Origin of the sequence: Streptomyces sp. 4N124, assembly GCF_052245395.1 — a bacterium.
Classification (GTDB): Bacteria; Actinomycetota; Actinomycetes; order Streptomycetales; family Streptomycetaceae; genus Streptomyces.
Window position 1 is genome coordinate 55245 of record NZ_JBQQBS010000024.1, and the last position, 55411, is coordinate 110655.

At 69.2% G+C, this 55411-nt stretch carries 57 protein-coding genes (2 of these 57 only partly in view); 40 read left to right on the forward strand and 17 right to left on the reverse strand.

What is annotated here, in order from left to right; all coding sequences use genetic code 11:
* Together ACTWQO_RS24020 and ACTWQO_RS24025 are read right to left on the reverse strand one after the other, a co-directional pair.
* Positions 1 to 1070 carry the 5' portion of a purine-cytosine permease family protein gene (locus ACTWQO_RS24020; RefSeq protein ID WP_443239413.1) on the reverse strand. It extends 334 nt beyond the left edge of the window, so the window shows 1070 of its 1404 coding nt (coding positions 1–1070); the start codon lies at positions 1068 to 1070; its stop codon lies off the left edge, out of view.
* Positions 1071 to 1151: 81 nt separating this feature from the next.
* A complete protein-coding gene (locus tag ACTWQO_RS24025; protein WP_443239479.1) occupies positions 1152 to 1478 on the reverse strand; it encodes a PLD nuclease N-terminal domain-containing protein in 327 nt (108 codons plus the stop codon).
* Positions 1479 to 1565: 87 nt separating this feature from the next.
* On the opposite strand from ACTWQO_RS24025, the gene ACTWQO_RS24030 reads away from it, so the two are divergent.
* Together ACTWQO_RS24030 and mqnP are read left to right on the forward strand one after the other, a co-directional pair.
* Complete coding sequence (locus ACTWQO_RS24030) at positions 1566 to 3017, forward strand: menaquinone biosynthesis decarboxylase (RefSeq protein ID WP_443239414.1); 1452 nt, start codon at positions 1566 to 1568, stop codon at positions 3015 to 3017.
* On the forward strand, positions 3014 to 3916 hold the full coding sequence (gene mqnP / locus ACTWQO_RS24035; protein ID WP_443239415.1) for a menaquinone biosynthesis prenyltransferase MqnP: 903 nt from the start codon (positions 3014 to 3016) through the stop codon (positions 3914 to 3916). The genes ACTWQO_RS24030 and mqnP overlap by 4 nt, the downstream gene beginning before the upstream one ends.
* Positions 3917 to 4004: 88 nt before the next feature.
* Here the strand turns inward: mqnP and ACTWQO_RS24040 are convergent, their stop codons facing one another.
* The gene (locus ACTWQO_RS24040; RefSeq protein WP_443239480.1) at positions 4005 to 4535 is read right to left on the reverse strand and encodes a rhomboid family intramembrane serine protease; all 531 of its coding nucleotides are present in this window, start codon (positions 4533 to 4535) and stop codon (positions 4005 to 4007) included.
* Between the two features lie 369 nt (positions 4536 to 4904).
* Between ACTWQO_RS24040 and ACTWQO_RS24045 the strand changes: the two genes are divergently transcribed.
* From ACTWQO_RS24045 to mqnE, 3 genes are all read left to right on the forward strand, one after another.
* Positions 4905 to 5588: a UbiX family flavin prenyltransferase gene (locus tag ACTWQO_RS24045; RefSeq protein WP_443239416.1), complete on the forward strand. Its 684-nt coding sequence runs from the start codon at positions 4905 to 4907 to the stop codon at positions 5586 to 5588.
* Positions 5589 to 5666: 78 nt separating this feature from the next.
* Entirely contained in the window at positions 5667 to 6122 is a 456-nt protein-coding gene (locus tag ACTWQO_RS24050) for an Lrp/AsnC family transcriptional regulator (RefSeq protein ID WP_210581025.1), read from the forward strand.
* 41 nt (positions 6123 to 6163) lie between these two features.
* Positions 6164 to 7327: an aminofutalosine synthase MqnE gene (gene mqnE, locus ACTWQO_RS24055; RefSeq protein ID WP_443239417.1), complete on the forward strand. Its 1164-nt coding sequence runs from the start codon at positions 6164 to 6166 to the stop codon at positions 7325 to 7327.
* Positions 7328 to 7372: 45 nt separating this feature from the next.
* Here mqnE and ACTWQO_RS24060 read toward each other — a convergent pair whose 3' ends face one another.
* Complete coding sequence (locus ACTWQO_RS24060) at positions 7373 to 7732, reverse strand: MarR family winged helix-turn-helix transcriptional regulator (RefSeq protein ID WP_443239418.1); 360 nt, start codon at positions 7730 to 7732, stop codon at positions 7373 to 7375.
* A gap of 111 nt (positions 7733 to 7843) precedes the next feature.
* Between ACTWQO_RS24060 and ACTWQO_RS24065 the strand changes: the two genes are divergently transcribed.
* Positions 7844 to 8032, forward strand: coding sequence for a hypothetical protein (locus tag ACTWQO_RS24065; protein WP_443239419.1), 189 nt, complete (start codon positions 7844 to 7846; stop codon positions 8030 to 8032).
* Positions 8033 to 8085: 53 nt separating this feature from the next.
* Positions 8086 to 8994, forward strand: coding sequence for an NAD-dependent epimerase/dehydratase family protein (locus tag ACTWQO_RS24070; RefSeq protein WP_443239420.1), 909 nt, complete (start codon positions 8086 to 8088; stop codon positions 8992 to 8994).
* 31 nt (positions 8995 to 9025) lie between these two features.
* Here ACTWQO_RS24070 and ACTWQO_RS24075 read toward each other — a convergent pair whose 3' ends face one another.
* Positions 9026 to 10006, reverse strand: a complete 981-nt coding sequence (locus ACTWQO_RS24075; RefSeq protein WP_443239421.1) for a helix-turn-helix domain-containing protein — start codon at positions 10004 to 10006, stop codon at positions 9026 to 9028.
* A 172-nt stretch (positions 10007 to 10178) separates the two neighbouring features.
* Here ACTWQO_RS24075 and ACTWQO_RS24080 point away from each other — a divergent pair, with 172 nt between their 5' ends.
* The gene (locus ACTWQO_RS24080; protein WP_443239422.1) at positions 10179 to 11192 is read left to right on the forward strand and encodes a methyltransferase; all 1014 of its coding nucleotides are present in this window, start codon (positions 10179 to 10181) and stop codon (positions 11190 to 11192) included.
* 105 nt (positions 11193 to 11297) lie between these two features.
* Here ACTWQO_RS24080 and ACTWQO_RS24085 read toward each other — a convergent pair whose 3' ends face one another.
* Together ACTWQO_RS24085 and ACTWQO_RS24090 are read right to left on the reverse strand one after the other, a co-directional pair.
* Positions 11298 to 11981 (reverse strand): SDR family NAD(P)-dependent oxidoreductase, encoded by a 684-nt coding sequence (locus ACTWQO_RS24085; protein ID WP_443239423.1) that lies wholly within the window; start codon positions 11979 to 11981, stop codon positions 11298 to 11300.
* 54 nt (positions 11982 to 12035) lie between these two features.
* On the reverse strand, positions 12036 to 13094 hold the full coding sequence (locus ACTWQO_RS24090; protein WP_443239424.1) for a methyltransferase: 1059 nt from the start codon (positions 13092 to 13094) through the stop codon (positions 12036 to 12038).
* Between the two features lie 126 nt (positions 13095 to 13220).
* Here ACTWQO_RS24090 and ACTWQO_RS24095 point away from each other — a divergent pair, with 126 nt between their 5' ends.
* The 4 genes from ACTWQO_RS24095 (at position 13221) to ACTWQO_RS24110 (ending at position 15503) form a co-directional block, all read left to right on the forward strand.
* Positions 13221 to 13880, forward strand: a complete 660-nt coding sequence (locus tag ACTWQO_RS24095; RefSeq protein ID WP_443239425.1) for a UdgX family uracil-DNA binding protein — start codon at positions 13221 to 13223, stop codon at positions 13878 to 13880.
* A 16-nt stretch (positions 13881 to 13896) separates the two neighbouring features.
* Entirely contained in the window at positions 13897 to 14421 is a 525-nt protein-coding gene (locus ACTWQO_RS24100) for a GNAT family N-acetyltransferase (protein WP_443239426.1), read from the forward strand.
* A gap of 83 nt (positions 14422 to 14504) precedes the next feature.
* Positions 14505 to 14804, forward strand: a complete 300-nt coding sequence (locus ACTWQO_RS24105) for a DUF4229 domain-containing protein (protein WP_443239427.1) — start codon at positions 14505 to 14507, stop codon at positions 14802 to 14804.
* 36 nt (positions 14805 to 14840) lie between these two features.
* Positions 14841 to 15503, forward strand: coding sequence for a TetR/AcrR family transcriptional regulator (locus ACTWQO_RS24110; protein WP_443239428.1), 663 nt, complete (start codon positions 14841 to 14843; stop codon positions 15501 to 15503).
* 290 nt (positions 15504 to 15793) lie between these two features.
* Here the strand turns inward: ACTWQO_RS24110 and ACTWQO_RS24115 are convergent, their stop codons facing one another.
* Positions 15794 to 16630: a MaoC family dehydratase gene (locus ACTWQO_RS24115; protein ID WP_443239429.1), complete on the reverse strand. Its 837-nt coding sequence runs from the start codon at positions 16628 to 16630 to the stop codon at positions 15794 to 15796.
* A 338-nt stretch (positions 16631 to 16968) separates the two neighbouring features.
* On the opposite strand from ACTWQO_RS24115, the gene ACTWQO_RS24120 reads away from it, so the two are divergent.
* Entirely contained in the window at positions 16969 to 18912 is a 1944-nt protein-coding gene (locus tag ACTWQO_RS24120) for an AMP-dependent synthetase/ligase (RefSeq protein ID WP_443239430.1), read from the forward strand.
* Positions 18913 to 18952: 40 nt separating this feature from the next.
* Here ACTWQO_RS24120 and ACTWQO_RS24125 read toward each other — a convergent pair whose 3' ends face one another.
* The gene (locus ACTWQO_RS24125; RefSeq protein WP_443239431.1) at positions 18953 to 19978 is read right to left on the reverse strand and encodes a protein-glutamine glutaminase family protein; all 1026 of its coding nucleotides are present in this window, start codon (positions 19976 to 19978) and stop codon (positions 18953 to 18955) included.
* Positions 19979 to 20214: 236 nt separating this feature from the next.
* Here ACTWQO_RS24125 and ACTWQO_RS24130 point away from each other — a divergent pair, with 236 nt between their 5' ends.
* On the forward strand, positions 20215 to 21351 hold the full coding sequence (locus ACTWQO_RS24130) for a sugar ABC transporter substrate-binding protein (RefSeq protein ID WP_443239432.1): 1137 nt from the start codon (positions 20215 to 20217) through the stop codon (positions 21349 to 21351).
* 16 nt (positions 21352 to 21367) lie between these two features.
* Here the strand turns inward: ACTWQO_RS24130 and ACTWQO_RS24135 are convergent, their stop codons facing one another.
* On the reverse strand, positions 21368 to 22267 hold the full coding sequence (locus tag ACTWQO_RS24135; protein ID WP_443239433.1) for a LysR family transcriptional regulator: 900 nt from the start codon (positions 22265 to 22267) through the stop codon (positions 21368 to 21370).
* A 210-nt stretch (positions 22268 to 22477) separates the two neighbouring features.
* Between ACTWQO_RS24135 and ACTWQO_RS24140 the strand changes: the two genes are divergently transcribed.
* Complete coding sequence (locus ACTWQO_RS24140) at positions 22478 to 23017, forward strand: DUF6817 domain-containing protein (protein ID WP_443239434.1); 540 nt, start codon at positions 22478 to 22480, stop codon at positions 23015 to 23017.
* 105 nt (positions 23018 to 23122) lie between these two features.
* Here the strand turns inward: ACTWQO_RS24140 and ACTWQO_RS24145 are convergent, their stop codons facing one another.
* From ACTWQO_RS24145 to ACTWQO_RS24155, 3 genes are read right to left on the reverse strand one after another with little or no spacing between them, the layout of a single operon-like run.
* Positions 23123 to 23761, reverse strand: coding sequence for a class I SAM-dependent methyltransferase (locus ACTWQO_RS24145; protein WP_443239435.1), 639 nt, complete (start codon positions 23759 to 23761; stop codon positions 23123 to 23125).
* Positions 23762 to 23792: 31 nt separating this feature from the next.
* Positions 23793 to 24107 carry an AzlD domain-containing protein gene (locus ACTWQO_RS24150; protein ID WP_443239436.1) on the reverse strand — a complete coding sequence of 105 codons (315 nt, stop codon included), beginning with the start codon at positions 24105 to 24107 and terminating at the stop codon, positions 23793 to 23795.
* Positions 24104 to 24790: an AzlC family ABC transporter permease gene (locus ACTWQO_RS24155; RefSeq protein WP_443239437.1), complete on the reverse strand. Its 687-nt coding sequence runs from the start codon at positions 24788 to 24790 to the stop codon at positions 24104 to 24106. Before ACTWQO_RS24155 ends, ACTWQO_RS24150 begins: the two co-directional genes overlap by 4 nt.
* Before the next feature lie 81 nt (positions 24791 to 24871).
* Between ACTWQO_RS24155 and ACTWQO_RS24160 the strand changes: the two genes are divergently transcribed.
* Positions 24872 to 25420, forward strand: a complete 549-nt coding sequence (locus tag ACTWQO_RS24160; RefSeq protein WP_443239438.1) for a helix-turn-helix domain-containing protein — start codon at positions 24872 to 24874, stop codon at positions 25418 to 25420.
* A gap of 103 nt (positions 25421 to 25523) precedes the next feature.
* Here the strand turns inward: ACTWQO_RS24160 and ACTWQO_RS24165 are convergent, their stop codons facing one another.
* Entirely contained in the window at positions 25524 to 25727 is a 204-nt protein-coding gene (locus ACTWQO_RS24165; RefSeq protein ID WP_003992177.1) for a cold-shock protein, read from the reverse strand.
* Positions 25728 to 26032: 305 nt separating this feature from the next.
* On the opposite strand from ACTWQO_RS24165, the gene ACTWQO_RS24170 reads away from it, so the two are divergent.
* The 9 genes from ACTWQO_RS24170 (at position 26033) to ACTWQO_RS24210 (ending at position 36253) form a co-directional block, all read left to right on the forward strand.
* Complete coding sequence (locus tag ACTWQO_RS24170; protein ID WP_443239439.1) at positions 26033 to 26881, forward strand: menaquinone biosynthetic enzyme MqnA/MqnD family protein; 849 nt, start codon at positions 26033 to 26035, stop codon at positions 26879 to 26881.
* 81 nt (positions 26882 to 26962) lie between these two features.
* Entirely contained in the window at positions 26963 to 28585 is a 1623-nt protein-coding gene (locus tag ACTWQO_RS24175; protein WP_443239440.1) for a serine/threonine-protein kinase, read from the forward strand.
* Between the two features lie 365 nt (positions 28586 to 28950).
* Positions 28951 to 31530, forward strand: a complete 2580-nt coding sequence (locus ACTWQO_RS24180) for a YfhO family protein (protein ID WP_443239481.1) — start codon at positions 28951 to 28953, stop codon at positions 31528 to 31530.
* 41 nt (positions 31531 to 31571) lie between these two features.
* Positions 31572 to 32555 (forward strand): glycosyltransferase family 2 protein, encoded by a 984-nt coding sequence (locus ACTWQO_RS24185; RefSeq protein WP_443239441.1) that lies wholly within the window; start codon positions 31572 to 31574, stop codon positions 32553 to 32555.
* Positions 32555 to 32983, forward strand: coding sequence for a GtrA family protein (locus tag ACTWQO_RS24190; protein ID WP_443239442.1), 429 nt, complete (start codon positions 32555 to 32557; stop codon positions 32981 to 32983). Before ACTWQO_RS24185 ends, ACTWQO_RS24190 begins: the two co-directional genes overlap by 1 nt.
* 37 nt (positions 32984 to 33020) lie before the next feature.
* Entirely contained in the window at positions 33021 to 33749 is a 729-nt protein-coding gene (locus ACTWQO_RS24195; RefSeq protein WP_443239443.1) for a prepilin peptidase, read from the forward strand.
* A 72-nt stretch (positions 33750 to 33821) separates the two neighbouring features.
* Positions 33822 to 35021 carry a cyclic dehypoxanthinyl futalosine synthase gene (gene mqnC / locus ACTWQO_RS24200; RefSeq protein WP_443239444.1) on the forward strand — a complete coding sequence of 400 codons (1200 nt, stop codon included), beginning with the start codon at positions 33822 to 33824 and terminating at the stop codon, positions 35019 to 35021.
* A gap of 7 nt (positions 35022 to 35028) precedes the next feature.
* Positions 35029 to 35481, forward strand: coding sequence for an imidazolonepropionase-like domain-containing protein (locus ACTWQO_RS24205; RefSeq protein ID WP_443239445.1), 453 nt, complete (start codon positions 35029 to 35031; stop codon positions 35479 to 35481).
* Between the two features lie 76 nt (positions 35482 to 35557).
* Positions 35558 to 36253, forward strand: a complete 696-nt coding sequence (locus tag ACTWQO_RS24210; RefSeq protein ID WP_443239446.1) for a demethylmenaquinone methyltransferase — start codon at positions 35558 to 35560, stop codon at positions 36251 to 36253.
* Positions 36254 to 36294: 41 nt separating this feature from the next.
* Here ACTWQO_RS24210 and ACTWQO_RS24215 read toward each other — a convergent pair whose 3' ends face one another.
* Together ACTWQO_RS24215 and ACTWQO_RS24220 are read right to left on the reverse strand one after the other, a co-directional pair.
* Complete coding sequence (locus ACTWQO_RS24215) at positions 36295 to 36606, reverse strand: PASTA domain-containing protein (protein ID WP_443239447.1); 312 nt, start codon at positions 36604 to 36606, stop codon at positions 36295 to 36297.
* A gap of 120 nt (positions 36607 to 36726) precedes the next feature.
* On the reverse strand, positions 36727 to 37233 hold the full coding sequence (locus ACTWQO_RS24220) for a GNAT family N-acetyltransferase (protein WP_443239448.1): 507 nt from the start codon (positions 37231 to 37233) through the stop codon (positions 36727 to 36729).
* A gap of 97 nt (positions 37234 to 37330) precedes the next feature.
* Between ACTWQO_RS24220 and ACTWQO_RS24225 the strand changes: the two genes are divergently transcribed.
* Together ACTWQO_RS24225 and ACTWQO_RS24230 are read left to right on the forward strand one after the other, a co-directional pair.
* Positions 37331 to 38623, forward strand: coding sequence for a geranylgeranyl reductase family protein (locus tag ACTWQO_RS24225; RefSeq protein ID WP_443239449.1), 1293 nt, complete (start codon positions 37331 to 37333; stop codon positions 38621 to 38623).
* 155 nt (positions 38624 to 38778) lie between these two features.
* Positions 38779 to 40590 (forward strand): hydroxysqualene dehydroxylase, encoded by a 1812-nt coding sequence (locus ACTWQO_RS24230; protein ID WP_443239450.1) that lies wholly within the window; start codon positions 38779 to 38781, stop codon positions 40588 to 40590.
* Positions 40591 to 40672: 82 nt separating this feature from the next.
* On the opposite strand, the gene ACTWQO_RS24235 is transcribed toward ACTWQO_RS24230, so the two are convergent.
* Positions 40673 to 41509 carry a C40 family peptidase gene (locus tag ACTWQO_RS24235; protein WP_443239451.1) on the reverse strand — a complete coding sequence of 279 codons (837 nt, stop codon included), beginning with the start codon at positions 41507 to 41509 and terminating at the stop codon, positions 40673 to 40675.
* A gap of 713 nt (positions 41510 to 42222) precedes the next feature.
* Here ACTWQO_RS24235 and ACTWQO_RS24240 point away from each other — a divergent pair.
* The 13 genes in view from ACTWQO_RS24240 to ACTWQO_RS24300 are tightly spaced (at most 14 nt apart) and all read left to right on the forward strand, a layout consistent with a single transcriptional unit that may run on beyond the window.
* Complete coding sequence (locus ACTWQO_RS24240) at positions 42223 to 42582, forward strand: NADH-quinone oxidoreductase subunit A (protein WP_033319564.1); 360 nt, start codon at positions 42223 to 42225, stop codon at positions 42580 to 42582.
* A 13-nt stretch (positions 42583 to 42595) separates the two neighbouring features.
* Positions 42596 to 43150, forward strand: a complete 555-nt coding sequence (locus ACTWQO_RS24245) for a NuoB/complex I 20 kDa subunit family protein (RefSeq protein WP_010041554.1) — start codon at positions 42596 to 42598, stop codon at positions 43148 to 43150.
* Entirely contained in the window at positions 43147 to 43902 is a 756-nt protein-coding gene (locus tag ACTWQO_RS24250) for an NADH-quinone oxidoreductase subunit C (protein WP_443239452.1), read from the forward strand. The genes ACTWQO_RS24245 and ACTWQO_RS24250 overlap by 4 nt, the downstream gene beginning before the upstream one ends.
* Entirely contained in the window at positions 43899 to 45221 is a 1323-nt protein-coding gene (locus tag ACTWQO_RS24255) for an NADH-quinone oxidoreductase subunit D (RefSeq protein ID WP_443239453.1), read from the forward strand. Before ACTWQO_RS24250 ends, ACTWQO_RS24255 begins: the two co-directional genes overlap by 4 nt.
* Positions 45218 to 46090: an NADH-quinone oxidoreductase subunit NuoE gene (gene nuoE / locus ACTWQO_RS24260; RefSeq protein WP_443239454.1), complete on the forward strand. Its 873-nt coding sequence runs from the start codon at positions 45218 to 45220 to the stop codon at positions 46088 to 46090. Before ACTWQO_RS24255 ends, nuoE begins: the two co-directional genes overlap by 4 nt.
* The gene (gene nuoF, locus ACTWQO_RS24265; protein WP_362934458.1) at positions 46087 to 47436 is read left to right on the forward strand and encodes an NADH-quinone oxidoreductase subunit NuoF; all 1350 of its coding nucleotides are present in this window, start codon (positions 46087 to 46089) and stop codon (positions 47434 to 47436) included. The genes nuoE and nuoF overlap by 4 nt, the downstream gene beginning before the upstream one ends.
* Positions 47433 to 49937: an NADH-quinone oxidoreductase subunit G gene (locus tag ACTWQO_RS24270; RefSeq protein ID WP_443239455.1), complete on the forward strand. Its 2505-nt coding sequence runs from the start codon at positions 47433 to 47435 to the stop codon at positions 49935 to 49937. The genes nuoF and ACTWQO_RS24270 overlap by 4 nt, the downstream gene beginning before the upstream one ends.
* Entirely contained in the window at positions 49934 to 51298 is a 1365-nt protein-coding gene (gene nuoH, locus ACTWQO_RS24275) for an NADH-quinone oxidoreductase subunit NuoH (protein ID WP_443239456.1), read from the forward strand. The genes ACTWQO_RS24270 and nuoH overlap by 4 nt, the downstream gene beginning before the upstream one ends.
* Positions 51291 to 51893, forward strand: a complete 603-nt coding sequence (nuoI, locus tag ACTWQO_RS24280) for an NADH-quinone oxidoreductase subunit NuoI (RefSeq protein ID WP_443239457.1) — start codon at positions 51291 to 51293, stop codon at positions 51891 to 51893. The genes nuoH and nuoI overlap by 8 nt, the downstream gene beginning before the upstream one ends.
* Entirely contained in the window at positions 51890 to 52708 is an 819-nt protein-coding gene (locus ACTWQO_RS24285; protein WP_443239458.1) for an NADH-quinone oxidoreductase subunit J, read from the forward strand. The genes nuoI and ACTWQO_RS24285 overlap by 4 nt, the downstream gene beginning before the upstream one ends.
* Positions 52705 to 53004: an NADH-quinone oxidoreductase subunit NuoK gene (gene nuoK / locus ACTWQO_RS24290; protein ID WP_443239459.1), complete on the forward strand. Its 300-nt coding sequence runs from the start codon at positions 52705 to 52707 to the stop codon at positions 53002 to 53004. The genes ACTWQO_RS24285 and nuoK overlap by 4 nt, the downstream gene beginning before the upstream one ends.
* Before the next feature lie 14 nt (positions 53005 to 53018).
* The gene (nuoL, locus tag ACTWQO_RS24295; RefSeq protein ID WP_443239460.1) at positions 53019 to 54932 is read left to right on the forward strand and encodes an NADH-quinone oxidoreductase subunit L; all 1914 of its coding nucleotides are present in this window, start codon (positions 53019 to 53021) and stop codon (positions 54930 to 54932) included.
* Positions 54933 to 54937: 5 nt separating this feature from the next.
* Positions 54938 to 55411 carry the beginning of an NADH-quinone oxidoreductase subunit M gene (locus ACTWQO_RS24300; protein ID WP_443239461.1) on the forward strand. 1098 nt of this gene lie beyond the right edge of the window, so 474 of the gene's 1572 nt are visible here — the first part of the coding sequence; it begins with the start codon at positions 54938 to 54940; the stop codon falls past the right edge of the window.

Here is a 55411-nt window from a genome sequence, read left to right on the forward strand (position 1 = left end):
GCGTGCCCCGCGTCCGCCAGCGACGCCCACGCCGCCGCCGTACCCGCGAGACCGCACAGCACGACGATCGCGCTGCGCCCGAGCCACACGGGCAGCTTCAGGCCGAGCGAGGTGATCGACATGGCGGAGGAGTAGACGTTCAGGGCGTTCGCGGAGACCGCGCCGAGGATGATGGCCAGCAGCACCAAGTTGCTGAGCCAGCCGGGGAGATGGCCCGTGAAGGCGGCCGTGGGGCTGGCGCCCTCGGGGGCCACGATCGTCGCCGATGCCGCGCCGATCACCGACACCACCGCGACGGAGACGAAGAGGCCGACGGCCGGGTACAGGGCCGTCCGGAAGCGGTTCGCCGTGCGCGGGAGATAGCGGGAGTAGTCGGAGGCGCCCGGGTTCCAGCCCGCCGTGTAGCCCCAGGCCGCGCTGAAGGCGAGCAGGAAGCCGCCGATGCCGCCGCCCGCGCCGGGGGCGGCGAGGTTCGCCTCCTTGAACGTCCACACCCCGGCCAGCAGGAAGATCACCGCGAGGGCCGGGAACGCGTACTTCTCGAAGGCGTGGACGAAGTTGTGGCCGATGAAGCCGATCACGATCTCGGCGGCCACCACCAGCAGGAGGGAGGGGAGCGGACGTAGACCGGTCAGGGTGTTGAGCGCGAAGGCGGCGCTCACACTGTTCACGGCGAACCAGCCGACACCGGCGACCAGCGCGTTCACCCCGGAGGGCAGCAGATTCCCCTTGTACCCGAAGGAGAAGCGCCCGATCGCCATCTGCGGGACCCCGAACCGCGGGCCGTCCAGGGACAGGATCCCGTGCGTCAGCGCCCCGAGCGCCGTGCCCAGCAGCAGCGCCGCGGTCGCCTGCCAGAAGGTCAGCCCGAAGAAGAGGACCGAGATCACGCCGATGTAGACGGTCGCGAACTCGATGTTCGGAGACGCCCACGTCCACAGCAACTGCAGTGGACCGCCGTGCCGTTCGGCGTCGGGGATGGGTTCCGAGCCCGCCGTCTCGACGGCGATGACCTTGTCGCCGTACTCGGGGGCGATCGTGCCGGAAGAGTCGGCGGGAGCTGTCGTCATGCGAGACAAGTGTCCGGCCCGCATGCGCTACGGCCCAGGGGCGCATTGCCCGCTTCGGAGGGCTCCGCAGCGTACAGCTTGTCAGTCGTCCTTCGGGTCGTCGCCGCGCTTCTTGTCCTCCTCCTCGTCCTTGAGGGACTTGAGGAAGTCGGGGTTGTCGTCGGGAGCGACGAATTTCGTACGGCCGCCCGGGGAGAAGGGAGTGATGCCGCTCGCCGGGGTCTTGCGGACCTTGCCCGCCACGAACCAGGCGACCGGGCCGACCAGCACCTCGCCGAAGAGCAGGATGATGAACACCCACGCCACCTTCGGCAGCCCCTTCACCTCGTCCTCCGGGGTGTTCAGGCAGTCGATGAAGGCGTAGATCCACAGCGCGAGGACCAGCAGGAGGGGCAGATACCTGAGCATGAAGGCGGTGAACCCCCAGAAGACGACGAGGGGCTTGGGACGGCCCCGGTGACGGGGCCAGGGTAGCCCTTGGCCGATACTGGACACATGGCTTACGACGATCTTCGCTCCCTGCTCAGGGCGCTGGAGCGCGAGGGTGACCTCAAGCGCATCAAGGCCGAGGTAGACCCGTATCTGGAGGTCGGGGAGGTCGTCGACCGGGTCCAGAAGGCGGGCGGCCCGGCGCTGCTCTTCGAGAGTGTGCGCGGCTCCAGCATGCCGCTCGCCATGAACGTCTTCGGGACCGACCGGCGCCTGCTGAAGGCGCTGGGCCTGAAGTCGTACGCCGAGATCTCCGAGAAGATCGGCGGCCTGCTCCGCCCCGAGCTGCCGCACGGCTTCGTCGGCGTACGCGAGGCCTTCGGGAAACTCGGCGCGATGACGCACGTACCGCCGAAGAAGGTGAAGGACGCACCCGTCCAGGAAGTCACGCTGTACGGCGACGAGGTCGACCTCGACGACCTGCCCGCGCTGTTCACCTGGCCCCAGGACGGCGGCTCCTTCTTCAACCTGGGCCTCACCCACACCAAGGACCCCGAGTCCGGTATCCGCAACCTCGGCCTGTACCGCCTCCAGCGCCACGACAAGCGCACCATCGGCATGCACTGGCAGATCCACAAGGACAGCCGGAACCACTACCAGGTCGCCGCCCGGCGCGGTGAGCGGCTGCCGGTCGCCATCGCCTTCGGGTGTCCGCCTGCCGTGACCTACGCCTCGACCGCGCCGCTCCCCGGCGACATCGACGAGTACCTGTTCGCCGGGTTCATCGCGGGCAAGCGGATCGAGATGGTCGACTGCAAGACCGTGCCGCTGCAAGTTCCGGCGCAGGCGGAGGTCGTTCTGGAGGGCTGGCTGGAGCCGGGCGAGATGCTGCCCGAGGGGCCCTTCGGCGACCACACCGGCTTCTACACGCCGCAGGAGCCCTTCCCCGCCCTGACCATCGACTGCGTGACGATGCGGAAGCGGCCGCTCCTGCAGTCGATCGTCGTAGGCCGCCCCCCGACGGAGGACGGACCGCTGGGCCGTGCAACGGAACGCTTCTTCCTCCCGCTGCTGAAGGTCATCGTCCCGGACATCGTGGACTACCACCTGCCGGAAGCCGGGGGTTTCCACAACTGTGCGATCGTCTCGATCGACAAGAAGTACCCCAAGCACGCCCAAAAGGTGATGCACGCTGTATGGGGTGCGCACATGATGTCCCTCACCAAGCTGATCGTCGTCGTCGACGCCGACTGTGACGTCCACGATCTGCACGAGGTCGCCTGGCGGGCCCTCGGCAACACGGACTACGCCCGCGACCTCTCGGTCGTGGAGGGTCCGGTCGACCATCTCGACCACGCCTCCTATCAGCAGTTCTGGGGCGGCAAGGCGGGCATCGACGCGACGAAGAAGTGGCCCGAGGAGGGCTATACGCGGGACGGCGGGTGGCCCGAGATGGTGCTGTCCGACCCGGAGACGGCGGCGAAGGTCGACCGCCGGTGGAAGGAGTACGGCCTGTGAGTTCGGCTTCCGCCGCGATCCCGCAGCCGGGACGCACCAAGGCGTTCCTGCGTCTGGTGATGATCGAGCACTCGGTCTTCGCGCTTCCCTTCGCGTACATCGCCGCGCTCACCGCGATGTTCCAGTGGGACAAGAACATCCACTGGGGCCGGCTGCTCCTGGTGACGATCTGCATGGTCGGGCTGCGCACCTTCGCGATGGCCGTGAACCGGATCATCGACCGTGAGATCGACGCGCGCAATCCCCGGACGGCGCACCGTGAGCTGGTCACCGGGGCGATGTCGGTGAAGCATGCCTGGACCGGTGCGTTGATCGCCGTGGTGGTTTTTCTGGGCTCGGCGGCGCTGCTCAATCCGCTGTGTCTGGCCCTCGCGCCCGTCGCGGTGATTCCGATGGTGGTCTATCCCTACGGCAAGCGGTTCACGAACTTTCCGCAGGCCATCCTTGGTCTCGCCCAGGCGATGGGGCCGGTCGGCGGGTGGCTGGCGATCACCGGTGAGTGGTCCTGGGACGCGGTGATCCTGGGGCTCGCCGTCGGTATCTGGATCGGTGGGTTCGATCTGATCTACGCCTGCCAGGACGTCGAGACCGATCGTGAGATCGGGGTGATGTCGGTTCCGGCTCGCTTCGGGATTCCGGCGGCGGTGCAGGGCGCGCGGGTGTGCCATGCCGTGACGACGGCGCTGTTCGTCTGGTACGCCCTGGCCACTGACGCGGGCTTCTTCTTCTGGTTCGGTCTGCTGATCGTCGCGAGTGCGTTCATTTACGAGCACTCGATTGTGCGGCCGCATGATCTGTCTCGGCTGAACAGGGCGTTCTTCAGCGTCAACGGGTTTATTGGGATTGCGTTGTTCGTGTGTGCGCTGCTGGATCTGATGGTGCGGGGGCTGAGCGTCTAGGGGTGGTCTGTCGTTGGTTGTCTGCGGGCCGGTGGGGGCTTGTCGCGCCCACGCGGCGGAGCCGCAAATCGACACAGCCCCGCGCCCCTTACGGGGCGTTGCTGTGGCGGCGGAACATGAACGCCGCCACGACCCCCGACACCAGGCCGATCAAGTGGCCCTGCCAGCTGACGCTCGTCTGGGTGGGTGCGAGGCCGGCCAGGATGGAGCCGCCCCAGACCGCGGCTATCAGGAGGCCGACGAGGATGCCGAGTGGGCGGCGTTCCACGAAGCCGGTCACCAGGAGGAAGCCGAAGAGGCCGAAGATCAGGCCGGAGGCGCCCGCGGTGTTGCTGTGCGCCGGGGATATGAGCCATACGCCCAGTCCGTCCGCGACGATGATCAGTGCGCAGACGAGGGCGAACCGGCGCAGGCCGCCGAGGGCCGCGAGGAAGCCGAGGACCAGCAGCGGCACGCTGTTGGCGGCGACATGGGCGAAGCCGAAGTGGAGGAAGGCGGCGGGCACGATGTCGATCAGCTCGGACGGTTTGCGCGGGGTGATGCCGAGGCCGTCCAGCGCATGGCCGCTGATCACGTCCACCACTTCCAGCAGCCACAACAGGGCCACCCAGCCCACCATCAGCTTGGCCGCGGTCTTCGCCCGGTCACCACGCGTCAACGCGAGGCCCGCACCGGCTCCGGCACCTGGACCCCAACGCCGGCCTTTGCCGGGCCGCCAACCCAAGCCCCCGTCCGGCCGCCCACTCGCGCCCGCGCCCATACCCGCCATGGCATCCCCCAGCCCCTAGGGCCTGTCTTTCGGATCATCCCGGGGTCGCGGGGCCCGGCACGCACAGTTGCACGCACCAGGCCCCGCTCACCGGAGTTGCACAGCGCCGTCTTTCGGAGTCGGGCTGATCCGAAAGACAGGCCCTAGCCCGTCACTCATAGCAACGGTCCGCACCCCTCGGCCGGTTCCCGGCTCGCGGAGCCGGATAGGCTCGGTGTCGTGAACCGAGTCAAGCCAGGAGAGACGGGGCGAACGCCTTGGATCGTAGGGGTGTCCGGCGCCTCCGGCACCCCGTATGCCGCCGCTGTGCTGCGCGCGCTGCTGGCCGCGGGCGAGAGTGTCGACCTGGTCGTCAGCCGCGCCTCCCGGCTCACCCTGCTCGATGAGACCGGGATCGCCTTCCGGGACGCCCACTGGCAGGACGACCTGCGGGAATGGCTGGCGCGAGGGGCCGACGGCAAGCCGGACGCCTTCGCCGCGGACCTCGCCGACGTACGGTACTGGAGCGCCGGGGACCTGGCCGCGGGCCCGTCCTCGGGGTCGTACCCCGCCAAGGGGATGCTGATCGTGCCCGCCTCCACCGCCTGCGTCGCGGGCGTCGCGCTCGGGCTGTCGAAGGACCTGCTCCAGCGTGCCGCGAGCGTGTCCCTCAAGGAGCGCCGCAAGCTCGTCGTCGCCGTACGCGAGGCACCCCTCAACGGGCAGACCCTGCGCCACCTGGTGGCACTGGACGACGCGGGCGCGACCGTCGTACCCACCTCGCCGGCGTTCTACCAGGGGGCCACGCACATCCAGGACCTGGTGGACTTCGTGGCCGGCCGGGTCATGGACGCGGCCGGTGTCGAGCACGACCTCTACCGCCGCTGGAAGGGCGAACTCGGCGGCGGGTCCGGCCCGACCTGAACCACCGAGCCACAACACCCGAAAACTTGTCATCTCCATATCTCCAATCGTCGGAATCAGCGGAAGGCTTCGAATCGCATGGACGCGGTGGACAGGCAGCTCATCCAGGCCCTGAGAGAGAACGGCCGGGCCTCGTACGCGGAGCTGGGGCGCCTCGTCGGCCTGTCGGGACCCAGCGTCACCGACCGCATCAACCGGCTGGAGGCGGCCGGCGTCATCACCGGCTACCGCGCCACCGTCGACGCCGCCTCGCTCGGCCTCGGCGTCACCGCCCTGATCGGCATCTCACTCTCCGACGCCACCGACCACGAGGACGTGGCCCGGCGGCTGAGGGATCTCTCCGAGATCGAGGACTGCTGGTTCATCGCCGGCGAGGACTCCTACATGCTCAAGGTGCGCGCCGCCGACGTGGACGGCCTGGAGAAGATCATCCGCCGGCTCAGCGGCACCAAGGGCGTCTCCCGGACCCGTACGACGATCGTGCTCTCCACGAAGTGGGAGAACCGGGTGGGTGAGCTGCCGGAAGAGGCATAGGCGTACGGTTGTCGGGGTTCGTCACGAGGAGAGGCAAAGGCATGGACGTCGGGCTCAAGCGCGAGCTGGAGCAGAAGGTCAGGGCCGGTGAGCGGCTGACCCGTGAGGACGGCATCGCGCTGTACGAGTCGGACGACCTGGCCTGGCTGGGCGGGCTGGCGCACGAGGTGCGGACGCGCAAGAACGGCGACGTCGTGCACTTCAACGTCAACCGGCACCTCAACATGACCAACGTCTGTACGGCCTCCTGCGCCTACTGCTCGTTCCAGCGCAAGCCGGGCGAGAAGGACGCGTACACGATGCGCATCGAGGAGGCCGTGAAGCTCGCCAAGGCGATGGAGGGCGAGAACCTCACCGAGCTGCACATCGTCAACGGGCTGCACCCCAATCTTCCGTGGCGGTACTACCCCCGCTCCCTGCGCGAGCTGAAGGCGGCCCTCCCGGACGTGTCGCTCAAGGCGTTCACGGCGACGGAGATCCACCACTTCGAGACGATCTCCGGGCTGAGCGCGTCCGAGATCCTCGACGAGCTGATCGACGCCGGGCTGGAGTCCCTCACCGGCGGCGGCGCGGAGATCTTCGACTGGGAGGTGCGGCAGCACATCGTGGACCACCGCACCCACTGGGAGGACTGGTCCCGCATCCACCGGCTGGCGCACGAGAAGGGTCTGAAGACCCCGTGCACCATGCTGTACGGCCACATCGAGGAGCCGCGGCACCGCGTCGACCACGTTCTCCGGCTCCGTGAGCTCCAGGACGAGACGAACGGCTTCCAGGTCTTCATCCCGCTGCGCTACCAGCACGACTTCGTCGACATGAAGGACGGCAAGGTACGCAACCGGCTCCAGGCGCGCACGCAGATGGCGACGGGTGCGGAGGCCCTGAAGACCTTCGCCGTCTCCCGTCTCCTCTTCGACAACGTCCCGCACGTCAAGGTCTTCTGGGTCATGCACGGCGTCCAGACCGCGCAGCTGGCCCTCCAGCACGGCGCCGACGACATGGACGGGTCGGTGGTCGAGTACAAGATCACGCACGACGCGGACGACTTCGGCACGCCGAACAAGCTCACCCGTGAGGATCTGCTGGACCTGATCCGGGATGCGGGGTTCCGGCCGGTGGAGCGGAACACGCGGTACGAGATCATTCGGGAGTACGAGGGTCCGGACCCGGAGCGCCGGGAGTCGCCGCAGCCGATGCGGGTGTGATTTCGGAGGCAGTCACGTTCCAGCCCTGAACCGCGTCACCGCAGTTCAGGGCTGGTACAGCGCTTGGGTGGTCCCGGCAAGGGCCCGGGCGAGATCCGGCACCAGGCGCTCAGGGATGTGGTCGAGGACGCGCCGCCGTGCGCTGGCGAGGTGGGTGGCCTGGGCCGAGCGCATGGCCTGCAGACCGGTGTCCGTGAGGATGGCGTCGTTGCCACGTCCGTCGTTGTCGTGACGTTCCTTGCGGACCATGTCGTGGTGGGCCAGCCCTTCGACCACGCGGGTGATCCGGGAGGGTGTGAGACCGGCCGCGGCAGCGAGTGCGGACATACGCATGCGCCGGTCGGGTGCCTCGCTCAAGAGCAGCAGGACCGCGAACTCGGTCATGGTCACGCCGGTTCGGGCCATGTCCTCCTCCAGCGCGCGCGGCAGGGCGTGAACCAGTCGCCCCAGGCTCCGCCACAGAAGGAGTTCGTCGGGGGTCAGTGCTGCGGGTCCGGTGTCGGGGGCCCGGTCGGGATGCCGGTGCTGATCCTCAACGGCGAACACGGACTGCCCCAGGGCGTCCTGCTGGACGGCGCCCGCCAGGCGGCCATGGATGTCCGCGCGGACATCGTTCCCGCCGCCGCACACACCTTCGCCGCCGACAACCCGGCATGGACTGCCGACCGGCTCGCCCGCTTCTTCACCACCACTCCTGCTGCCTGACCGCGATACCGCACCGGCACACCACACCACGCACACCACACGGAGTAACGAACATGCAGATCCTCGTCATCGGCGCCACCGGCTATGCCGGCCGGCGCGTCTGCGCCGCCCTGGCCCGTGCCGGCCACCGCGTCCTCGGCCTGACCCGCGACACCACCGGTCAGGGTGCCCGGGACCTCACCATCAGCGAAGTCACCCCCGTCGAGGGCGACTTCACCAAGCCCGAGACCTGGCGCGGTCACCTGGACGGCACGGACGCGGTCGTTCACCTGCTCATGGAGATGAGCGACCCCTTCGGCGGCGACCAGCGCCTGTTCGCCGAACTCGTCGCCGCTCAGGAGCGTGACGGGCGCCGTCGGCACCTCGTGTTCACCACCGGCATCTCCTCGTACGGCCGCACCGGCCTGCCGCTGATGGACGAGAACACGCCCGGCAACCCCGAAAGCCCCCTCGGCTTCCGCTTCGTCCTGGAGAAGGAGCTGGCCGCCGGCGGCCTTGCGCACACTGTGGTCCGCCCCGGGTTCATGTACGGAGGGCCCGCCACCACCTCCATGACCGGCGAGTGGTTCGCCGCGGCCGAGGCAGGCAAACCCGTCTTCTACGGCGACACCGCCAAGCGCTGGAGCTGGGTGCACGTCGATGACCTCGCCGACGCCTACGTCCGCATCCTCGACAACCCGACCGCTGTGGACGGCGAGGTGTTCGTCGTCGCCGACGACCAGCGCCTGCCCGCCCTGGACATGCAGCGCGTCGCCGTGCGCGCGGCCGGCCACACCGGCGAGATCGTCCTGGAGACCGCGGAGGCCGGCGGGATGATGCAGATGGCTGCCGACCAGGACGAACTCGTCACGAGCGCCAAGGCCCACCGGCTGCTCGGCTGGCGCCCCCGCCACGCCTCGTTCACCGACAACCCCGAGCAGCACTACCGCGCGTGGAAGGCCGGCCGGTCGAGCACCGACTGAACACGCGGCGGGGCGGAGGCGCAAGGCTGGGTCATCTGTCGGCCGGCCTGGTCACGTCCGCGTAATCGGCGGGTGTTCGGCCGTACTGCTTCTTGAAGGCGCGGATGAAATGGCTGCTGTCGGCGAAGTGCCAGTGGGCGGCGAGTTCGGAGACGCTCCACCGGCCGGACGAGGCGGTGAGCGCGAGGCGGGCCTCTTCCAGCCGCCGCCCGCGGATGTAGGCGGCCACCGACTCTCCCGACGCGGCGAACGCCCGCTGCAACGTACGGAGGGAGACGTTGAGTTGACGCGCCAGCATCGCCGGAGACAGTTCGGGATCGGTGAGATGGCGGTCCGCGAGGTCCTTCGCGGCCTGGGCGAGCGCCGGAGCCAACCGGGGCTCCACATCGTCGAACCGGCCCCGCACCACCGCCTTGGCCAGCTCGATCAGGGCGCTGTGAGCAGCGTGCACACCGGCCGGGCCGAGGTCGGCGATGGTGGCGTGGACCATGTTCGTGTGGGCCACCAGCAGGCGCACCTCGGCCGAGTCCGCCGGCCCGGTGATGACCCGGTTCCCGAGCACGGGGCCGAGGCTTGCGGTGGGCAGAGCGAGGATCTTCGTCGTCGTGTGCGGCGCCGTCTCGAACGCATAGGGCCGTCCGAAGTGCCGGAGGCGGAACTGCCCGGCCGAAACCGTGTGTTCGCCGCGATGGGGCGGCTCATCCACCGTCCATGTGCCGCGCCGCACCACGTGCATCACCACCGCATCGTGATCGTCACCCGGAGTGCCCGAGAGGGCCGAAGCGATGCGGACATCGGAGATGGCCACGTCGCGCACCTTGGCGGCGCGGCCCTTGACCCGGAGGTCACTGATCGTGGCCGGACTGAAGCTCGGCAGCCGGAAGACATCGCCGATCTGCGTCTCCCACGCGTGCCGTAAGGCGTCGAACCCGCGAGGCCCGGCGCCCACGCTGGTGGAGTCCAGTAAGAACGCCCCGCGCGAACCCTCGGCCTGCGGTACAGCGTTGTTCATCGTCTACCTCCATGCGCCCCGACAACGTTGTCTCGTGGCGCGGATGTTCCGTCCTGATGCCGCTGTGGTTCAAGGTCGTGCCGCGCCGACCTTCCTAAAGCTTCGGCGGGAGGAGCAAACCCAGGGCGGTTCCGGGTGCTTCGCATGAATGAGGACAAAGAGGAGAGTGCTGATGAACCCCCCGATGCCGAAGCCGACGGACATCATGTTGCAGATGACCGGAGGCTTTCAGGTCTCCCAGGCCGTCTACGTCGTGGCCAAGCTGGACCTGCCGACGATGCTGGACGAGGCCGGGGGCCCGCTGACGGTGAGCGAACTGGCGGAGAAATCCGGCGCGAAGGCCGAGCCCCTGCGCCGTCTGTTGCGCACGCTCGCCTCGATGGGGGTGTTCATCCTCGACGGCGATCGAGTGTCCCTGACACCCATCGGCGCGACGCTGTCCCGGAACGCCGCCGATTCGGTGCGCGCGGTGGCGCTCATGTGGATGGAGACCCACTACGCGCCGTTCAGCGATCTGCTCCACACGCTCAGGACGGGTGAGCCCGCCGCGGACCACTACCTCGGCAAGCCCTTCTTCGACTGGGTGACCGAAGAACCGGACCGAACGCGGCAGTTCAGCGATGCGATGGCCGCGGTCACCAACGGCTTCCGCACCGGCATGTTCGACGACTACGAACTGCCCGCCGGTGAGCTCGTCGCCGACATCGGGGGAGCCGACGGCAGCGTCCTGGCCGAACTCATCAAGGATCTGCCCGACCGCCGGGGGATCGTCTTCGACCTCCCCGCGGTGACGCCGGCGGCGCGGTCCAACATCGCCGCCCGGGGACTCGACGACCGGGTCGAGGTCGTCGCCGGTGACTTCTTCGACAGCGTGCCCGTCGCGGACATCTACGTACTCAGTTACATCCTCCACGACTGGGACGACGCCGCCTCCGTCAGCCTGCTCCAGTCAGCGGCCAAGGCAGGTGGGCCGGGAGCCCGAGTGCTGATCTTCGAGGCCATCGTGCCGGACGGCGCCGAGCCGCACGTGGCCAAGACGATCGACCTCACCATGCTCGCCATGGGCTCCGGGAAGGAACGCACCCGGGCGGAGTACGAGTCGCTGCTGAACGCCGCCGGTATCACCATCGACAGGGTCGTGCCGACGTCGACTCCCTACTCGATCATCGAGGCGACGATCGGCTGAGGCTGAGGCTGAGGCTGAGGCAGAGCGAGCGCAGCCAGGGTGCGGCGGCGCCCTGGCTGACGTAGCGCCAGGCGGTCAGTGGTCAGCCCTTGAGCACGTTCCAGGTCACCACGGTACGACTCCGTCGGCGCCGAGGAACTGTCCGGTCGGGCCGTCGGGCCCGAGGAGAGCGACCCTGGCGACGATCGCGGCTGCCTGGGTCGGCGGCTGGCCCACTTGACCGCCCATCATGTCGGTCGCGGTCAGACCAGGGTCGACGCAATTGATGCGCATAGCCGGGTATGCCTTGGCGTACTGGACGGTGAACATGTTGAGGGCCGCCTTGGAAGCGCGGTACACGTCCTGCGGGTAGGCGGTGAACTCGTCGTTCGGATCGGCCGATTTGGCCAACGAGCCAATGCTGCTGGTCACGTTGACCACCGCCGGCCGCGCCGACTCCGCCAGGAGAGGCAGAAAGGCTGTCGTGACGCGGACGGCACCGAAGACATTGGTGTCGAAGACCTGGTGCACGAGGTCGGACGTGAGGTCTCCGATGTGCGTCGGCGGCTCCAGCAGACCCGCGTTGTTGACCAGTACGTCGAGTTGGCCGATGGTCGCGGCGGCGGCTCGGGCGGAGGCGTCGTCGGTGACGTCGAGCCGTACGAATTGTCCGCCCAACTCGTCGGCGGCGCGCTCCCCTCGGGCCTTGTCCCGACAGCCCAGCCATACGGTGTGGCCCTCGGCAATGAGGGCTCGGGCCGTCTCGTAGCCAATTCCCCGATTGGCACCGGTAATGAGAATTGTTGACATGGCATTCTCCTGAACCCGTGAACCCGTGAACCCGTGAACCCCTGAACCCGTAGGTCAGATGGCTTCGAGTTCCATTGCGTGATAGCCGCCGCCGACGGGGTAAGTCCTGCCGCGGCGCCAGCAGGTGGTGGCGAAGAGCGCGTCGAACTCGTCCAGGTCTCGTTCGATGCCGCCCGTGACGCAGAGCATGGTCACGTCCGCGATGGTGGCGAAGTCGGGCTTGCCGATCTCGTGGTCGACGAGCATTTCCACGACCAGGGCGCGGGCACCGTCGCGCGCCGCGGAGCGGCAGTTGCGCAGGATCGTCGTACAGCGCTCGTCGTCCCAGTCGTGGAGCACGGTCTTGAGGAGGTAGAGGTCCGCGCTGGGTATCTCAAGGAAGAAGTCGCCCGGCACACCGGAGAAACGGTCGGACAGACCCCGCTGTCCGGCCTGCCGGATCGCGTCATCGAGGGCGTGCGGCAGGTCGAGTACCTTCCCGTGCAGAGCGGGATTGGCCTCCATGAGTCCCAGTACGAGGTGTCCGTCCCCGCCACCGACGTCGATCGCGGTGGACAGGCCCTCGGTGTCGGCCTCGGCCAGGATGCCCTGGGTCACCATGCCGGCCAGGTCGCGCATGGACTCGGCGAACAGCTTGGCCTTGTCGGCTTTCTCCGGCCGCGCGTAGTAGTCGAAGACGTCCGCGCCCAGTGCCTTCTTCGCCTGGCTCGTGCCCTGCCGCACTGCCTCGGGGAACAGACTCCAGGGCTGCCAGTGCGACTCCCCGGCCTGGATCAGCACCAAGGAACGCAGGGAGCCCGGCACGCCCGTACGCAGCAGCTGCCCCCGCCCGGTCAGGCCGAAGCGCCCCGACCCTTCGTAGCTGAGCACTCCCAGCGAAGCGGCCGCACGCATCAGACGGAAGGTGGCCCGTTCATGGCTGCCTTCGCGCGCGGCCACCTCCTTTGCCGTACGTGCTCCGTCGGCAAGGTGGTCGGCGATGTTGAGTTCGGCAACCGCGTGCAGCGTCTGGAGGATCGCCCCGCCGGCGATCATCTGCATCAGGTTCGCGACATCCGCCGCGGGGTCGCCGGCTGCCTTGTCCGTTGCGTGTGGCGTGGTGGTTTCGGTCATGGAAGTGGGACCTCGTCGCCTCTCGTGTAGCAGAGGCCTGTCATTTTCTTTTGGTCGGTGTGGGGGGCTCTTGTATCTCAGTGACACATCGATGGGATTTCCGTGCCTTACGGGTACTCGGGCGGCATGCCCAGCACCAAGGCTCCTGAGGACGCCTATGCCGCTGAACCCTTTCTCCCCGACCGCGGCGGTCTCCCCGCCCTGCGCCGCGCAGCCGCCGACTGCCGCGGCTGCCCGCTCCACCGGGACGCCACCCAGACCGTCTTCGGCGCCGGGAACTCGGACGCCCGCGTCATGCTCGTCGGCGAGCAGCCCGGCGATCAGGAGGACCGGCAGGGCAAACCCTTCGTCGGACCCGCCGGGCACCTCCTGGACCGTGCGCTGGAGGAAGCCGGAATAGACCCGGCGGACGCCTATGTCACCAATGCCGTCAAGCACTTCAAGTTCACGCAGGCCGAGCCCCGTAAGCGCCGTATCCACAAGGCGCCGACGCTGCGTGAGATGACGGCGTGCGGGCCGTGGCTCGCGGCCGAGCTGGCGGTCGTGGAGCCGGAGTTGATCATCGTGCTCGGCGCCACCGCTGGCAAGGCGCTGCTCGGGTCGTCGTTCCGGGTGACGCAGGTGCGCGGGACGGTCCTGTTGGAGGAGATCCATGGGCGTCAGGAGCGGCTGGTGCCGACCGTGCATCCGTCGTCGGTGCTGCGGGCACAGGACGACAAGGACCGGAGGGCGGCGTACGAGGGGCTGGTCTCGGACCTGAAGGTGGCGGCGCGAGCACTGTCGTAATGGCTACGATGCTGGCGTGTCCCTTACTTTCACCCTGGACCCCGCCGTCGATCCCACCCTCCGCGACGGCATTCTCGACCTGTGGACCGACGTCTCCAACGCGGGCGGCTCCGTCGGCTTCGTGCCCCCGGTGACGCGGGAGGCGATACGCCCGGAGCTGGTGAAGCACTTCGCGGCGATGGCGGAGGGCCGCACCCGGCTGCTCGTCGGGCACGACGAGTCCGGGCAGGTCGCGGCGACCGCGTTCCTCACGTTCAACATGCACCGGCTGATGACGCACTGGCTGTGGCTGTACACGGTGATGGTGCACCCGCGGCATCAGGGCCGGGGCTACGGCCGTGACCTGCTGGCCGCCGCCGAGGACGCGGCGCGCGGCTTCGACGGCATCGAGGCGGTCCGGCTCACCTGCCGGGGCGGCAACGGACTGGAGCGGTTCTACGGCTCCTGCGGCTACAAGGAGGTCGGCCGGGTTCCCGGCGCGATCCGGGTCGCTCCCGGGGACGACCGGGACGACGTCCACATGCTGCTGACGCTGAGCTGACCGCCGTACCCCCCTCCAAGATCGGGAGGTGCGCGTGCTTCACTGGACGACGGACCTTTTTGGAATCGGAAGAGTGGATTGAGATGCTCCGCTACACACTGATGCGCCTCGGGATCTTCGTGGGCTGCCTCGTGGTCGTCTGGGGCCTTGTCTACTCCGGCCTGGCCCCGCGCGGGCTCGGCGCGTCCAATGGCATGTGGGTCGTGCTGCTCGCCCTGGTGATCTCGGCCCCGATCAGCTTCGTGGTGCTGCGCAAGGAGCGGGACCGGGCGTCGGTGCGGATCGTCCAGAAAGTGGACCGGGTGAAGGCCAACCTGGACGCCAACCGCTCCCAGGAGGACGTGGCGGACGACGCCTCCCGTGCGCAGGGGCATGCCTCTTAAGGCTCCGCCGCGGCCTGCGAACCGTAGGCTGACCCCATGGGTGCCGTGAAGACCAAGCGGATGCCGCGTGCCGTACGTGAGCAGCAGATGCTCGACGCCGCCGTGCAGACCTTCGGCCAGCGGGGATACATGGCCGCGTCGATGGACGAGATAGCCGAACTCGCGGGCGTCTCCAAGCCGTTGGTCTATCTGTACCTCAACTCGAAGGAAGACCTCTTCACGGCGTGCATCCGCCGGGAGGCGACCGCGCTCACCGAGGCGGTCCGCAAGGGCGTCGACCCGGGTCTGCCCGCCGACCGCCAACTCTGGGCGGGACTGCGGGCGTTCTTCACGCACACCGCGCGGAACCCGGACGGCTGGTCGGTGCTGCATCTCCAGGCCCGCACGCATGGCGAGCCGTTCGCCGCCGAGGTCACCGCGATGCGCGAGGAGCTCGTCGCGTTCGTGACGCAGTTGATCCTGGCCGGCGCCCGCGAGGCGCACCACGACCCGGACCTGCCGGAGCGTGAGGTCGCCGGCCTCGCGGAGGCCCTGGTCGGCGCCGCCGAGTCCCTCGCCGCCTGGGCCAACGCGACCCCGGGCGTCACCGCACGCCAGTCCGCCGCGACCCTGATGAACTTCGCCTGGGCGGGCCTGGGCGGCATGATGGCAGGCCAACCCTGGTCCCCGCCGGAGGAGCCGGACGCTCAGGCCGGATAGACCGCGCCGCTCACCTGCGTCCGGCCGCCGACCCGCAGCTCGAACCGTCGCTTTCCGCCGCGTGTGTCATTGTTCCCGGCGGCAGCACTGGCGATCTGATGGTCGGCCGCTCTTGGTCCCCGCCCGGGGAGCCGGACGCTCAGGCCGGATAGACCGTGCCGCTCACCTGCGTCCGGTCGCCGCTCCGCAGCTCGAACCGTCGCTTTGCGCCGCGTGTGTCATTGTTGCCGGCGGCAGCACTGGCGATGTGATGGTCGGCCGCTCTTGGTCCCCGCCCGGGGAGCGGACGCTCAGGCCGGATAGACCGTGCCGCTCACCTGCGTCCGGTCGCCGCTCCGCAGCTCGAAGCGATCGCCTTCCGCCGCGTACGTCACCGTCCCCGGCAACAGCACCGGTGCCTTGAACTGCGCCCGCACCAGCGCCCGTTCCGGCACGCCGTGTGCGGCCAGGCATCGTGCCACGGTCCACATCCCGTGTGCGATGGCCCGTCGGAAGCCGAACAGCCGGGCGGTCAGGGGATGGAGGTGGATGGGGTTGCGGTCGCCGGACGCGGACGCGTACCGCCGTCCGATGTCTCCGGCGAGCCGCCACTCGGCGACCACGGGCAGCGGTCCCGGCTCCTCCTTCGGAGTCTGCGCGGTGCGGCCGTCCGTCCGGTGCCTGGCGAGATACGTACTCCGCGATTCCCATACGACGTCCCCCGCCGCCCGCACCTGCGTGACGACGGCGGCCTCCGTGCCCCGCCGATGCGGGGCCAGTCCCTCGACGTGGACTATGACTTCGTACTCCCCGGTCGCCGCGAGCGCCCGCCGCTGCGTGATCTCGATCGACGTATGGACGAGTCCCAGCAGCGGCAGCGGAAAGCCCCGTCCGCTCATCAGCCGCATGGCCAGCGGAAAGCCCAGCACATGCGGATAGGTCACCGGCAGGGCGTCGTCGCCGGTGGCGAAGCCGCAGACGCGTTCGTAGGCGGCCAGCCGGGCGAGGTCGATGCGTACGCGGGGCAGGACGAGCCGGGTGCGGGGGAAGTCGGCGTCCGGGCGGGGCCGTTTGAAGGGGGAGAGCAGGGCGCCGCGGGCGAGCAGGGGCGCGAGCGCGGGCGCGTCGGTCAGGTCGGCCATGGTCATCTCCCCACGCGGAAACTCTGCTTACTCCGCAGTAAAGTTACCTCAGGTAAGGCCAGGTCGGGAGGTGAAAGTTCCTCACCTTAGGGGGGTTTCAACGCACCGGTAAAATAGGGAAGTTGACGTCCGGTCGGCAGGTGCCCGGGTGATCGCCGAGGTTGCACATCCCCGGCCCCTTACCACCCCGTAACCCGCACGAACTCCACACCTGAGCGCCGTACGATCGCCCACCTAACCAGCGGTAACACGCGTGGCCGCACGCCGCTGGTGAACGCCGCAGTACGTACTGCGCGTACTTCATGCAGCAGAGCGGTACGCGCTGCACGCCCCAGGAGCTGCCCATGTCGATCCCGCAAGCGTCCCCTTCCGGCTCCACCCCCGACTTCGGCATCGACCTCGACTACGACGGCGAGCCGATCCTCAGGGCGCCGGAGATCCGTCGGCTGGACGGAGTCGTGCGGGAGGTGTCCATTCCGCCGCTGGTCGCACCGGCCGTGCACGGCTCGCTTGCCGACCTGCCGTTCGACCGCGCGGAGACGCAGCCGGGACATGTGGTCCTCAGCCGCAAGACGGAGGACGGCAGCTGGATCGACGTGACGGCGGCCGAGTTCGCGGCGCAGGTGCACGCGGTGGCCAAAGGGCTGATCGCCGAGGGACTGGTCCCCGGTGACCGGGTCGCCGTCATGGCGCGTACGAGGTACGAGTGGACGCTCCTCGACTTCGCCGCCTGGGCCGCCGGCCTGGTGACCGTCCCCGTCTACCCCACCTCGTCCGTCTTCCAGGTCCGCTGGATCCTCCAGGACTCCGGCGCGGTCGCCCTGGTCACCGAGACCGTCGCCCAGGCCGCCGCCCTCGGCCCCGAGCGTGAACGCCTGCCCGACCTGCGCCATATGTGGGTCATCGAGAAGGGCCATGTGGACCGGCTGGCGGAGCTGGGCGAGCAGGTGCCGGACCAGGAGGTGGACGTACGCCGCGGGATGCTGGTCCCCGACACCCTCGCCACCCTCATCTACACCTCGGGCACGACCGGCCGCCCCAAGGGCTGCGCGCTCACGCACGGCAACTTCTTCGCCGAGGTCGACAACGCCATCGAACTCCTGTACCCGATCTTCAAGGCGCGGACGAGCGAAGAGGCGTCGGTGCTGCTGTTCCTGCCGATGTCGCATGTCTTCGGCCGGATGGTGGCGATCGCATGCGTCCGGGCGGGTGTACGGCTGGGTCATGCGCCGAGCCTGAAACCGGACGATCTGCTGCCGGACCTGGCGAGCTTCAAACCGACGTGTCTGCTGGCCATCCCGTACATGCTGGAGAAGATCTTCAACAGTGCGCGGGCCCGTGCGGAGTCGGGCGGCCGGGTCTCGGCGTTCGACCGTGCGACGAACGTGGCCATCAAGTACGGCGAGGCGATGGAGGCGAAACAGACGGGGACGGGCTCGGGCCCCAACCGGGCGCTGAAAGCCGCGCGCACCTTCTACGACCCCCTGGTCTACCGCCGTATCCGCAACGCCATGGGCGGACGCGTGCGGTATGCGATCTGCGGCGGCTCACCGCTGGGCAGGCGGCTGGCCGCGTTCTACGCCGGGGCGGGCATCGAGATCTACGAGGGCTACGGCCTGACCGAGGTCACCGGCGCGGCGACCATCACGCCCCCGCTCAAACCCCGCCTGGGCACGGTCGGTTGGCCGCTCCCCGGCACGAGGGTCCGGATAGCGGCGGACGGCGAGATCCTGCTGGCCGGCGGTCACGTACTGCGCGGCTACTGGGACCCGCAGGCGGGCGGGGTGGTCCCCGCGGCCCCCGACGGCTGGCTGGCGACGGGGGACATCGGGATGCTGGACGACGAGGGCTACCTGACGATCACCGGCCGCAAGAAGGAACTCCTGATCACCGCGGGCGGCAAGAGCGTGGCCCCGGCTCCGCTGGAGAACTGGCTCCGCTCCCACCCGCTGATCTCCCAGGCGATCGTCCTCGGCGACGGCCGCCCCTATGTCTCCGCGCTGATCACCCTCGACATGGACGGCATCACCCACTGGCGCCGTATGAACGGCAAACACCCCGTCCCCGCCGAACTCCTGGTCAACGACGAGGAGTTGACCGCCATCCTGCAACGCGCCGTGGACGAGGCCAACAAGCTCGTCTCCCGTCCCGAGTCCATCCGCCGCTTCGCGATCCTGCCGCTGGACTTCACGGAGTTCACCGGGCATCTGACGCCCTCCATGAAGCTGCGCCGGGAGGCGGTCATGCGGGACTTCGCGGGGGAGATCGAGGAGCTGTACCAGCGTTAGAGGGGAGGCGGGCGGGTTTGTGTCCTGCCGACGCCGCGATTCAGGCCTGGGGACTGTATTCCATGGCGCTGGCTGCGTCCGGCCGATTGTCGTCGCCCGGTTTCCCGAGGAATCCCCAGGCGGTCTGGTGGACGTTCGTCTCCTTGTTCACCTGGACGCGGTTGGCCCAATCGCTCAGTTCGAGCGGACCCGAAGTGGAGAAGATGGGATCGATGACCAGGACGCCGTCCGCCGTCGTCACCGAGGCCGCGACGTGGTGTTTCCACTGGTGATCGGCGTGCACACGGCCCCCCGAAGACGTGGCCCACTGCTTCGAGAGATGGTTGACGGCGATCGCCGGGTCCCGCTTGGCGATGGCCAGACAGATCGCGTGGGCGCGGTCCTCACAGCCGTCCTGGCCCACCTGACCGCCGGCGCTGCCGAAGGCGGGCACAAGTTGGGGCCACATGGCTTCGAGGGTCTCTTTGGTCGGAGGCCCCGCGGACGGGAAATCCTGCGCAAGGTATTCGAGCTGGTCCTCGAGTTTCTCCAGATACCGAGTCTTCGTTGTGCTGTCCGGTTTCTCACTGACGAGCCTGATGGCCTCGCGCACGGTCTCCACCGACCGCAGGGGAGCCAAGTTCTTCAGCAGGGAAAGGATGTCCAACTTGTCTTGGGCGATGCTCTTGACGCGGTCGGAGGCGCCTGCATTGTCCATCTGCTCCAGCAGCACGGCCGTCTTGGTCTGCGCCTCGCTGATCTGCTCCACGCTCGCCGCCGCGAACTGCTCCTCCCACTCCCAGTCCTCCTCCTCGGAGGAGGACTCGGTCTCGGCTTCCCGTGCGTGCTTCGCCGGCTGTTGGTCCTCCGGCGATCGGGACCTCCTGCGTTTGCCGCCCGGCGCCTCCATCCGCTGGATCACCGCGGTGACCGCGGCGTTGCCCGCACTGCGCTGCAACGCCAGCAGGGGGTGGGCGGGTTGAGGGGAACCCGCATGCGCGGTCGAGTCCTCCGCCCGGTCCGGGGCACGCCTCGGCGCGCGGCCCGTTCCCTGCGGGTAGGTCTCGTCACGAGCCGACCGGCGCATCAACCACTCCCCTCCTCCGCCATTCGGCGGGCTGACATTCCATCATCGCGACTCCGGCCAGGGCTTGTCGCTGTCCACGAGGGCAGACCTTCGGGCAATTCCGCTTCATCAACGAGCCGGATCACGGAAACGGTTGCCGTCCCGTTACGACATCCGCTTGACGTGACATGCCGCCGGGGCATTGGCTACCGCCACCCGGGTAGCAACGCCGCTCATCCGCTCGGAAGGCTCCAGTAGTGAACCCTCGTTCCCCCCACACATCAGCTGTACGCCGTATCGGCATAGCCCTCACCGCCTCCGCCTCGGCCCTGTCGATCGCCGCGTGCGGTGTCGTCGACGGAATCGGGGACAGCGACAGCTCCGCGTCCCCGGAGAAGGGCGACGACATCACGGTGGGTCTCCTCCTGCCGGACAAGGACACGGCCCGTTACGCGAAGTTCGACCACCCGCTGATCAAGAAGGAAGTCGCCACCCTCACCAACAACAAGGGCAAGGTCGTCTACGCCAACGCCGAGGCGAGCGTGGCCGAGCAGAGTCGGCAGTTCCAGAAGATGATCGACGACGAGGTGGATGTCATCCTCGTCGACGCGCTGGATGCCAAGGCCATCGCCACGGACGTACAGAAGGCCAAGGACGCGAACATCCCGGTCATCGCCTACGACCGGCTCGCGCAGGGGCCCATCGACGCGTATGTCTCCCACGACAACGAGTTGGTGGGCGAGGTGCAGGGCCGCGCCATCATGGGCGAACTCGGCTCGCGGGCCGCGTCCGCCAAGGTCGTCATGATGAACGGCGATCTCGACGACCCGAACACGGCACTGTTCAAGAAGGGCGCGCTCGACGAACTCGACGGCAAGGTCGACATCGTCCAGCAGTACGACACGGACAAGTGGTCGCCCGAAGTCGCCGAAGCGAACATGGGGAAGGCGATCGAGGCCGTCGGCCTTGACGACATCGCCGCCGTGTACGCGGCGAGCGACGGCCTCGCGGGCCCCGTCATCGAGGCGCTGAAGGCGGCGGGCGCGAGCAAGGTTCCGCCGGTGACCGGGCAGGACGCGAATCTGGACGCGGTGCAGCGGATCGTCGCGGGCGACCAGTACATGACCGTGTACAAGCCGTTCGCCCAGGAGGCGACCCAGGCCGCGAAGATGGCCGTGTACAAGGTCCAGGGGCGCTCGATCGAGTTCGACGCACTGACCCAGGACAAGATCGACAGCCCGACGGAGGACGACATTCCCGCGCAACTGGTGCCGGTGGTCGCCGTCACCAGGGACAACATCAAGGAGACGCTGATCCAGGACGGCGTCTACACCGCCAAGGAGATCTGCACCGCCGAGTACGCGGCGGACTGCGCGGCGATCGGCCTGAAGTAGGCCCGGAGCGGAGCGGTCAGGCCCGCGCGCTGTCCCTTTGGTAGCTCTCGACCAAATGCGCAAACGCCCGGGTCGGCGGGCTGAGCGCGTCCCAGCGGCGCACGGCCCAGCCGACGGGCAGCGGGCGGAGGGCGGGGAGCGGGATCAGGCGGAGGGCTCCGTCGCCCGGGACGGACAGCCCCGGCAACGCGGGCACGACCGCCCGCCCGACCCCCAGCTCGGCCAGGAGCAGCGCGGTGTCCCAGTCGGCCACGCTCGTGTCGAAGCTGAAACGGACGCCCAAGTCGGCGCAGGCGGCGTCGAGATGGGCGGCCGAGGTGGAGGTCGGGGGAAGCCGGATGAGGCGTACGTCCGCCAGCGCGGCGGCGTCCAGGGAGGCGCGGTCGGCCAGCGGATCGCCGGCCCGCACCGCCAGCACCCACGGCAGCTCCACCACCGGCCGCTGCTCGATGCCCCGCACCGGCCGGCCCAGCGTGATCCACGCCAGGTCCAGGTCGCTGTCGGCCAGCGCGTCGAAACACGCCCGGCTCGAACTCTCCGTACGGAACTCCAGGTTGACCTTGGGATGCCGCTGCCGGAACGTCACCACCGCGTCCGACATGAAGTGCCGTACCGTCGTCGCCCCCGTCGCCACCCGTACCGTGCCGCTCTCCCCGTCAGCCAGATCCCGCAGCCGCCGCAGCGCCAGCTCCAGCCCGACGAGCCCTTCGGACGCGGCCGCCTCCAGCACGCGGCCCGCAGTCGTCGGTACGACCCCCCGCGGCTGCCGCTCCAGCAGACTGACCCCGGTCTCCCGTTCCAGCCGCTTCACATGCTGGCTCACCGCGGACTGGGTGCACGAGAGATCACGCGCCACCGCACTCAGGCTCCCGGCCCGGCACACCGCCACAAATACACGCAGGTCGTCTAGGGTCACAACACCCAAGCTAGCACTAAGGGTTGGCGACAAAACCTTAGGATTGACTGGCCACTGACTCCTGTACGACGATCTCTCCAGGGCCCGGGCGGCAACCCGCTCCGCGCCTCCGCCGGGGTCCGGACCGAGTGCGGGGGAGGAGCGGGTGCCGACCCACGACCGTGCAGTACGAGTCCGAGTCCGAGTCCGAGTCGGGAAGGGCGGTGAGCGGTGACCACGCCCGTCCTCCAAGCCGACGTCCTGCTACGGCAGTTGGGCGCCGAGACGCTCTCCCATCCCGGCGGGACTCTCCTCGCCCACCTGCGGCGCGTACGGGTCCGGCTCGCCTCGTGGGAGGCCAGGCCTGCCCTCCAGCTGGCCGGGCTCTGTCACGCCAGTTACGGCACCGACGGCTTCCCCGGCGGGTTGCTCCCGCTGGATCGCCGTACCGAACTCGCCACGGTGATCGGTGCGGAGGCCGAGGCGATCGTTTACCTGTACGCGAGCTGCGATCGTCAGGCCACGTATCCGTTGCTTGCCGACCGGGGCGCCGCGTTTCATGACCGCTTCACCGGGCGGACGCATGTGCCGGATGTGCGTGTGCGGGAGGACTTCGCCGAGCTGACTGCGGCGAATGAGCTCGACCTCGCTCATCATGACCCCGCGTTCCGTGAGCAGTGGGGGCCGGATCTCCTTGCTCTCTTCACCCGGCTGCGGCCTCTGCTGAGCGAACGGGCCTGGCAGGAGTGCCTGGTGGTGCTTGGCGGTTGAGCGGCTGCGGGTCCGTTGTGGCTGGTCGCGCCCACGCGGCGGAGCCGCATATGGATACAGCCCCGCGCCCCTTACGGGGCGCTGCACCTCGGCGCGTTTGTCTGTCTAAGTGGGTTTGCGGGCGATCAATGACGCCTGTTGCGTCGTCTCGTTCGGGGCGGGCTCACGCACCATCCGCATGACGGGTGCGAACCCTGCGGCCCGGAGCAGGCCGTCGATCTCGTCCGGCTGGCGCCGCTGGAAGTCCAGCGTCACCTCATACCCCCAGGGCCGCTCGTGGCGCCGGGGCTCGTCGCCGATCTGGAAGGCGATGAGGAGGTGGCCGCCCGGGGCCAGGACGCGGCGGAACTCGGCGAAGAGGGAGGGGAGTTCGGTCACCGGGGTGTGGATGGAGGAGTACCAGGACACGGCGCCCGCGAGCGAACCGTCGGGAAGGTCCAGCTCCAGCATCGAGCCCTGCTCGAACCGCAGCCCCGCATTCTCCCGCCGGGCGATCGTGAGCATCGACTCCGACAGGTCGAGCCCGAAGACGGACAGTCCGAGGGAGGCGAGGTGGGCGGTCACCCGCCCCGGCCCGCAGCCCAGGTCGGCCACGCGACCGCCTGCCCCCACCAGTTCCGCGAACCCGGCGAACACCGCCCGGTCCAGCGGCTTGGCCAGTTCGGTACGGAAGAGGTCGGCGTAGTCCTCGGCGATGGCGTCGTAGAAGGTGCGGGTGGCGGTGAGGAAGTCGGCTTCGGTCATGGCCGGGGACCTTAGCGACCCCCACTGACACTCACCCCACACCCGCCGCTCGCAGCACCGCCGTTGTGGCCGCCGCCCCCAGCACGACCACCACGAACGGCGCTCGACGCCATGCCAGCACACCCCCGACCAGCACCCCACTCGGCCGCGCCCACCCCGCGAAGTCCCCGCCCTCGGTCAGCGCACCGGTCGCCAGCAGCGCGGTGAGCAGGACGACCGCGCCGGCCGACATCAACTCCTGGACCTTCGAGGGGAGTTCGATACGTCCGTAAAGGACCGGTCCCACCAGCCGGAAGGCGTACGTCCCCACCGCCAGCGCCAGAATCATCGCGACCGTCGCGCTCATGCCGCCGCCCGCCTCCGTCCGTATACAAAGAGCCCGGCGAGCGCGAGCAGCACCGGCACCCCGGCGGGGACGGCGGGGGTCACCGCCAGTGCCACGACCGCGCCGAGCGCGGCTGCCCGTCGTACGCCCGCGTCCTTGCGCAGGGCGGGCAGTACCAGGGCCACCAGGACGGCGGGGAAGGCGGCATCGAGGCCGTACGTCGCCGTGTCGCCGAGCGCGCTTCCGGCGAGTGCGCCCGCGAGGACGCCGGTGTTCCAGGCGGCGAACAGGCCGAGGCCGTTGACCCAGAACGCCGTCCGGCGTCGTACCGGATCGGGCTGGGCGAGCGTGAAGGCGACCGTCTCGTCGTTGACGAGGTGGGCGCCGAGGAAGCGGGCGAGTCGGCTCCGGCCACCGAGGATGTCCGCCACGGCCAGGCTGAAGGCCGCTGTCCGGGTGTTCAGCAGCAGCCCGGTCGCCGCCGCGGCGAACGGCCCGCCCCCGGCCAGCAGTACGCCGACCGCGCTGAACTGCGCCGATCCCGCGTACACGACCAGCGACATCACCACCGGCACCCAGACCGGCAGCCCGCCGGCCACCGCGACCGCGCCGAAGGAGACGCCGACGACACCGCTCGCCAGCCAGACGAGGGCGCTGTCACGCACCAGAGGTGCCATCATCGGTGTTCGGAGTAGCGAACGCATGTTTTCCAGGATGAACGCGCGGGTGCTGTTCGTCAAGGCGAACGAACGTGCCTGTAAAACGAACGACGGGAAGTGAGCCGTATGAGCGAGCCCCTTGCGTGGATCGCCACCTCCCTGCGCCGAGAGCGCACCCGGGCCGGGCTGTCGCTGTCCGAGCTGGCCAAACGGGCGGGGATCGCGAAGTCCACGCTGTCCCAGTTGGAGGCGGGCAGCGGAAACCCCAGCGTGGAGACGCTGTGGGCGCTTGGGGTCGCGCTCGGGGTGCCGTTCAGCGCGCTGGTGGAGCCGCCGGCTCCGGCCGTTCAGGTGATCCGGGCGGGCGAAGGGCCCACGGTCGCCTCCGAACGGGCGGACTATGTGGCCACCCTGCTCTCCGCCAGCCCGCCCGGCGCCCGGCGGGACATCTACCACCTGCGCGCGGAACCGGGCCCGGCCCGGGAGTCGGAGCCGCACATTCCGGGCAGCGTGGAGCACCTGATCGTCAGCACGGGCCGGGTGAAGGCGGGGCCCCGGGGCGAGGAGGTCGAACTGGGGCCCGGCGACTACATGGCGTATCGCGGGGATGTGCCGCACTCGTACGAGGCACTGGCCGCCGGGACGACGTTCGTGCTGGTCATGCAGCACGTGTGAGGTTCCAGGGCACAAGGCAGGAGCCCCGTTGCCTTGCGGCACGGGGCTCCTTGGGTACTGCTATCTGTTCCGGATCAAAGCACCAGGCTCCGAGGCCGAAGACTCAGACGGGGGTGACGTTCTCCGCCTGCGGGCCCTTCGGGCCCTGAGTGACGTCGAAGGAGACCTGCTGGTTCTCCTCCAGCGAGCGGAAGCCGCTCGCGTTGATCGCGGAGTAGTGAACGAAGACGTCGGGGCCGCCGCCTTCTTGGGCGATGAAACCAAAGCCCTTTTCGGCGTTGAACCACTTCACGGTTCCGGTAGCCATAAGCCCTCCTTGGGCCCAAAGGGTTGCCCTGCTCCAGAACCTGCAAGTGTGAAAACAGTGCCGCACAACTGCATACGTCTGAAAACGACGAGAGCCCGCGGTTACATGCTCCGCAGGCTCTGTACTGCAAGGGAAACCAAACTGCAACTTGCGGCGAGCCTAGCACGCAGGCAGCCGAAAGCAATAGAGGCCAAGATCACGTCACTCGGAAGTTTGAAGATCGAGGCGGGGGCTCACGGGGCCTATGAGGCGGTTCGCGGCACCCTGAAGAGTGCACCGTACCCCATGGGGTCTAGTCTCGCGATGTGGACATTTCTCGCACCCGGCCGCGCGTCGGCCACATTCAGTTCCTCAACTGCCTGCCCCTGTACTGGGGGCTCGCGAGAACCGGCACCCTGCTCGACTTCGAGCTGACCAAGGACACCCCGGAGAAGCTCAGCGAACAGCTGGTCCAGGGTGGCCTCGACATCGGGCCCATCACGCTCGTGGAGTTCCTGCGCAACGCCGACGACCTGGTCGCCTTCCCGGACATCGCCGTCGGCTGCGACGGCCCGGTGATGTCCTGCGTGATCGTCTCGCAGGTCCCGCTGGACCGGCTGGACGGCGCCCGGGTCGCCCTCGGTTCGACCTCGCGCACCTCCGTCCGCCTGGCCCAGCTGCTGCTCGCCGACCGCTACGGCGTACAGCCCGACTACTACACGTGCCCGCCCGACCTGAGCCTGATGATGCAGGAGGCCGAGGCGGCCGTACTGATCGGCGACGCCGCGCTGCGCGCCAACCTGCTCGACGGCCCGCGCTTCGGCCTCGAGGTGCACGACCTCGGCGCGCTGTGGAAGGAGTGGACCGGCCTGCCCTTCGTCTTCGCCGTCTGGGCCGCCCGCCGTGACTACCTGGAGCGCGAGCCCGTCATCACCCGCGCCGTGCACGAGGCCTTTCTCGCCTCCCGCAACCTCTCCCTCGACGAGGTCGGCAAGGTCGCCGAGCAGGCGGCCCGCTGGGAGGCCTTCGACGAACAGGTCCTGGAGCAGTACTTCACGACCCTCGACTTCCGCTTCGGGGCTCCCCAGTTGGAGGCGGTCGCCGAGTTCGCCCGCCGCGTCGGTCCGACAACCGGCTTCCCGGCTGACGTGAAGGTGGATCTGCTCCAGCCGTAGGAGCGTCTGGACCAATAGGCTGCCGGGACTGCAGGCGTACGCGCGGGAGACAGGCGTACGCGGGGGAGAGGGGGGCGCGCCATGCAACCGCTCGACGTCGACGAACCCACCACCGTGGGTCCCTACCGGCTGCTCGGCCGGCTCGGCTCCGGCGGCATGGGGCGGGTCTACCTGGGCCGCAGCTCCGGCGGCCGCACGGTCGCGGTCAAGATCGTGCACCCGCACTTCGCCCTCGACGAGGAGTTCCGCGCCCGCTTCCGGCGCGAGGTCGACGCCGCGCGCCGGGTGGGCGGCGCCTGGACCGCGTCGGTACTGGACGCCGACCCCGACGCGCGGGTGCCATGGGTGGCCACCGCGTATGCGGCGGGCCCCTCGCTGAGCGCGGCGGTCGCGGACCGGGGTCCGCTGCCGATTCATTCCGTACGGGCCCTGGGTGCGGGTCTCGCCGAGGCGCTGGCGGCCGTGCACGAACTGGGGCTGGTCCACCGGGATGTGAAGCCCTCGAATGTGCTGCTCACCCTCGACGGGCCGCTGCTGATCGACTTCGGGATCGCCCGGGCCACGGACGGCACGGCGTCCCTCACCTCCACCGGCGTCTCGATCGGCTCGCCCGGCTATATGTCGCCCGAGCAGATCGTCGGCAAGGGCGTCACGGGTGCGGCGGACGTCTTCTCGCTGGGGGCGGTGCTGGCGTACGCGGCGACGGGTGAGCCGCCGTTTCCCGGTGACTCGTCGGCGGCGCTGCTCTACAAGGTCGTACACGAAGAGCCTGAACTCGGTTCCCTGACCGGTGACTTGCGGGAGCTGGTGGCGGCGTGCCTCGGGAAGGACCCGGCGGCGCGGCCCTCGCCGGGTGAGGTGGCCCGGCGACTGGCTCCGGAGGGTGCGGCTCGGCTGGTCGCCGGTGGGTGGCTGCCGGGGGCGCTGGTGGAGCAGGTGAGCCGGGGTGCCGTACAGCTGCTGAATCTTGAGGCGGCGGGGGATGTGGCGTCCGGGCCGGTGGGGTTCAGCAATCCGTCGGTGGGGGAGTTCGGGCCGCCGCCGGTCATGCCGTCCTTCGCGCCGCCGGCTTCCGTGCCCGAGCCGCGTGACGCCGAGCCGACGGCTCCTCCGCAGCAACCAGGCAAGCTCTCCGTTTCCGTGGCGGCGACCTCGGCGCCGGGCGCCAGCGGACGGGGTCGGAAGGTGAGCTGCACGGTGGCCCTTGCGGTCGCGGGGGCGCTGGCGGCCGTGACGGTGGGGTCGGTGTTCGTGTTCGACCTGTTGCCGGGAGACGACAACGGGTCGGACGCGGCGGGCGGTTCACCGTCCAGCTCGGCGTCCAGCGAGGTGCCGGGTGACAGCAACCCGACCGCCGTACCCGCCGCCTACCTCGGCACCTGGGAAGGCCAGGCCACCGGCCTCGGTGGCAGCCTCCCCATGGGCACCTTCCGGGTCACCCTCCACAAGGCGGACGTGGGCGAGGAGTTGGGGACTCTCCGGCAGACCGATCCGGTTGGCCTCGTCTGTAATGACGTACTGACCTTGAAGAGCGTGTCCGCGAAGCAGATCGTGGCGACGTCCGTGGGGGCGAAGGGCAATCACGCGGGGTGCAGTCAGGCTGCCGCGACGGTGCGGATCACTCCGGTCGGGGACGATCTCAACTACCGCTCCGACAGTGCGGAGTCGGGGAATCCGACGGCCCGGATGTCGAAGATCAAGTAGCGGTTCCCGCTTCCCGGACACCCTTTGTCCACCTTTTGGCAATGCCCTGTTCGGGAAACTCCGGTGCGCGAATCCGGAATTCTGCCTAACAGTTCCGCATGTCACACAACCATTCCTGAGCAGCGCTCATCTAAGACGGCGAATCACCCGCAATTCTCCGGAGGCTTGCCGAGAATGGTCAGTACGAGCCTGCCCTTGGCCGGTTCCCTGAGCGGAAGTGGCGCTGCTCACAGGAACGCGGGCCGCCGACCGGACAGGGACAGGGTGTGAACCAGACCACCCGTCTCGAACGGACGGAAGAGGCGACCCCGGCAACGCCGTCGCCCGGAGCCACGCACGGAACCCGGACCCGGCTCCGCCTCCGTCTGCCCCGCCGCCCCGCCGGCCCCGCCGGCCCCGCCGGCCCCGCCGGCCCCGCGGGCACCGCCGCGCTGCTGGCAGCGGCCCTCACCATCGTCGTCCTGTGCGCCGGCGACATCATCGCCCGCAGCTACCCCTTCGGCTCCCGCACGCGCAGCGTCAACGACCTCGGCAACCAGTACGTACCCTTCCACGCCCACCTGTGGGACATGCTGCACGGGCGGGCCGACGGCGGCCTCCTCGTCAACTGGCAGTCCGGGTACGGCTCCAGCTTCCTGCCCGACCTCGGTACGTACGTCAGCAGCCCGTTCGCCCTGCTCGTCGGGGTGTTCCCGCGGGACGAGATCGACCTCGCGGTGTATGTGATCACCCTGCTGAAGGTGGCGTCGGCGGGGGCCGCGATGGCCTGGCTGCTGCTCAGGATGCGCCCCGGCCGCTGGTGGGCCGCGGGGCTGCTGGGGGCGTCGTACGCCCTGTGCGGCTGGACGCTTGCGAGTGCCATCTACAACACGATGTGGCTCGACGGACTTCTCGCCCTGCCGCTGCTGTGCCTGGTCGGCGAGTGGGCGCTGAACGACCGGCGCCGGGTGCTCGGCGTGATCGTCGTGGCGCTCGTCTGGATCGCCAACTTCTACACGGCGTACATGGCCACGCTCGCCGCCGGTCTGGTGGTGCTGCTGCGGCTGTATCTCGCGGACCTCGACCGGCGGCAGCGCCTCGCGGCGGCGGGCCGCGCCGTCCTGACCATGGCGCTCGGTGTGGGACTGGCGGCTCCCCTGGTCGTCGTCGTGTACTTCGGCACCAAACACGCCTACCCCGGCGTGGTCCGGACGTTCGTCCCCGCATCGACCGAAGACATGGTGGCCCGGCTGCTGCCGACGACGTACAACTTCGGTACGCCCGCGATCTATGTCGGCACCACGGCGCTGCTGCTCGCCCTCGCCCTGCCCTTCCACCGGAAGGTCCCGCGCCCGGTCCGCTACGGCTGGACGCTGCTCGTCGTCGCCGTCGCGCTGTCGTTCCAGTGGGGCCCGACCCACCTTCTCTGGCACGCCTTCTCCACCCCGAACGGCAGCTCGTACCGCCAGACCTTCGTGCTCTGCGGGCTGCTGGTGATCGCCGCGTGGCATGCGCTGGCGTACGGCCCTCCCGGCGGGCGCGCGCTCGGTGCGGCGGGCGGACTGCTGGCGCTGATCATCGCCGTCGCGAGCCGCAGCGCGCTGACGGACCGCTCCTTCGTCCTGCCGCTCACCCTTGTGGCCGCCGCGGGCGCCTTGTGCGGGCTGGCCCTGCTCGCCCGCCACCACAGCGGGCGCAGGACGGTACTCGCCGGACTGGCGGTCACCCTGCTCATCGGCACGCAGGTCGCCGAGGCCACTGCCACCTCCGCCGTCGCCACCCGGCTGCGCTTCGGGCACCTCGACGACTACGCGCCCTGGGGAGCGCGGCAGCAGCAACAGGCGGACGCCATCGCCGAGGCCGACGGCTGGCCCACCTACCGGACCGACCCGGGCCGGGAGCAGACCGTCGGCAACGACCCGCTGCTGGTGGGCGGTCAGGGCGCCCAGTACTACAGCAGCCTGACCGCCGACGTCCTCAGCCGCACGCTCATCGCCCTCGGGGACGGCTACACCTCGCGCGGCCGCAACATCCAGAGCCTGGACAACGCCGTCACGGACGCGATCTTCTCCGTCGGCGCACGAGTCCACTCACCGCCGGACCCGCATCAGGGCTGGTTCCCGCAGGACGGCACCAAGGTGACCGTGTCCCGCCAGGACGTGCCGCCCCTGGTGACGGTGCGGCCGACCGTCGGCGCCAACGTCTCCGCCTTCGGGCCGTCGCCGTACCGCAACCAGGAACTGCTGCTGGGCGCCCGGGTGTACACGGTGCCGCCCATCACGGTCCGCACCCCCGCCGGGAAGCAGCCGCCGCGCAGTGCCGACAGCCGACCCGGCCTGCGGGTCAACGGCCCCGGCATGTCGACGATCACCGCCACCTGCCGGGCCGGCAGCGAGGCGTACCTCTGGGCCCCGCACTTCTCGGGCACCGCGAGCATCACCGGGGCGCAGACCCCCGGGCGGTTCCGGTCCGACCCCGGCACCAAGATCGCCGCGATAGCGCACCTCGGCACGGTCCCGGCCTCCGGACGTCTCCGCATCGAGCTGTCCCCCAACCGGCCGGGCGTCGTCCCGGAGAGCGGCGCGGTCGGCTGCCTGGACACCGGGCGCCTGCGCGCCACCGTCGACCAGCTGAAAGCCACCGGCGCCACGAAGGTGTCCGTCTCCGACGGCACGATCCGCGCCGAACTGCCGCCCGGCAGCAAGGGAACCGCGGTCGTCGCGGCCCCGCGCATCGCCGGCTGGCGCTGTGCGGCGGGTGGCGCCGACGCCGTACCCGCGAAGCAGTACTACGGCCTGATCGCCGTCCCCCTGGACGGCTCCTCGACCAGTCTCACCTGCACGTTCCACCCACCGGGCCTGCGCCTGGGCGGAGCCGTCGGCGCCGCCTCCCTGCTGACCCTCATCGCCCTCAGCGTCCTCGCCGCGGTCAGACGACGGCGCGCACACCACCACCCGAGCGCCTGACCAGCGCTCGCCGACCGGACCTCACGGGGAGTACCCGAACCATGCTCATCTCGATCGTCGCACCCTGTTTCAACGAAGAAGACGTCATAGCCCGTTTCCACGACGCGGTCCAGAAGATCGCGGAGGAACTCCTGCCGCTCGGCCACGACATGGAGTTCGTCTATGTCGACGACGGCAGCCGAGACCGGACTCTTGAGGGGTTGCAGCGGCTGGCCGAACTCGACGCGCGCGTGCGCTATGTCTCCTTCAGCCGGAACTTCGGCAAGGAGGCAGCCCTGCTCGCCGGTCTGCGCCACGCCTCGGGAGACTCCGTGATCGTCATGGACGCGGACCTCCAGCACCCGCCGGAGCTGATCCACCGCATGGTGGAACTGCACGCACAGGGCTACGACCAGGTCATCGCCAAGCGCACCAGGACCGGCGACCGCCTCACCCGCACGGTCACCGCCCGCCTCTACTACCGCCTCATCAACCGGCTCGTCGACGTCGAACTCGTCGACGGCGTGGGCGACTTCCGTCTGCTCTCCCGACGTGTGGTGGACGCGATCGTGGACCTCACCGAGTACAACCGCTTCTCCAAGGGCCTGTTCGCCTGGGTGGGTTTCCCCAGCACCACCTTCGAGTACGAGAACGCCACCCGCGCCCACGGCAGCAGTTCCTGGAACTTCCGCAGCCTGCTCAACTACGGCCTCGACGGCCTGCTCTCCTTCAACAACCGCCCGCTGCGCGCCGCCCTCTACCTCGGCATGGCGTTGCTGCTGTGCACGGGCCTGTACACGGCGTGGATCGTGGGTGCCGCGCTCATCAACGGCGTAGAGACCCCGGGCTATGTCACGATTATCACGGCCGTCACCGCTGCGGCGGCCATGCAAATGATCATGCTGGGGATCATCGGCGAATACACGGGCCGGATCTACTACGAGGTCAAGGGGCGGCCGCACTTCCTGGTGAAGGCGACGAACGTGGACCGAGCCCAGCACCCGGCACGGTGCGGCGGACACCCGACCAAGGACCTCATTCCCTGATGAGCAATTCCCTGACGAGGACGCGAACCGGAACCGAGGCGGAGCCCCGCCCGATATCGGGCCAGATCGTCGTCTTCGCCATCGTCGGTGTCATCAACACCGGGACGTACTACGGCCTTTACCTGCTGCTTCTCCCGCACCTTCCCTATATGGCCGCGCACCTCATCGCCTCCGGCCTCAGCATGATCGGATCCTTCTTCCTCAACACCCGGTTCACCTACCGGACGAGGCCGACCTGGCGGAAATTCCTGCTGTTCCCCCTGACGAACGCGACGAGTTTCGTCGTCACGACGGCAGGGGTGTACGTCATCGTCGACATCCTGCATGCCGGGAGCCGCTTCGCTCCGCTGCTCGCGTCGATGGTGGCGATCCCGGCGACGTTCGTGGTGTCCCGGACGATCATGCTGCCGAAGGGCCGGCAGAGCTGAGGGCTCGGTACAAGTGCCGCTGCCATACTGACTCCTTGTGACTGGCCTCCTCGTGATCGTCGCCGCGTTGTGGGGCGCGGTGACGGGTGCACTGCTGCCCCGCGCGGCCTACCGCTTCGCCGTCCCGTCGGGGGAGGAATGGCGCGAGCAGTGCCCCGGCGGGCATCCGATCCGAGGATGGGCCGGGCGGGCGCGATGCGCGCAGTGCCCGGACCCGTCGTACGGCCCCGCCACCACCCCCCTCCTCCCGCTCGCCACCGCCCTCGTCTGCGCCGCCCTCGCCGCCGCGACCGACACCCGCCCCGAAATCGCCGTCTGGCTCCTCCTCGCCCCCGTCGGCGTGCTCCTCGCGGTCGTCGACATCCGGGTGCAGCGCCTGCCGGACGCGCTGACCCTCCCGCTCGCGGCGGCGGTCCTGATCCTCCTCGGGCTGGTCGCGCTCGTCCCCGAGCACACAGGGGACTGGCTCACCGCCCTGTTCGGCACGCTGACGCTCGGCTGCGGCTACTTCGTCCTGTTCCTGATCAACCCCGGCGGCATGGGCTTCGGCGACGTCAAACTGGCGCTCGGCATGGGCGCCGCCCTCGGCTGGTACGGCTGGCCGACCGTGATGCTCGGGACGCTCGCGGGGTTCGTGCTGGGGGCGCTCTACGGCGGTGCGCTCGTCGTCGCACGGAAGGCGGGCCGGAAGACGGCGATCCCGTTCGGCCCGTTCCTGATCGCGGGGACGTACGTGGGGCTGCTGATCGGGGCGTACACGGCCTGAGGTCGGCTGGGTAAGAGGCCTGGCGTAGGCTGGCTGGGTCCGTCCACAACCCTTGACGAAAGGGACGCTCCGGTGACCGAGAAGGCCGACCTTCAGTCCGTTCTCGACCGTGCCGCCGAGGGTGGGCGGATCACCCCGGAGGAGGCGCTCGACCTCTACCGCGACGCCCCGCTGCACGCGCTCGGCGCCGCCGCCGACGCCGTGCGCAAGCGCAGGTACGCCGGGACCGAGCACATCGCGACGTACATCATCGAGCGCAACATCAACTACACGAACGTCTGCGTCACGGCCTGCAAGTTCTGCGCCTTCTACGCGCCGCCCAAGGACACGGCCAAGGGCTGGACCCGCGACCTGGACGACATCCTGCGGCGGTGTGCCGAGACGGTCGAACTCGGCGGGACGCAGATCATGTTCCAGGGCGGCCACCACCCGGACTTCGGCGTCGAGTACTACGAGCAGCACTTCTCGGCGATCAAGCAGGCCTTCCCGCAGCTCGTCATCCACAGCCTGGGGGCGAGCGAGGTCGAGCACATGGCCCGGATCTCCCAGGTGAGCGTCGAGGAGGCGATCCAGCGCATCCACGCGGCCGGCCTCGACTCCTTCGCCGGAGCCGGCGCGGAACTCCTCCCGGCGCGCCCCCGCAAGGCCATCGCGCCCCTCAAGGAGTCCGGCGAGCGCTGGCTGGAGATCATGGAGGCCGCGCACAACCTGGGCGTGGAGTCGACGTCCACGATGCTCATGGGCACGGGCGAGACCAACGCCGAGCGCATCGAGCATCTGCGGATGATCCGCGACGTGCAGGACCGCACGGGCGGCTTCCGGGCCTTCATCCCGTACACCTACCAGCCCGAGAACAACCACCTGAAGGGCCGCACCCAGGCCACGCTCTTCGAGTACCTGCGGATGATCGCGATCGCGCGCCTCTTCATGGACAACATCGCCCACATCCAGGGCTCCTGGCTGACGACGGGCAAGGAGGTCGGCCAGCTCTCCCTGCACTACGGCGCCGACGACCTCGGCTCGATCATGCTGGAGGAGAACGTCGTCTCCTCGGCCGGCGCCAAGCACCGCTCCAACCGCATGGAGATCATCGACCTGATCCGCAAGGCGGGACGCGTTCCGGCCCAGCGCTCGACCACGTACCAGCACCTCGTCGTCCACGACGACCCGGCGAACGACCCCGTCGACGAGCGCGTCATGTCCCACATCTCCTCCACCGCGATCGAGGGCGGCACCGCACACCCCGAGCTGAAGCTCCTCGCCTCCAACTGACGCACGCGTGCTGACGATTCATGCGGCGGACGAGATGCGGGTCGCCTGGGGGAGCGGGGAGTCCGTCAAGGGCGGTGCCGTCGCGGTGGAGGGGGCTCGGGTCGCCGCGGTGGGGTCGCTCACCGAACTGACGGAGCGGTTTCCGAGTGCGCGGGTGCGGCAGTGGCCCGGCGGTGTCCTCGGGCCCGCGCGTGTGCACGACGGCCCCCTCCCGGACGCGCCGACACCGCGCGAACGGATTCACGCGGTGCTGAAGTCGGGGGCAGTGGCGGTGCTGGAGGAGCACGCCGACACCGCTGAACTCCGGGCGGCGGCGGCACGGAACGACGTGGCCGTGCTGCCGCGCACGAGACCGACGGCGATCATCGAGAACGGCCGGGCGGATTTGGCGGTGTTCGACGAGAAGGGCGCGTGCATGGCGACGGTGTGCGCGGGGCGTTTGGTGCACAGACGCCGGTAGGCCTGTTCGGCGAACGGAACAAGCCGAGGCTCCTCCCCTGAGCCGGTGCTGGGAGTCGTACTGCAAGAATGGGCCCGTGACCCGCGCCTCCCTGAACAAGCAGCCGCACGAAGTCGCCTCGATGTTCGACGACGTCGCGGAACGGTACGACCTGACGAACGACGTGCTGTCGCTCGGCCAGGACCGGGTGTGGCGCAAGGAGGTCGCCAGGGCCGTCGACGCGCGCCCCGCCCAGAAGGTGCTGGACCTGGCGGCCGGTACGGCGACGTCCTCGCTGCCCTTCACCCGCACCGGCGCGTATGTCGTCCCCTGCGACTTCTCCCTCGGCATGCTCCAGGTCGGCAAGCGGAACCACCCCTGGCTGCCGCTGACCGCGGGCGACGCGACGAAGCTGCCCTTCAGGGACGACGTGTTCGACGCCGTCACGATCTCCTTCGGGCTGCGCAACGTCCAGGACACGGATGGAGCGCTGCGCGAGATGTACCGGGTGACCAAGCCGGGCGGCCGGGTCGTGATCTGCGAGTTCTCGCACCCGACGTGGGCGCCCTTCCGCACGGTCTACACCGAGTACCTGATGCGTGCCCTGCCGCCGATCGCCCGCACGGTCTCCTCCAACCCCGACGCGTACGTGTACCTCGCCGAGTCGATCCGCGCCTGGCCCGACCAGCCCGCGCTGGCCGAGAGGCTGCGCAAGGCCGGCTGGTCGAGGGTGGCCTGGCGGAACCTGACCGGCGGGGTGGTCGCTCTGCACCGGGGCTTCAAGGAGAGCTGAGCTTCTTCAGTTCGGCGGGACGCCTCTCACCGGAGCCTCTCTCACCGGATCACCTCGAAGGCGTTCCCGGGCGCGTCCAGTTCGCGCTGCATTCCGCCCGTCGGCGGATTCGGGATCCGCGGCTCGCGCACGCCCGCGCCTCCGCCGCCCTCGCCCTCACCAAGGTCGAACCAGACGGTGACCACGGCCCCGCGCGGCACCTCGACGCCGGGCAGCGGGTATTGCCGTACGACATAGTCGACGACCGTCAGATGGAAGTCGGGCCGGTCGGGTGCGGCCAGCAGCACTCCGTGTGCCTCTGCCGCCTCGCGCGCGTCCATGGCCATCAGACCGACCAGCTTTGGTACGTGCACTTCGGGCGTCTTGGGTGTTATGCGCACAGATGTCACCCCCAGCGGTACTGGCAGGGTAACCGCCCGGGGGTGTCATCCGGAAGCATCAAGTGGCTTTCTGTAGCAGCCAGTTACTCAGAGTTACAAGTCGAGCCGGTAGCGGTGGCCCCGCTGCTTCGACTCAGGTGTCGTGAAGACCTCGGCGAGCTGCATACCGAGCCGCTGCGTCACCGCGATCGACCGTGCGTTGTCGGCGTGCACCATCGCCACGACACTCGATACCCCGGCCGCCCGCACCCGCTCCAGCGTCATCTGCGCGGCGGCGGTGACGTAACCCTTGCCCCAGCACGCCCGCCCGAGCCGCCAGCCGATCTCGATCTCGCCCGTGGGACCCCACTCCCGCTCCCACGGCTGGGCGCCGGTGAAGCCGATGACCTCGCCGGATTCGTCGAGCATGGTCCACAGGCAGAAGCCGAGTTCAGCGTCGTGTCTGCGCTGGCGGGCGGTGAGTTCCTCGTACACCGACAACTCGGCCGACCTGCCGCCGTGGAACTCCATGACGTCCGGGTCGTCGAAGATCCGGTGCCAGGCGAGGGCGTCCTCGTCGGTGGGGACACGGAGCCGTACCACGGGGAGTGCTCGGTTCACGGGGCAGCCCTTCAGCCGGGTGATCAGTAACGCTGAATAGACTGCCCATGTCCAGTGCCCGTCGGCACGTAGATTGCGAACTTGGGGAGATCCCGCCGTGACCGAGCCCCTCTCCGAAAACACCGCCGATGTGATCGTCGTCGGCGCGGGGCCAGCCGGCTCCACGACCGCGTACTACCTGGCGAAGGCCGGACTCGACGTACTGCTGCTGGAGAAGACCAGCTTCCCCCGCGAAAAGGTGTGCGGCGACGGGCTGACCCCGCGCGCCACCAAGCAGCTCGTCTCGATGGGCATCGACATCTCGGAAGAGGCCGGCTGGCTCCGCAACAAGGGGCTCAGGATCATCGGCGGAGGTATGCGACTGCAGCTGGACTGGCCGGATCTCGCCTCCTTCCCCGACTACGGCCTCGTCCGCAAGCGCGACGACTTCGACGAGCAGCTCGCCCGCCAGGCCCAGAAGGCGGGCGCCCGCCTGTACGAGCGCTGCAACGTCGGCGCTCCGATCATCGACGACCGCACGGGCCGGATCACGGGCGTGCACGCCAAGCTCGGCGACTCCGGGGAGAAGCGGGAGGTCACCTTCCACGCGCCGCTGGTGGTGGCCGCCGACGGCAACTCCACCCGCCTCTCCCTGGCGATGGGGCTGCACCGTCGCGAGGACCGTCCGATGGGCGTCGCGGTCCGCACGTATTTCGAGAGCCCCCGCCACGAAGACGACTACCTGGAGTCCTGGCTGGAGCTGTGGGACCGCCGCGGCCCGGGCGAGGACCGGCTGCTGCCGGGCTACGGCTGGATCTTCGGCATGGGCGACGGTACGTCCAACGTCGGGCTGGGCGTCCTCAACACCTCCGACTCCTTCAAGGAACTGGACTGGCGCGAGGTGCTGAAGGCCTGGTGCGCGTCGATGCCGGAGGACTGGGGCTACACGCCGGAGAACATGACCGGCCCCATTCGCGGGGCCGCGCTGCCCATGGCCTTCAACCGCCAGCCTCACTACACACGCGGGCTGCTGCTCGTCGGCGACGCCGGCGGTCTGGTGAACCCCTTCAACGGCGAGGGCATCGCCTACGCCATGGAGTCCGGTCAGATCGCCGCCGACGTCATCGTGCAGGCACACGCGCGTGCCACCCCGGCCCAGCGCGAGATCGCCCTCCAGCGCTACCCGCGCGTCCTCAAGGACACCTACGGCGGCTACTACACGCTGGGCCGCGCCTTCGTGAAGCTCATCGGCAACCCGAAGGTCATGAAGATCGCGACCCAGCGCGGCCTGACCCACCCGCTCCTGATGAAGTTCACCCTGAAGATGCTGGCCAACCTCACCGACCCGACCGGCGGCGACGCGATGGACCGGATCATCAACGGACTGAGCAAGGTGGCGCCCAAGGCGTGAGCGGCGCGCCCCGCCGGACCGTGCCGCGCCGGGCCTCGGGCGCGAGCGCTCGGCATCGTGAACTCTCCTTCTGCCGCCGCCTGTTGTGAGGATGCTGTGGGTGGCCGGGAATCGGGGTTCCGGCCTCCGGCACCCCTCCCTACCCTCCCGTATTCATGACAACAGAACACACGCAGCAGCCCGGCCCCACCCGTAGACGCTTCCTCGCCGGCGCGAGCGCGGGCGTCGCCGGGGGAGTCGCCCTCTCCTTAGGAGCTGCCGGGGGCGCGTCCGCCGCCGCGCCCGGCAAGCGCGTCGCCGTCCTCGGCGGCGGGGTCTCCGGACTCAGCGCCGCCCACGAACTCGCCGAGCGCGGCTACGCGGTGACCGTCTACGAGTACTACGACGCCCTCGGCGGCAAGGCCCGCTCGATGCCGTTTCCCGGCACGGCGGCCGGGGGACGGCAGGACCTCCCCGCCGAACACGGCTTCCGCTTCTTCCCCGGCTTCTACCGCAACCTGCCGGACACGATGCGCCGCATCCCCTTCCCCGGCAACGCGAACGGCGTCCACGACAACCTCCGCAGCGGCACCGAGGCCCTCTTCGCCCGCGAGGCGGGCCGTCCGGACCTCCACTTCCCGCTGCGCCGCCTCACCACCCCGCCCGCCCCCGGCGACCTCACCCCGTCCTGGATCCGGGACCAGATCCTCTCCGTCCTCGACCTCGGCACCCGCCTGCCCGCCCACGAGGCCGCCTACTTCGCCGACCGGCTCCTCGTCCACCTCACGAGCTGCGAGGCCCGCCGCCAGGACCAGTGGGAGAAGACCTCCTGGTGGGACTTCATCCGTGCGGAGGAGATGAGCGAGGAGTACCAGACCGTCCTCGGCGTCGGCCAGACCCGCAACCTGGTGGCCACGCGCGCGGAGGTCGCCTCCACCCGCACCGTCGGCCGCATCATCATCGAGGCCCTGCTGCTGTGGGGCCTCCTCGGCCGCGGCATGGACGGCGACGCCGACATCGACCGCGTGCTGAACGCCCCCACCAGCGAGGCCTGGATCGACCCCTGGGAGACGTATCTGCGCTCCCTCGGCGTCGAATTCGTGCTGGGGACGCAGGTCGAGGAGATCGTGTACGAGGGCGGCCGGGTGACCGGCGTACGGGTCTCCGCGCGCGACGGCGGTCAGGCCCGCACCGGCACCGCCGACCACTACATCTGCGCCCTGCCCGTCGAGCACGCCCGCCGCACCTGGGGTTCCGCGCTGCGCGCGGCCGACCCGCAGCTCGCGCGGTGCGATGCGCTGGAGACGGACTGGATGGTCGGCGTGATGTTCTATCTGCGCACCCCGACGCCCGTCGTCAACGGGCACATCAACTGCCTCGACTCACCCTGGTCGGTGACGGCCGTCGGCCAGGCCCAGTTCTGGGACGGGCGGGACTTCTCGGCCGACTACGGAGACGGCCGGGCGCACGACTGCCTGTCGGCCATCATCTCCGAGTGGGACAAGCCGGGCATCCTGTACGGCAAGACGGCCCGCGAGTGCACGCGCGAGGAGGTCGTCGCCGAGCTCTGGGCCCAACTGAAGGACGGCCTCAACGACTCCGGCAAGACGACGCTCACCGACGAGGACCGCCTCGGCTGGTTCATGGACCCGGCGGTGACGGGCCTGGGCGGCGGGAACCCGCAGAACCGCGAGCAACTCCTCATCCACCCCACGGGCACCCTCTACAACCGCCCCACGGCCCGTACCAAGGTGCCCGGCTTCTATCTCGCCGGCGACTACGTCCGTACCGATGTGGACCTGGCGACGATGGAGGGCGCCAACGAGTCCGCGCGGCTGGCCGTCAACGCGCTTCTCGACGCGGACAATTCGGACGCCGATCGCTGTGAGATCCAGGAGCTGTTCCGCCCGCCGGAGATGGAACCGCTCAAACGCGTCGACGAGCTCCGCTACCGGCTGGGCCTGCCCAACACCTTCGACCTCGGCTGAACGGGCCGCAGAACGCCACCAGGAGGGCCGCTGCCCCCGAGCGGCTGCGGCCCTTCCGGTCGTACGTTTCGCTCTACGCGGCTCAGAGCACGCGCACCGCACCCGACGCCGGGTACCCGGACAGGTCCTGGATCACGACGCCCTTGGAGGGGTTGGCAGCGTCCAGGTACTGGCCGTTTCCGATGTAGACGCCCGTGTGGTACGCGGAACCCTTGCCGCCCCAGTACAGGATGTCGCCCACCTGAAGGTTGGACAGGGAGACATCGGTGCCGACCGTCGACTGGTCCTGCGACACCCGCGGGAGGTCCACGCCGACCTGCTTGAACGCGGCCTGGACGAGGCTGGAGCAGTCCCAGGCGTCGGGGCCCGTGGCGCCCATGACGTAGGCGTCGCCCACCTGTGCCTGGAGGAACGAGATGACCGTCGCGACACTGCCGCTGGCCGGGGCGGACACCGAGGTGGAGGTGTCGGCCTCGGCGGAGAGCGTGGTCCGCTCGGCGGCGCGGGAGGTGGCGGCCTCGGCGGCAGCCCTGCGGGCCTCCTCCGCCTTCTCCTTGGCCTCGGCCTTCTTCTTCGCCTCGGCGAGGTCCTTCTTGGCTTCCTGGGCCGCCTCGGCGGCGGCCGCGTCACGCTCGGCCTGCAGCTCGTAGTTGGCTGCGGCCAGCTGGGTGGCCTGCGCGGACTGCTCGACCTGAGCGGACAGGTCGGCGGTGAGCGTGGGCAGTTCGAGCGTCTGCGTCACCGGCTCGGCCGCGTTCGCCGAAGCGGACGCGCCGGCCACTGCCACGGTGCTGAGGATGCCACCGGCAACTCCGGCTCGCATCGCGACTGACGACGTCGCGGTGCGGCGGGGCTTCCGGTGGCTGCGTATGTGAGCGGTGTGGGACATGGGACTAACCGGTATCAGGGGCTCCTCCATACCTTCAAGAAACGTGTGGTGCGCCACAGTTGTTCAATCGGTGCCCCGAATCCCGGGCGCGTCGCTCCTTATTGACGCCGTAACGGACATTGCGGACGGCCCCCATCCGGCCGGTGATCACGCCCTTTCTTCGTTACGCCCGAATTGCCCCCCGCCTACCACTGGTTGGGACAGGTGGCCAAGCCCGGTTCTCATCCGCTCCTCATGGGTGTGGCAGAGGTCACGCAACGGTTACGGAGGCGGGTGCGTCCTGCGTGCACGCCTCCACCGAATCCGCTCGTGAATGCGCGCACGCGTCCACGCCGCGCACCGCCCCTCCCTCCGATGTGTGAACGCCGCCCTCTATCAAGGCCTCGCGCCCAGCGCGAATTTGCATGCAAGGGAAGTCTCTTGATATGGAGACGCCGCCTCTCAACTGCGCCGACGAGCGGAAATATCACCTCTGGTGATCACTCCGACGCTTCTCGTGTGAAGATCACCGCTCATCCGACTTCATGATCCTTCGTCAGGTGGTGGAGATCACAAAGCTTGTGCAATACCCCGTGTCGCAGATCACAGAGCGCCGGGCATAAGATGCGAGGCAGTTGGGCTTGTGACCTGCTTCACATGTTCTCGATCTTCGCCGGGACGAGCGGGGTTCGTGGGACGGGTGAGGCGAGTGCGAACCCGGCCAACCGCCAGCAGTCAGTGCCGACTGAGAGGAGCGAGGAGCGGTGAACGCGTATGCGCCCATCCTCGTACTGGGAGCCCTCGGGGCAGGCTTTGCGATCTTCTCCGTGGTCATGGCCACGCTGATCGGTCCGAAGCGTTACAACCGGGCCAAGCTCGAGGCCTACGAGTGCGGCATCGAGCCGACCCCCACGCCGGCCGGCGGCGGGCGCTTCCCGATCAAGTACTACCTGACGGCGATGCTCTTCATCATCTTCGATATCGAGATCGTCTTCCTCTACCCCTGGGCCGTCACCTTCGACGCCCTGGGTGTTTTCGGGCTCGTGGAGATGCTGCTCTTCGTGCTCACCGTCTTCGTCGCCTACGCGTACGTATGGCGACGCGGCGGCCTGGAATGGGACTGAGGGGCCTTAACTCATGGGACTCGAAGAAAAGCTGCCGAGCGGCTTCCTGCTGACCACCGTCGAGCAGGCCGCGGGCTGGGTGCGCAAGTCGTCCGTCTTCCCCGCCACCTTCGGCCTTGCCTGCTGCGCCATCGAGATGATGACCACCGGCGCCGGCCGTTACGACCTGGCGCGCTTCGGCATGGAGGTCTTCCGCGGCTCGCCGCGCCAGGCGGACCTGATGATCGTCGCGGGCCGGGTCAGCCAGAAGATGGCGCCGGTGCTCAGGCAGGTCTATGACCAGATGCCGAACCCCAAGTGGGTGATCTCCATGGGGGTGTGCGCCTCCTCCGGCGGCATGTTCAACAACTACGCCATCGTCCAGGGCGTCGACCACATCGTCCCGGTCGACATCTATCTGCCCGGCTGCCCGCCACGGCCGGAGATGCTGATGGACGCGATCCTCAAGCTCCACCAGAAGATCCAGACCTCCAAGCTCGGTGTGAACGCCGAGGAGGCGGCTCGTGAAGCGGAGGAAGCGGCGCTCAAGGCCCTGCCGACGATCGAGATGAAGGGGCTGCTGCGATGAGCGACGCCAACGGCACCAACGGGGCGTCGAACGGGGTGAACCCCGAGAAGGACCTCGGCGCGGACAACCTCCCCGGCCAGCGCGGTGAGGGCGGTGAGGAGATCCGCGTCCAGCGCGGCATGTTCGGCGCCAACAACGGCGGCGACACCTCCGGGTACGGCGGCCTGGTCCGCTCGGTCCGGCTCCCGGGACCGGCGAGCCGCCCCTACGGCGGCTGGTTCGACGAGGTCGCCGACGAACTCGAGGGCGCGCTGGAGGAACAGGGCCTCCTCCCCGATAACGCGATCGAGAAGACGGTCGTCGACCGCGGCGAACTCACCTTCCACATCGAACGCGAGCACCTGCTCCGCGTCGCCCGCACCCTGCGCGACGACCCCGCCCTGCGCTTCGAGCTGTGCACCGGCGTAAGCGGTGTCCACTATCTCCACGACAAGGGCCGCGAGCTGCACGCCGTCTACCACCTGCGCTCGATCACCCACAACCGGCTGATCCGCCTGGAAGTCAGCGCCCCGGACGCCGACCCGCACATCCCGTCCCTGGTCTCCGTCTATCCGACCAACGACTGGCACGAGCGCGAGACCTACGACTTCTACGGCATCGTCTTCGACGGTCACCCGGCCCTGACGCGGATCATGATGCCGGACGACTGGCAGGGCCACCCGCAGCGCAAGGACTACCCCCTCGGCGGTATCCCCGTCGAGTACAAGGGCGCCCAGATCCCGGCTCCGGACCAGCGGAGGTCGTACTCATGAGCACGCAGCACGCAACTCCGCGGGAGACCACCGAGGGCACCGTATATACGGTCACCGGTGGCGACTGGGACGAGGTCGTCCAGTCCGCGGCCCGCGCCGACGACGAACGCATCGTCGTCAACATGGGCCCCCAGCACCCCTCCACCCACGGAGTGCTCCGCCTGATCCTGGAGATCGACGGCGAAACGGTCACCGAGGCCCGCTGCGGCATCGGCTACCTCCACACCGGCATCGAGAAGAACCTCGAGTTCCGCACGTGGACGCAGGGCACCACCTTCGTCACGCGCATGGATTACCTGACGTCCTTCTTCAACGAGACCGCCTACTGTCTCGCCGTCGAGAAGCTCCTCGGCATCGAGGACCAGATCCCCGACCGGGCCACGATCATCCGGGTGCTCCTGATGGAGCTGAACCGGCTCTCCTCGCACCTGGTGTGCATCGCCACCGGCGGCATGGAACTCGGCGCCACCACGATCATGATCTACGGATTCCGTGATCGTGAAATGATTCTCGACATCTACGAGCTCATCACGGGCCTGAGGATGAACCACGCGTACATCCGCCCCGGCGGACTCGCGCAGGACCTGCCGCCCGGCGCGGTGGACCACATCCGCGAGTTCGTGAAGAAGATGAAGAAGAACCTCCCCGAGTACGACAAGCTCGCCACCGGGAACCCCATCTTCAAGGCCCGTATGCAGGACGTCGGCTATCTCGATCTGTCCGGCTGCATGGCCCTCGGTGCCACCGGCCCGATCCTGCGCTCCACCGGCCTGCCGCACGACCTGCGCAAGACGCAGCCCTACTGCGGCTACGAGACCTACGACTTCGACGTCCCGACCACCGACACCTGCGACGCCTACGGCCGCTTCCTGATCCGCCTGGAAGAGATGCGCCAGTCGCTCAGGATCGTCGAGCAGTGCCTGGACCGGCTGCAGCCCGGCCCGGTGATGGTCGCCGACAAGAAGATCGCCTGGCCGGCCCAGCTCGCCCTGGGACCGGACGGGCTCGGCAACTCCCTCGACCACATCAAGAAGATCATGGGTACCTCCATGGAGGCCCTGATCCACCACTTCAAGCTGGTGACCGAGGGCTTCCGCGTCCCGCCGGGACAGGCGTACGCGGCAGTCGAGTCACCCAAGGGCGAACTCGGAGTGCACGCCGTCTCCGACGGAGGCACCCGCCCCTACCGGGTCCACTTCCGCGACCCGTCCTTCACCAACCTGCAGGCCATGGCGGCGATGTGCGAAGGCGGCCAGGTCGCCGACGTCATCGTCGCCGTAGCGTCCATCGACCCCGTGATGGGAGGCGTCGACCGGTGACCACCTCTTCTTCGGAGCGGGGCGTCAGCCTGGGCATGCCCGAACTGCCCGCGCCCGCCTACCCGGACGACGTTCGAGCCCGGCTGGAGACCGACGCGCGCGAGATCATCGCCCGCTACCCGGACTCCCGGTCCGCGCTGCTGCCGTTGCTGCACCTCGTCCAGTCGGAGGAGGGCCATGTCACGCGCACCGGGATGCAGTTCTGCGCGGACATGCTCGACCTGACCACGGCCGAGGTCACCGCGGTCGCCACCTTCTACACCATGTACCGGCGCAGGCCGAGCGGTGACTACCAGGTCGGCGTCTGCACCAACACGCTCTGCGCGGTGATGGGCGGGGACGCGATCTTCGAGGAGCTCCAGGAGCACCTCGGCGTCGGCAATGGCGAGACCACCGACGACGGCAAGGTCACCCTGGAGCACATCGAGTGCAACGCGGCCTGCGACTTCGCGCCGGTCGTGATGGTCAACTGGGAGTTCTTCGACAACCAGACCCCGGCCACCGCCAAGCGTCTCGTCGACGACCTCCGCGCGGGACGCCCGGTCGAGCCCACGCGCGGGGCGCCGCTGTGCACCTTCAAGGAGACCGCCCGGATCCTCGCCGGCTTCCCCGACGAGCGGCCAGGGGCCGTCGAGGCAAGCGGCGGAGCGGGACCCGCCTCGCTGGTGGGCCTCCGCCTGGCCAGGGGAGAGGCCGCACCCGCGCGCGTGGTCCATCCGCGGGAGGGCGGCCCGCACACCGAGCCGCAGGACAGGGCCGTACACGAGCCGTCACCCGCAGAACACCTGAGCTCGCACGACGCGCCGCAGGACACATCGGCATCCGACCCCGCCCACCCGGCAGGGCCTACCGCCGAGGAGGGGGAGTGATGACCTTGGCAGCCGAGATCAAGGACACAAGTCCTGAGAAGCTGCTCGCACCCGTGCTGTCGGCCTTCTGGGACGAGGACAGGTCCTGGACGCTGGACGTCTACCGAAGGCACGAAGGATACGAGGGGCTGCGCAAGGCACTCGCCATGTCGCCGGACGACCTCATCGCGTATGTGAAGGAGTCCGGGCTGCGGGGCCGCGGCGGCGCGGGATTCCCGACGGGAATGAAATGGCAGTTCATTCCCCAGGGTGATGGAAAACCGCACTATCTAGTTGTCAACGCCGACGAGTCGGAGCCCGGAACCTGCAAGGACATCCCGCTCCTCTTCGCGAACCCGCATAGCCTCATCGAGGGCATTGTGATCGCGTGTTATGCCATCAGGTCGTCGCATGCCTTCATCTATCTGCGTGGTGAAGTCGTCCCTGTTCTGCGGCGGTTGCACGAGGCCGTGCGCGAGGCCTACGAGGCCGGCTACCTCGGCGAGAACATCCTGGGCAGTGGCCTCGATCTCCAGCTCACCGTGCACGCGGGCGCGGGCGCGTACATCTGCGGTGAAGAGACCGCACTGCTCGACTCGCTCGAAGGCCGCCGGGGTCAACCGCGGCTCCGTCCCCCTTTCCCTGCCGTCGCGGGCCTCTATGCGTGCCCGACTGTGGTGAATAACGTCGAGTCGATCGCGTCGGTTCCCGCCATCCTGAAAAACGGCAAGGACTGGTTCAGGTCGATGGGCAGCGAGAAGTCCCCGGGCTTCACGCTCTACTCGCTCAGCGGCCATGTCGCCAATCCCGGCCAGTTCGAGGCGCCGCTCGGCATCACGCTCCGCCAGCTCCTCGAAATGAGCGGCGGCATGCGGCCGGGCCACCGCCTCAAGTTCTGGACGCCCGGCGGGTCCTCGACGCCGATGTTCACCGACGAGCACCTCGACGTCCCTCTCGACTACGAGGGAGTGGGCGCCGCCGGTTCCATGCTCGGCACGAAAGCCCTGCAGTGCTTCGACGAGACGACCTGCGTGGTGCGGGCCGTCACCCGCTGGACCGAGTTCTACGCCCACGAGTCCTGCGGCAAGTGCACGCCGTGCCGCGAAGGGACGTACTGGCTCGTGCAGTTGCTGCGCGACATCGAGGCCGGCAAGGGCGTGATGAGTGACCTCGACAAGCTGAACGACATCGCGGACAACATCAACGGCAAGTCCTTCTGCGCCCTCGGCGACGGTGCCGCCTCGCCGATCTTCTCCTCGCTGAAGTACTTCCGCGAGGAGTACGAGCAGCACATCACGGGCCGCGGCTGCCCCTTCGACCCGGCCAAGTCGACGGCCTGGGCCGACCGCACGGAGGTGAACGCATGACCGTGACCACCAACGCTCCCTCCGGAGGGGGAGAGGCGGCGGTCCCGCCGGAGGATCTCGTCTCGCTGACGATCGACGGCGTCGAGATCAGCGTGCCCAAGGGCACCCTGGTCATCCGGGCCGCCGAACAACTCGGCATCGAGATCCCCCGGTTCTGCGACCATCCCCTCCTCGACCCGGCCGGCGCCTGCCGCCAGTGCATCGTCGAGGTCGAGGGCCAGCGCAAGCCGATGGCGTCCTGCACGATCACCTGCACCGACGGGATGGTGGTCAAGACCCACCTCACCTCGCCGGTCGCGGAGAAGGCCCAGCACGGTGTGATGGAGCTGCTGCTCATCAACCATCCGCTGGACTGCCCGGTCTGCGACAAGGGCGGCGAATGCCCGCTGCAGAACCAGGCGATGTCGCACGGCAACGCGGAGTCCCGCTTCGAAGGAAAGAAGCGGACCTTCGAGAAGCCCGTCCCGATCTCCAAGCAGGTGCTGCTGGACCGGGAGCGGTGCGTGCTGTGCGCCCGCTGCACCCGGTTCTCCAACCAGATCGCGGGCGACCCGATGATCGAGCTGCTGGAGCGGGGCGCGCTGCAGCAGGTCGGTACCGGCGAGGGCGACCCCTTCGAGTCGTACTTCTCCGGCAACACCATCCAGATCTGCCCGGTCGGCGCGCTCACGTCGGCGGCGTACCGCTTCCGCTCCCGCCCGTTCGACCTCGTCTCCTCGCCGAGCGTGTGCGAGCACTGCTCCGGCGGCTGCGCGACCCGCACCGACCACCGGCGCGGCAAGGTCATGCGGCGCCTCGCCGCCAACGACCCCCAGGTCAACGAGGAGTGGATCTGCGACAAGGGGCGCTTCGCCTTCCGGTACGCGCAACAGCGGGACCGGATCGACACGCCACTGGTGCGCAACGCCGAGGGGGACCTGGTCCCCGCGTCGTGGCCGGAGGCCCTGCAGATCGCGGCTCAGGGGCTGCTCGCATCGCGCGGGCGCACGGGCGTCCTGACCGGCGGGCGCCTCACCGTCGAGGACGCCTACGCCTACAGCAAGTTCGCGCGCGTGGCGCTCGACACGAACGACATCGACTTCCGCGCGCGTGTGCACAGCGGCGAGGAGGCCGACTTCCTGGCCGCCCGGGTCGCCGGGCGCGGACGGGATCTCGACGGTACGGGCGTCACGTACACCTCTCTGGAGAAGGCGCCCGCGGTCCTGCTGGTCGGGTTCGAGGCCGAGGAGGAGGCGCCCGGCGTCTTCCTGCGGCTGCGCAAGGCCTGGCGAGGACACGGGCAGAAGGTGTTCGCGCTGGCCACGCACGCCACGCGCGGCCTGGAGAAGGCGGGCGGCACGCTGCTGCCGGCCGCTCCCGGCACCGAGACCGAGTGGCTGGACGCGCTCGCGAGCGGGGTCGGCCTGGAGGACGACGGCGCCAAGGCCTCCGAGGCGCTGCGCACCGAGGGTGCGGTGATCGTCGTCGGCGAGCGGCTGGCCGCCGTGGCGGGCGGACTCACCGCCGCCGCACGGTTCGCCACCGCGACCGGCGCCCACCTTGTGTGGATTCCGCGCCGGGCCGGCGAGCGGGGCGCGATCGAGGCGGGCGCGCTGCCGTCGCTGCTGCCGGGCGGGCGCCCGGCCACCGACCCGCGCGCGCGTGAGGAGGTCGCCGCGGCCTGGGGCGTCGCCGAACTTCCGCTCCGCTACGGCCGGGACACCGGCCAGATCGTCGAGGCCGCCGCCGGAGGCGAACTCCAGGCGCTGCTCGTCGCCGGCGTCGAGATCGCCGACCTGCCCGACCCGGCACGCGCGCGTGAAGCACTTCACGAGGTGGGCTTCGTGGTGTCACTGGAGCTGCGGCCCAGCGAGGTCACCGAGCTCGCGGACGTCGTGCTCCCCGTCGCCGCGGTGGCCGAGAAGGCGGGCACCTTCCTCAACTGGGAAGGCCGGGCTCGCCTCTTCGAGGCCGCGCTCAAGCCCGACCACATGACCCGCACCCTCGCGCCGACCGACGCGCGTGCACTGCAGATGCTGGCCGACGCCATGGACGTACACCTGGGGCTGCCGGATCTGCGCACCGCGCGCGCGGAGCTGGACCGGCTCGGCGCCTGGGAAGGGCCGCGGGCCACCGAGTCGCTGGCGATCGCGGGCGTGCTGCCGCGGCCGGCCGCCGGGGAGGCCGTGCTCGCAGGGCACCGGCTGCTGCTCGACCAAGGCCGTCTGCAGGAGGGCGACGACGCCCTCGCCGGGACCCGGCACGCCGCCCACGCGCGCGTGTCGGCCGCGACGGCTGCCGAGGCGGGCGTCAAGGAAGGCGACCTGCTTGCCGTGACCGGTACCGCGGGGACGGTCGAACTACCTCTCAGGGTCACGGAGATGCCCGACCGCGTGGTCTGGCTCCCGCTGAACTCCACCGGCGGGGGCGTCGCCTCCGACACCGGGGCGCTGCCCGGCTCCCTGGTCCGCATCGGCCCGGCGACGCAACCGACCGAGGCCCCCAAGGAGGTGGAGGCATGAGCCCGTACCTCGCCGCTGAAGACCTCTCGATGTTCGGCCTCGACCCCTGGTGGCTGGTCGTCATCAAGGCGGTGTTCTGCTTCGCCTTCCTGATGGTGACCGTGCTGTTCTCCATCGTCTGGGAGCGCAAGGTCGTCGCCTGGATGCAGCTGCGCATCGGCCCCAACCGGCACGGCCCCTGGGGCATGCTCCAGTCGCTCGCCGACGGCATCAAGCTGATGCTCAAGGAAGACCTCGTCGTCAAGCGCGCGGACAAGGCGGTCTACATCCTCGCGCCGATCGTCGCGGCCGTCCCGGCCTTCATGGCGATCGCGGTGATCCCCTTCGGACCGGCCGGCAACGAGATCTCGATCTTCGGCCACCGCACCACGATGCAGCTCACCGACCTGCCCATCGCGATGCTCTACATCCTCGCGGTCGCGTCGGTCGGCATCTACGGCATCGTCCTCGCGGGTTGGAGTTCTGGATCCACCTATCCGCTGCTCGGCGGCCTGCGGTCCTGCGCGCAGATGATCTCGTACGAGATCGCCATGGGCGCCGCCTTCGCCTCCGTCTTCCTCTACTCGGGGTCGATGTCGACGTCGGCGATCGTCGAGGCGCAGCAGGACCGCTGGTACATCATCCTGCTGCCGGTGTCCTTCGTGATCTACATCATCACGATGGTCGGCGAGACCAACCGCGCCCCCTTCGACATGCCGGAGTCCGAGGGCGACCTGGTCGGCGGCTTCAACACCGAGTACTCGTCGATCAAGTTCGCGATGTTCATGCTCGCCGAGTACGTGAACATGGTGACGGTCTCGGCCGTGTCGGTGACGCTCTTCCTGGGCGGCTGGCGGGCTCCCTGGCCGGTCTCCACCTTCTGGGAGGGCGCGAACCACGGCTGGTGGCCGATGCTCTGGTTCGTCGTCAAGGTCCAGTTGCTGCTGTTCTTCTTCATCTGGCTGCGCGGCACGCTGCCGCGGGTCCGCTACGACCAGCTGATGAAGCTCGGCTGGAAGGTCCTCATCCCGGTCTCCGTGGTCTGGCTGATGCTCGTCGCCACGGTGCGGACGCTGCGGAACGAGAACTACGACTTCGCCGACATCGCCCTGTACGTCGGCGGTGGTGTCCTCGCCCTGCTGCTGCTCTCCTTCGTCGCCGACATGTTCCGCGAGAAAGCGAAGGCGGCCGAGCGGCCCACCGAAGTGCCCCCGGGCTTCGACCCGATGGCGGGCGGATTCCCCGTGCCGCCACTGCCGGGACAGGAGCTGCCGCCGGTGCCCCGGCGCCGTTCGCGCCGCGAGCGGGAGTTGATTGTCAGTGGTGGGTCGGATACTGCCAGTGACGGATCTCTGGATGGAAAGGAGGCGTCCGATGGCTGAGGAGCCCAAGGAGACCAAACCCGGTTTCCAGAACCCGGTGGCCGGCTTCGGCGTGACCTTCAAGGCCATGTTCAAGAAGCGGCTGACCGAGCAGTACCCGGAGCAGCAGAAGACCACCGCCCCACGGTTCCACGGACGGCACCAGCTCAACCGCCATCCGGACGGCCTGGAGAAGTGCATCGGCTGCGAACTGTGCGCCTGGGCCTGCCCCGCCGACGCGATCTACGTCGAGGGCGCGGACAACACGGACGAGGAGCGCTACTCGCCGGGCGAGCGGTACGGCCGCGTCTACCAGATCAACTACGCCCGCTGCATCCTGTGCGGCCTGTGCATCGAGGCGTGCCCCACGCGCGCGCTCACGATGACGAACGAGTTCGAGCTCGCCGACTCCAGCCGCGCCAACCTGATCTACACCAAGGAACAGCTGCTGGCCGGCCTCGACGACTCCATGGTCGACACCCCGCACGCCATCTACCCGGGGACGGACGAGCAGGACTACTACCGGGGCCTGGTGACGGAGGCCGCGCCCGGCACGGAGCGCCAAGTCGCCGTCTCCAAGGGAGAGAAGCCCGACGAAGAGGGGGTGGACGCGTGAGCGCGCAGCTCGCCGCCTACTCCACCTCCACCGGAGAGGCCTTCCAGTTCTGGGTCCTCGGCACCGTCGCGGTGATCGGCGCCCTGTGCACCGTCTTCATGAAGAAGGCCGTGCACAGCGCGCTCTGTCTCGCCGGAACCATGATCATTCTGGCGGTGTTCTACCTCGCCAACGGCGCCTACTTCCTGGGCGTCGTACAGATCGTCGTCTACACCGGCGCGATCATGATGCTGTTCCTGTTCGTGGTGATGCTCGTCGGCGTGACGGCGGCGGACTCCCTGAAGGAGACCATCAAGGGCCAGCGCTGGCTGGCCCTTCTCTGCGGGCTCGGCTTCGGCATCCTGCTGGTCGCGGGTATCGGGAACGCCTCCCTGACGGAGTTCACCGGCCTGGCCCAGGCCAACGCGAACGGCAATGTGGAGGGCCTCGCGGCCCTCCTCTTCACCAAGTACGTCTTCGCCTTCGAAATCACCGGTGCCCTGCTGATCACGGCCGCCATCGGCGCCATGGTGCTCACCCACCGCGAGCGCACCGAACGGGCCAAGACCCAGCGCGAGATGGCCGAGCAGCGTGTGCGCGAGGGCAAGCACCTGCCGCCGCTGCCCGCGCCCGGCGTCTACGCCCGGCACAACGCGGTGGACATCGCGGGCCTGCTGCCCGACGGCACGCCGTCCGAGCTCACCGTCAGCAAGACGCTGCGCGAACGCGGTCAGATCCGTGATGTGTCCACCGAGGCGATCAACGACCTCAAGACCCTGGAGCAGCGCGCCGAGTACCGTCTGGAGCGCACGAACAGCGGGGAGGCGTCGAAGTGAACCCGGTCAACTACATCTATCTCGCCGCCCTGTTGTTCACGATCGGCGCCACCGGAGTACTGATCCGGCGGAACGCGATCGTGGTCTTCATGTGCATCGAGCTGATGCTCAACGCCTGCAACCTCGCGCTCGTCGCCTTCTCCCGGATGCACGGCAATCTCGACGGCCAGATCATCGCGTTCTTCACGATGGTCGTCGCCGCCGCGGAGGTCGTGGTCGGGCTCGCGATCATCGTGTCGCTGTTCCGTTCCCGCCACTCGGCCTCGGTCGACGACGCCAGCCTGATGAAGCTCTAAGGGGTCGCTGAATCGTGGAGAACCTGATTGCGCTGCTGGTGGCGGCGCCTCTGCTCGGAGCGGCCGTACTGCTGTGCGGCGGCCGGCGGCTCGATGCCGTCGGCCACTGGATCGGGACGGTCCTCGCGGCCGTCTCCTTCGTGATCGGCGTGGTCCTCTTCGTCGACATGCTGGGGAAGGGCGCCGAGGAACGCGAACTCGGCCAGCACCTGTTCAGCTGGGTGCCGGTCGAGGGCTTCCAGGCCGACGTCGCCTTCCAGCTCGACCAGCTGTCGATGACGTTCGTCCTGCTGATCACCGGCGTCGGCTCGCTGATCCACCTGTACTCGGTCGGGTACATGGAGCACGACGAGCGGCGCCGCCGCTTCTTCGGTTATCTGAACCTGTTCCTCGCGGCGATGCTGCTGCTCGTCCTCGCCGACAACTACCTGCTGCTGTACGTCGGCTGGGAAGGCGTCGGTCTCGCCTCCTACCTGCTGATCGGCTTCTGGCAGCACAAGCCCAGCGCGGCGACCGCCGCGAAGAAAGCCTTCCTGGTCAACCGGGTCGGCGACATGGGCCTGTCGATCGCGATCATGATCATGTTCACGACCTTCGGGACCTTCGCCTTCGGGCCGGTGCTCGGCACCCATGGGGAGCCGGGCCTCGCCGGTGACACCAGCGAGGCCACCCTCACCGGCATCGGGCTGATGCTGCTCCTGGCCGCCTGTGGCAAGTCCGCCCAGGTGCCGCTGCAGTCCTGGCTCGGGGACGCGATGGAGGGCCCGACCCCGGTCTCGGCCCTCATCCACGCCGCGACGATGGTGACCGCGGGCGTCTACCTGATCGTCCGCTCCGGAGCGATCTTCAACGCCGCGCCGGACGCGCAGTTGGCGGTCACCGTGGTCGGTGCCGTCACGCTCCTGTTCGGTGCGATCGTCGGTTGCGCGAAGGACGACATCAAGAAGGCGCTGGCCGGTTCGACCATGTCGCAGATCGGCTACATGATCCTCGCCGCGGGCCTCGGCCCCATCGGCTACGTATTCGCGATCATGCACCTGGTGACGCACGGCTTCTTCAAGGCCGGGCTGTTCCTCGGCGCCGGCTCGGTCATGCACGGCATGAACGACGAGGTCGACATGAGGAAGTACGGCGGCCTCAGGAAGTACATGCCGGTCACCTTCGTCACCTTCGGCCTCGGCTACCTCGCCATCATCGGCTTCCCGGGCCTGTCCGGCTTCTTCTCCAAGGACAAGATCATCGAGGCGGCGTTCGCCAAGGGCGGCACCGAGGGCTGGATCCTCGGCGGCGCGGCCCTGCTCGGCGCGGCCATCACGGCGTTCTACATGACGCGCGTGATGCTGATGACGTTCTTCGGCGAGAAGCGCTGGCAGCCCGATGCGAACGGCAATGAGCCGCACCCGCACGAGTCGCCCAAGTCCATGACGATCCCGATGATCGTGCTGGCCTTCGGATCGGTGTTCGCGGGCGGCTTCTTCAGCATCGGCGACCGCTTCCTGCACTGGCTGGAGCCCATCACCGGGCACGACCACGGCGACTCGCCGATCAGCGCGGGGGCGGTCACGGGAGCGACCGTGGCGTGCATGGTCATCGGCGTCACCCTCGCCTACGCGCAGTACGGCCGCCGCCCGGTCCCGGTCCTCGCCCCGCGCGGGTCGCTGCTCACCCGGGCCGCTCGGCGTGATCTGCTCCAGGACGACTTCAACCACGTCGTCCTGGTCCGCGGCGGCGAGCACCTGACGCGCTCCCTGGTGTACGTCGACCACACCCTGGTCGACGGAGTCGTCAACGGCACGGCGGCCTCGGTCGGCGGCCTCTCCGGACGGATGCGCAGGCTGCAGAACGGCTTCGCGCGGTCGTACGCGGTCTCGATGTTCGGCGGTGCGGCGATCCTCGTCGCCGCGACCCTGCTGATGAGGGCGGTCTGATACCGATGTCCTTTCCCCTGCTGACAGCGACGGCGGCGCTCCCCGCGATCGGGGCGATCGCCACGGCCGCCGTACCGGCCGCCCAGCGCACCGCCGCCAAGTGGCTGGCGCTGCTGGTCTCGTTGGCCACCCTCGGGCTGGCCATCACCACCCTGGTGCGCTTCGATCCCGACGGTGCCCGCTACCAGCTCACCGAATCCCACGCCTGGATCGCGGAGTTCGGAGTCCGCTACGAGCTGGGTGTGGACGGCATCGCGGTGGCGCTGATCGCGCTGACCGCCCTGCTGATCCCGTTCATCATCCTCGCGGGCTGGCACGACGCCGATCCGCTGGAGACCGGAAGCAGGCGCTGGCGGCCGACGCAGGGCTTCTTCGCCCTGATCCTGGCCGTCGAGGCGATGGTGATCCTCTCCTTCGAGGCCACCGACGTCTTCCTCTTCTACATCTTCTTCGAAGCCATGCTGATCCCGATGTACTTC

Excerpts from the sequence above, each read along its gene's own strand:
- ACTWQO_RS24030 (WP_443239414.1), top strand. The coding sequence starts at position 1,566 with ATGGCTTACGACGATCTTCGCTCCCTGCTCAGGGCGCTGGAGCGCGAG.
- ACTWQO_RS24115 (WP_443239429.1), bottom strand. The coding sequence starts at position 16,630 with ATGACCATGGCCGACCTGACCGACGCGCCCGCGCTCGCGCCCCTGCTC.
- ACTWQO_RS24095 (WP_443239425.1), top strand. The coding sequence starts at position 13,221 with ATGCCCAGCACCAAGGCTCCTGAGGACGCCTATGCCGCTGAACCCTTT.
- ACTWQO_RS24120 (WP_443239430.1), top strand. The coding sequence starts at position 16,969 with ATGTCGATCCCGCAAGCGTCCCCTTCCGGCTCCACCCCCGACTTCGGC.
- ACTWQO_RS24235 (WP_443239451.1), bottom strand. The coding sequence starts at position 41,509 with ATGGAGGAGCCCCTGATACCGGTTAGTCCCATGTCCCACACCGCTCAC.
- ACTWQO_RS24105 (WP_443239427.1), top strand. The coding sequence starts at position 14,505 with ATGCTCCGCTACACACTGATGCGCCTCGGGATCTTCGTGGGCTGCCTC.
- ACTWQO_RS24245 (WP_010041554.1), top strand. The coding sequence starts at position 42,596 with ATGGGACTCGAAGAAAAGCTGCCGAGCGGCTTCCTGCTGACCACCGTC.
- ACTWQO_RS24150 (WP_443239436.1), bottom strand. The coding sequence starts at position 24,107 with ATGAGCGCGACGGTCGCGATGATTCTGGCGCTGGCGGTGGGGACGTAC.
- ACTWQO_RS24050 (WP_210581025.1), top strand. The coding sequence starts at position 5,667 with ATGGACGCGGTGGACAGGCAGCTCATCCAGGCCCTGAGAGAGAACGGC.
- nuoH (WP_443239456.1), top strand. The coding sequence starts at position 49,934 with ATGAGCCCGTACCTCGCCGCTGAAGACCTCTCGATGTTCGGCCTCGAC.
- ACTWQO_RS24185 (WP_443239441.1), top strand. The coding sequence starts at position 31,572 with ATGCTCATCTCGATCGTCGCACCCTGTTTCAACGAAGAAGACGTCATA.
- ACTWQO_RS24165 (WP_003992177.1), bottom strand. The coding sequence starts at position 25,727 with ATGGCTACCGGAACCGTGAAGTGGTTCAACGCCGAAAAGGGCTTTGGT.
- ACTWQO_RS24110 (WP_443239428.1), top strand. The coding sequence starts at position 14,841 with ATGGGTGCCGTGAAGACCAAGCGGATGCCGCGTGCCGTACGTGAGCAG.
- ACTWQO_RS24090 (WP_443239424.1), bottom strand. The coding sequence starts at position 13,094 with ATGACCGAAACCACCACGCCACACGCAACGGACAAGGCAGCCGGCGAC.
- ACTWQO_RS24155 (WP_443239437.1), bottom strand. The coding sequence starts at position 24,790 with ATGCGTTCGCTACTCCGAACACCGATGATGGCACCTCTGGTGCGTGAC.
- ACTWQO_RS24145 (WP_443239435.1), bottom strand. The coding sequence starts at position 23,761 with ATGACCGAAGCCGACTTCCTCACCGCCACCCGCACCTTCTACGACGCC.
- ACTWQO_RS24060 (WP_443239418.1), bottom strand. The coding sequence starts at position 7,732 with ATGGCCCGAACCGGCGTGACCATGACCGAGTTCGCGGTCCTGCTGCTC.
- ACTWQO_RS24255 (WP_443239453.1), top strand. The coding sequence starts at position 43,899 with ATGAGCACGCAGCACGCAACTCCGCGGGAGACCACCGAGGGCACCGTA.
- ACTWQO_RS24075 (WP_443239421.1), bottom strand. The coding sequence starts at position 10,006 with ATGAACAACGCTGTACCGCAGGCCGAGGGTTCGCGCGGGGCGTTCTTA.
- ACTWQO_RS24080 (WP_443239422.1), top strand. The coding sequence starts at position 10,179 with ATGAACCCCCCGATGCCGAAGCCGACGGACATCATGTTGCAGATGACC.
- ACTWQO_RS24190 (WP_443239442.1), top strand. The coding sequence starts at position 32,555 with ATGAGCAATTCCCTGACGAGGACGCGAACCGGAACCGAGGCGGAGCCC.
- ACTWQO_RS24040 (WP_443239480.1), bottom strand. The coding sequence starts at position 4,535 with ATGGTGGGCTGGGTGGCCCTGTTGTGGCTGCTGGAAGTGGTGGACGTG.
- ACTWQO_RS24230 (WP_443239450.1), top strand. The coding sequence starts at position 38,779 with ATGACAACAGAACACACGCAGCAGCCCGGCCCCACCCGTAGACGCTTC.
- ACTWQO_RS24160 (WP_443239438.1), top strand. The coding sequence starts at position 24,872 with ATGAGCGAGCCCCTTGCGTGGATCGCCACCTCCCTGCGCCGAGAGCGC.
- mqnE (WP_443239417.1), top strand. The coding sequence starts at position 6,164 with ATGGACGTCGGGCTCAAGCGCGAGCTGGAGCAGAAGGTCAGGGCCGGT.
- ACTWQO_RS24070 (WP_443239420.1), top strand. The coding sequence starts at position 8,086 with ATGCAGATCCTCGTCATCGGCGCCACCGGCTATGCCGGCCGGCGCGTC.
- nuoI (WP_443239457.1), top strand. The coding sequence starts at position 51,291 with ATGGCTGAGGAGCCCAAGGAGACCAAACCCGGTTTCCAGAACCCGGTG.
- ACTWQO_RS24270 (WP_443239455.1), top strand. The coding sequence starts at position 47,433 with ATGACCGTGACCACCAACGCTCCCTCCGGAGGGGGAGAGGCGGCGGTC.
- ACTWQO_RS24125 (WP_443239431.1), bottom strand. The coding sequence starts at position 19,978 with ATGCGCCGGTCGGCTCGTGACGAGACCTACCCGCAGGGAACGGGCCGC.
- ACTWQO_RS24065 (WP_443239419.1), top strand. The coding sequence starts at position 7,844 with ATGCCGGTGCTGATCCTCAACGGCGAACACGGACTGCCCCAGGGCGTC.
- ACTWQO_RS24025 (WP_443239479.1), bottom strand. The coding sequence starts at position 1,478 with ATGCTCAGGTATCTGCCCCTCCTGCTGGTCCTCGCGCTGTGGATCTAC.
- ACTWQO_RS24175 (WP_443239440.1), top strand. The coding sequence starts at position 26,963 with ATGCAACCGCTCGACGTCGACGAACCCACCACCGTGGGTCCCTACCGG.
- ACTWQO_RS24085 (WP_443239423.1), bottom strand. The coding sequence starts at position 11,981 with ATGTCAACAATTCTCATTACCGGTGCCAATCGGGGAATTGGCTACGAG.
- ACTWQO_RS24250 (WP_443239452.1), top strand. The coding sequence starts at position 43,147 with ATGAGCGACGCCAACGGCACCAACGGGGCGTCGAACGGGGTGAACCCC.